This window comes from Vreelandella populi, from assembly GCF_003989825.1.
Lineage (GTDB): Bacteria > Pseudomonadota > Gammaproteobacteria > Pseudomonadales > Halomonadaceae > Vreelandella > Vreelandella populi.
In genome coordinates this window covers 457544-514833 of the sequence record NZ_RZHE01000006.1, presented here as the reverse complement: position 1 = coordinate 514833, position 57290 = coordinate 457544, and the positions used below count along the sequence as shown (strand labels likewise).

Genomic DNA, 57290 nt, shown 5'->3' with positions numbered 1-57290 from the left:
GCTGGCACGCTCTGGGAGAAGACTGGGGCGAGGAGGTGATCTCTAACATCTTCGTACGCTCGCCTAACGCCCTGCAGGGGATTTTGGCGGAAGCCGCACGCTACTTGGCAGACGGCAGCGCGCCGGTGGGCCGCTATACCTGGCAATCCGCCTACTGGTCCGCTCAGAGCGCGGTCGCCGGTGCCGAGGCGTTATTAGCGGGCGAGCGGTTTGCCTATGCGTTATCGCGCCCGCCTGGCCACCACGCGGGCATCGACTCGGCGGGTGGCTTTTGCTTCCTCAACAATGCAGCCATTGCGGCTCAGCATCTTACCTCGCGTTTTCCGCGTATTGTCGTGCTCGACCCTGATATGCACCATGGACAGGGGATTCAGGAGATTTTCTACCAGCGCGACGACGTGATGTATATCTCGATCCACGGCGATACCACCAACTTTTACCCGGCAGTCACCGGCTTTGAAAACGAACGCGGCGAGGGTGTCGGGCTGGGCTATAACCTCAACTTGCCGATGCCCCATGGATCAAAGGAATCAGTATTTTTCGAGCGTTTGGATGAGGCCTGCCAAGCCATTCGCCTATTCGAGCCTGACGCAATCGTATTGGCGCTGGGGTTTGATATTTACGAGCTTGATCCACAGGCCAAAGTAGCCGTCTCCACCCCAGGGTTTGCAGAGCTTGGCCACCGAATGGCGGGTTTGAATCTACCCACGCTGGTAGTACAGGAGGGCGGCTACTACCTGGAGGGACTAGAGGCTAATGCGATGAGTTTCTTTAAGGGATTGCTGGGAGAAGTAGAAAGTACCCATGTTTAAGCCAGTATTTCCAAGCCTTTTTCCGCCACCAGATTCAGCAGCTTTAGCGAAGGGCCATTGGGTTTCTTCTGGCCTTGCTCCCATTTCTGGACCGTGGATACGCTAGTATTCAGGTACGCCGCGAACACGCCTTGGCTGGCGTGATTCTTGGTGCGGATTCGCTTGATCTGTATCGCTGTGTATTCTTTTACTGGCGGTAGACAAAGCGCATCGAACTCACGCAGTGTGGTTTCTTTCATCACACCCGCCGCATGCAGGTCTTGAGCTGTTTCATGCACCATATCTAAAATTGATTTATCCATCGTTGTTTTCCATCTCAATCAACGCGCCATGCTTAATAGCTTCGGCTAATGCTCTATCACTGTAACTCAGCAGCTCTTTTGCCAAATGCTTCAATGCTTTTAGTTCATCAGCGCTGATATTGGCGCGAGCATTTTTGGCAAAACCATAAACAAAGAATGCCTTATTAGCGATTTTGTAAGCCAACAGGGTTCTGACCCCGCCGCTCTTACCTCGACCGCCGATCGCCACGCGCTTTTTCACCACATGACCACCCAAGTCGGCATCAATCAGACCGCGCTCTATTTCCTCAACTGCGGCTAGCAAAGCAGCATCATCTACCCCTTCCTTTGCTGCCCATTTACTGAACACTTTGTTTTTAAATATTCGCATTTTGCGCCTTTGCGCTTATTAATAATATATAGCACTAAGTGCTATATTTGGGCATCTTTTTTTAAAGTCACTTAAGCTACACGCGGCCTGTATCCATAGTTTCTTATCTTGGTAGGTTGGCCAAAATAAACTTAGTATCATGGATGAGTGAAGGGTATTCAGTAAGTTACTTGGTGTCTATTGTTGTTGTGGACTAAACGGATGCCGCTTTGGTCTGTGTCTGGCAAGATAGTCACTTTTGGCGATCAGCATAACGATCCGCTTAGCAAACGAAAGGACACGGCATGGCCCACCTGCTACGCATCGTGATGATTCACGGCCACCTTGAAGGCGTGGTTGAACTCAGTGTGGACGGCCACACCAATATTTGCGGCACCAACGCTTCGGGAAAAACCACGCTTCAGCGCTTAGTGCCGGTGTTTTACGGCGAGCTGCCCAATAAGGTAGTGCCCAAAACCCGCATGAAGTTCGATGCGTTCTACCTGCCGCATCGCAACAGCTACCTGGTGTACGAATACCGCCGCGAAGCGGGCAATATCTGCCAGGCGGTGCTGACTCGTAAGCAAGAGGGTGGGGTGGAGTATCGCTTTGTCGGCGCCCCTTATCAGCCTGAAGATTATCTGGTCGAAAGCGAACAAGGCGTGGCCGCACTCGACTACACCCAGTGGGCGAGTGGCCTGCGCCGAAGCGGCACGCCGGTATCGCCCAAGCTCGGTGCTACCTCTGAATTTCGCTCGGTGATCCAGAACGACTTTACCCAGCTGCACGGCAATAGCCGTGACGGACTCAAGCTGCGCCAGATCGCCGCTCAGTTCAGCCTGGTCAAACCCGAGCGGCGCATTCGCCATATCGAAAAGCTGGTGTCAGCGGTGCATGCGAAAGAGGGCAAGATGGATACCCTTAAAACCATGCTGGCAGCGATTTTTGAAGAGGATGGCGTTGAGCTGCCGGTGACGCGAATTCGCAACACCAAGGCGCGTGAGTGGATTGCCCAGATGCGCCAATCCATGCGCCTGGAACCCCTACAGGCGTCGCTTGCCCGGCTTGCCGGGATTGACCGTGAGCTTGCCCATTTGGATGCCACCCTCTGGCAGCTTAAGCCTCAGCTTGAAGATGATCGCCAGCAGGCTGAGCGGCGCATGGCTGATGTAGACGCCGAGCTTGCCCGCCATCAGCGCGATTTCCAGCAGCGGGAAAGCGACTACGCCCAAGCGCGGGATGAGCTTAACGACCGCCATAGCGAAGTGGTTAGCGATTTACAGCAGACCCAGCGCCACCTTAATGATCTGCAAACCCAGTACGAGCGCTATTTTGAGGCGGATATGCCCGCCCTGGAGCGCGATATCAATGCGCTGCCCCAGTGGCGTGAACAGCGCGATCAGCTGCGTGCCCACCTGAACGTGATGCAGGATGCGGTAAAAGAGAGCCAGGCGCGGCTTGATGGGCGCCTGCGCGAACTTTCAGAGGCGCTGGCCCGCCAGACGGGTGAAGCCCAGGAGCTGATCGACGCCCTGGTGGAAGAAAAAGCCCTGCGCCGCGAACAGCAATGGGAAGCCGAGCAGCAGCTCAATGAGCGCTACCAGCAGGAGCGCCAGCGCCTGGACGGTGAGTATCAAGCCCAGCTTGAGCTGGGCGTTGAGCAGCTGGCCGAGCTAAAAGCCCAGCTCTCGCTTTCAACACAAACCGCCGAAGAAGCCAACGAGGCGGAGCTTGCCCAAGCGCGCCTGGACCAAGCCCAGCAGGAGCGCAGCGCATCGGCCGCCACGCTAGACGGCCTGCGCCGCGAGTTTGAAAGCTGCCGCCGCGCCCGGGACGACGCCGAGCAGCAGCTGGTTCAGCTTCGCCAGCAGCTTGAGCGCGCCGAGCAGCGCAGCTACGCGCTTTATCAGCAGCGTGACCCCGAACAGGGCAGCCTGCGCCATTTTCTGCGCTACCACCGCCCCGGCTGGGAGCAGCAATTAGGCAAAGTAATTGCTCCAGAGCTGTTGGAGCGACGCGATTTAGCACCTCGATTAGCCGACGGCGGCAGCGACGATCTGTTTGGGCTGGCGCTGGATCTCTCGGCCATTGCCTTGCCTGATTACGCTCAAGACGAAGCTACGTTGCTTGCCGCCATTGAAGAAGCGGATAGCGCCAAACGGCGCGTGCAGGCAGAGTGCCAAGCGGCCGAGAAAGCGCTTAAACAGCATAACGAGCGCGTTCAGCAGGCCGATGAAGCTCAAGACCAGGGCCGTATGGCTAATAAGCGTGCCGAGCTGGAAGTTGAGTTTGCCCTTGAAGCGCGCCGCCAGCAGCAAGAGCGCCACACCAAGCATCAACAGGAGCGCCGCGCCGCGCATCAAGACGCGTTAGCCCGCCAGGAGCAGGCACAAGCTGAGCTGCGTGAAGAGAAACAGCAAGCTCTAACAGCGCTGGGTGAAACCCATCAAAGCCAACTGCTGGAATTAAAAGCCGACGGCCAAAGCCAGTTGGATAGCCTGGATGCCCAGCTGCGCCAGTACAAGCAGCAGCTGAGCGATGCCAACACCGAACACCAGCGCCAGCGGGCGGAGCTGGAAGAAGCCTTCAGCCAGGAACTGGCCGAGCAGGGTGTTGACCCCGCCAAGCTAAAAGATACCAAGGCGCGCCTGGCGAGCCAGGAGGAACGCATCCGCGCCACCGCCAATCGTCAGGATGAGCTCACCGAATACACCCGCTTTATGCGCGTGGAGTGGGGGCAGAACAAGCCGCAGCTGGTCACCCAGGAAGCCGAGTTGGAGCAAGCCGAGCAACAGCTTCAGCGTGATAAAGAGCGTTTGAAAAACGATTTTCAGGCGGCGCGCAAAACCCACCAAAGCACGGTGAGTGGACTTAAAACGAAGCGGGAAAGCGAGTACGCCAGCCTGGAAGCCTTAAAGCCACTGCTGACTCAGTTGGAAGGTCTGGCTCTTGAGCCTGACGGCCAGACCCCGGCTGCGCCGCTGGGTGATGTGGATGAGCGCATTGAGCGCGCCCGCCAGGCGTTGGGCAATCGCCACCAGTTGATCGAACAGCTGCGCCGTGGCTGCCTTGAAGTCGAAAGCCAACTGATCAAAGACGCTAGCAGCGGCTTTGCCGAAGCGCTGGAGAGCGAGCGCAGCAAGCTGCAAAGCGACAACCCGCGCCTACAGCTGCCGCTATTGCGCGACATGCTCAAACTGCTTGAAGATCAACAGCAGCAGTTGATTCAGGAAGGCCGCAACCTGAGCGACGACCTGGATAAGTTCTTTACCGTATTCCGCGATTTGAACCGACGCATCAGCGCCCAGAGCCGCCGGCTTTCTGAAGAAGTCGCCGACGACCTGCGCCTGGAAGGCATCACCAAGGCCGAAGTGCGTATTCAGTCCACCATCGATGAACTGGGTTTCTGGGAGCCCCTGAAGCTGTTCGCTCAGCGCTATAAAGAGTGGCGTGAATCCGGCCAGACGCTGCCCAGTGACGACTACTTGAACACCCTGGCGGACGTGGTCGATTTACTGCGCAGCGACCAGCAGTACAGCTTTGAAAGCCTGCTGCGCCTGGAGCTGCACCTGAACGAAGGCGGCACGGACTTGGTGATCAAAAACGACCGCCAGCTGCTGGAGTCGTCAAGCCACGGCATGGCGTACCTGATTCTATGCAAATTCCTGCTCGCGTTTACCCGCCTGCTGCGCGGCGATGCGGACATCGCCATCCACTGGCCCATCGATGAGATCGGCACGCTGGCCTACCACAACGTCGAAAAACTCTTCGATGCCTGCGACAGCAACCGTATTCATATCGTCGGCGCGTTCCCCAATCCCGAATCCGACGTGTTGCTGCTGTTCGCCAATCGCTACCTGATTGATCGCGCTGATGCCAACCCCAACAAGCGGGTATTAAAACGTATTGAACCGCGCCTGAGCCGCTTGGCCGAGCGGCTCCAGGAACGTCAGCAGGAGGTGACGGTATGATCGAACATGGCCCACTGCTTGAGCGTTTACTCGCCGGGGAATTTGTCTGCCCGGTCAGCGATGAAAGCGGCTATCGCCACTTGAGCAACGCAGAAACCCGCGAGGAGATCGATACCTACCTGCGGCCACTTAACCGCCGCCTGGCAAGCAACGAAGAGGGCAGCGTGTATTTTCTGGCCTGGCGTCAGCTCAATGACAGCGCCCGGGATCAACTCTCGCGCCAGCTCGGCGATACGCTCAATAGCCTGCTGCCGCTGCTGGAGTGGCTACAGCTGGTTCAAGAAGCGCTGGGCCGCGATACCCTGGCGGCCCCCGGCGATGTACTCAAACCCGCCGAGTTCAGCGCCAAGTGTGAAGACAACCAAAGCCTGCGCGAGCGCCTGGAACGCCTGGCCACCGACAGCTTTTTTGGCTCGCAAAGTGACCAGTTGGATGCCCAGGTAAAGCAGGTCTTCAAACGCCTGAAAGAGCACGGCTACCTGCTTCAGCCGCATTCAGAGCGGCAGGTATTTGTGGTCACCGGCAAAATCGATTACCTGGTGGATCTGGTGCGCTTTATTCGCGATGAAGAAAACCTGCCGATTGATGCCGAAGGTGAAGAGGGCAAGCAGGAGGCGCTGCTTTGAGTGAGTTAGAAAGCCGCCTGCTGAAAACCGGCGGCGAACGGCTGGCGCTGTTGGGTAAGCATTCTGAGGCGCTGATGCAGGCCTACACCCGCGATGAAGTGCCGCTGGAATCACTCAGCGACAGCGCGCTGCGCAAGATGCTGGCGGCGCGTATTCTATGGCGCCCGGATGAGCAGAGCGGCGTGAAGCTTTCGCCCAAGGTGCGCGAACTGATCGCGGAAATGCTCGCCGATGAAACCCGCCGCCATGTGAATGCCGATGTCGCGGAGACCCTGGAGCTGATTCGTGCCCTGGTACACAGCTACCGCGAGGCGCGCAGCCGTGGTGAGCACTGGCGGCTGGAGCAGCAGCTAATGCGCCTGCGCCAGGAAGTCGACGACCTGAACGGGCGCTTTGCCGATGCCATCGACAGCTTATGGCAGCGGCTGAATAGCGATTTTGGTTTCGTCAGCCAGCTCAACGATAAAATTCGTGAAAACGACCGCGCCCAGAAACAGATCGCAAGGCTGCTGGATGGCCTTGCTTTGATTAACTTTGACGAGTTGATAGAGCTGGTAGGCAGTGACGGCAGCCTGCGTAAGCTGTTGATCAGCCAATTACAGCAGCAGTTAAGTCACCACTATACCGGCCTGCGTGAAGTGCAGCGGCGTTTGATTGAGCTGATGGCGCGCTTTCGCAAGCAGCAGGCGCGCAGCCGCCTGATCAGCGGCATGGCCGCGTTTATGCGCGAACACCCAGGCTTTGTACCCGGCAATTACGCCCGACGCAGCGAGGTACCCGCGCTGATCAACCAGGCCGCCCCGCTAAGCGCAGCGGCCGCCCCGGCGCTGGATCGCAACCTGGAGTGCCAGGTACTCGCCGACTTGCTGCACCAACTTCCCCAGCCGCGCCACACCACGCAAACGGTGGAAGCCGCCGCACCCGCCCAGGCTCAGGAAAACAGCCTGGCCGCCGCCCGCCAACAGGCACTCAAGCAGGATGTTGAACACTTTTATTTAAGCGTGATTGATCAGCCCCAAGCGGAGCCAGTCAGCGCCCTTGAATACCTGCATGAAAGCCCGCTGGAGTGGCCGGATGAAATCTGGCTGTTTCAGGTGATTGCCGAGTACCAAGGCCTGCCGCGCAACGACCAGCGCGCGTTTCGCCTTAAACAGCAGGAGAGCCAGGCGAGTGCCTTCAATCACCTGCGCCTTATCCACGACGTTGAACTACAGCTGGCCGTATGAACCTACCCAGCCGCGCGCGTAATGGGTTGAATGGTGTAGCCCGCGAACTTCTCCGCCAGCCTGCGGTGGAAAAACCGCGCCGCCAGTGGGTAGACGACCTGGTGGCCTGGTGCCACCAGCACGATATTGACCTGGCTACGCGAATAAACAGCAAAACGCTGCGTTTTGATTCCGCGCTGCTCGCGCAGATTAACAATGTATTAGACAGCGCCCGCATAGCGCCGCTAGGCCGCTCACTCAGCGGCCTGACCAGCAGCGCCCAAGCCAAAGAGGGTGTAGAAGAGAATAAAGCCAACCGCGAACGCCCCCGCGCCCGGCGAGTACTCGTAAGCTTTTCCCCACAGCCAATAGCCGGGCTTGCCATCGAGCCACGCGCTATTCACGATGTGGATGTACACACACTAAAGCTGAGCGCATTCAGCGCCATGATTCAGGTCGAAAACCTGGATAGCTTCTATGAGTTTTCACCAGAACTACCAGCGCTAAGCAGTTACGTTAACCCGCTAGTCGTCTACCGAGGCGATAGCTACTACGGCGGCGGCTTTGCGTTACTGGCCGAGGCGTGGCGGAAAACGCATCGGCCGCATATTTACGCTGGTGATTTCGATGTAAAAGGCGTCACGCTAGCGCTCGACAGTAACGCTACTCACTTGCTTCTGCCCTCTATCGAATGGCTCATCCAAAACGCCACGCCATTGCATGTGCCTGCTGAGCAGTTTTCTTATCAGCGTAGGCTTCGTAAGCATCTCGCCGCGCTATCGCCAGCCCATCCATTGCGTGACTACTTAACGCTGTTGTTGGAAAAGCAGCGGGGGTTAAAGCAGCAATGGTTAGGTGAGGAGGTAATTTGTGTAGTGTTGGCATGATTTCAGAAGTGGCAGTAGCAAAACATGTGGAAAACAAATTTCTATAGATCGCCTAGATTTTCTTTGCCTAGCAGTGAATCAATGAGATAGAGTCGGATAAGTTGATTTCATAGGCTCAGTGATTAAACGCTGATTGAAATTCTTTAGTAAGCTATATAGTAAATATTTAATGCTGTATGACATTGAGAACCATAAGGATATAAAGTGTCCCCTGAGCTATCGATAAAGTTAGAATACCTCGAAAATAGGAGTAACCCTGCTGAAGTCTTTGAGGCAATGGCTTTATATATTAATGCATATAAAGGCTTTGGACAGCTGCTTACAAATTCGGTTGGCCTAAAATTAGATTTCGAGTTTCAACTCAATGATATTGAGAAAAGCTCTATATTAAGCAAGCTTTCTGCGTTGCCAAATAGCATCGACTCTATGCTGGAAAAAGCATTTTACTCGTCTGGAAATAGACTTTTTGAAACTTTGGCGGAAACAAATGAAACAAAAAGTGAGGAGCAGGTTGAGTCTATTGCTGCAAATATTGAATCAACGTTAGCAGATAATCTTGAGGATAAAATTGCTGACCCATATATTGATAGGCAGAATTTAGCACATGTTCTTAAAGGGTTTTCTTCTGCAAACGAAAAGATGAAGCCGAGAGAGAGTGTGATTATAATGTCCGGTCAGGAACTTGGCCAAAAGTGTAATTTAAATACTAATTGGAGATTTACTGGTGATCCTAAGAATATGTTCAGAGGATCAACAGAATGCCAAGAACACAGAGACAAATTGTCCGTAAAAGTTTCAGTGAATGAAGGCAATTCAGTGTGGTCTTTTCGCAGCCATTCATTGAACAGAAGATTTTGCGCGCGCATAACCCATAAGGAGTGGCTTGAGAGCTATCAAAATGGGTTAATACAAGCAATCGGTCCAAAAGACGTTATCGAAGCGGATATTTCTTATGATATTTATATGCCTCCGAAAGGAAAGGGGCAGCCACAAATAAGAAATGCCCGGGTAAAAGAAGTCGTAAATGTGCACCGGAATAATGGTCATCAATATGAGTTGTGAACCAACTAAGTTTGAGAGAAGAGCCATATATGCTGATTTAAAAACTGAATATATTTATATAGCTATTCCCTTCATGCTTCTCATTAGCGTGAGGCTCTATATAGGTGCATGGCAAGATGTGGTTTTATCTCCAGATTGGTCTCTAGCATCATGCTTAATGTTTGGGCAAATAACATCAAAAGTGTCTAAAGCGGTTGCAAGTAGCTCAGTTAAGACCAGTCAGCAGCATTTCGGTTTATATACAGCAAAACGATTTTTCTTTGTCATCATTGCGGTTGCATTTTATTTTGGTATGCTTGCAAAGCCGACTATAGGGTTGGGCTATGCTCAAATAATATTGTTTTTCATAGCAAGTTACTTTCATTTCTCAGATGGCTTTACAACAAGTTTGTTGCAAAAGAAGGTGTGATAAATATTTTAAATTTAGGCTGAGGAAAAATTTTTTAAGTGCTGCAACTATATTGGATATAAAATAATTAATTAGAAAAGGCTCAGAGATACTATAATATGAGAGCAAAAATAAAATAATCGTGGTATTGAGTTTGTATAGCCATCCATATAGTAACTTTTAGAAGCAATATGAATTAGGAGTCGGATTTTATTTTTTTATTTCCTTATATAGCATTTCTTTACGGTGCGGCGTATAGCATCCAACAAATTCTAGAGGGGATTGGGTTAGCATCTTCAAACTTCTTGGAACGAAATGATGATGGATATATAGTTGGAAGTTACTGGTCCCCTGCAGAGGCAGTAATCCCAATTCTTGGCCTCCTTCTGATATATTCGATTATCCTTATTGGTGCGCTTTTAGCTGCGGGATTTGTGATAGCTCGGTGGCGAGGCGTTGCTGTTGTCTTTGTGCTATTAGCTCTTCCTGGATTCTTGAACCTTGCTGGGCAGTGGCCTCAAATAAGCTACCTTCCGGATTCTTATTACATTGGCGGAGGTGGGCTAGGGAGCCCATTAGGTCTTGTGCCCCTCCTGGCTATTAGTTTGCTAACAGGGTGGTGCATAACTGTCATCGTCTACGATACCCTTAATCTAAATGACAAATTTCGCAGCTATTATGATCATCTCTGGTACACGACGGCGCTCCTTGCAGGGATATTTTTTGTAGCCGACTCTATTGGTAATCAACACGCGAAGAATCTTGCCGAAGAAAATCAAGTAAGCCAAGCAGCGAGCTTGTATTTATTGGATCAGGTGCGGAGCTACGATCAGTTTTGTAAAGCCGAAGGCCTGACAGAAACGTCTTCGTGCGTGTGGGCTTCTGATGTGCAGCAGACGTTGAATGAATATGCGGCTTATGGATCGGCTACGTTCTACCGTTTAGGTCCCGCTGACAGCTCAGAAATCTACGCTGATATTAGAAGACCGGTAACAGCAAGAGAAATTATCGAAATTCGTGAGGAGATTAAGCTTTATAACCTCATGGTTTGTCCAGTTGAAGACCTTGGCAAGGGTATCCGGCGATACGCTAGGCCTTCTAGATTTTGTCAACAAGTGCCACCTGCATTTTGCACCTCTTTCCCAGACCCTCCGGAAGGGTTAGTAGATAAAGATATGATCATACATTCGGTTGCTCTTGCTAGTGAATGCATAATTCCAACGTTGGTTGTTTCAAGGGCTCGTCAGGAAAATTCGAATGCTGCTATCGCAAGCAACCAGCAGAATCGATATCAACGGTGGTGGTTGTATATAGCTCTAGCTGCCGTAGTTGGTGGGAAAATAGCTAATTCGACGACAAAAGTTGCCAATCTAGATCAACGTAGTGCCCATGATAGGCGGCGGTTAGTTCAGCCAACCATTCGCGGACTTTTCAGCGGAACTAGGAGGTTAGCTGGGACTTATAAGGCGATTGGCCGATGGTTCGGGCGATAGCTAACTCGTATATAGCCCTGAAGGTCTCGCAGCAGATCGAGATTAAAATCGATAGGCTTGTGCGCAGGTGATAATCATCTAATCAGTCGCTTCCGTACGCGGCCGATGGAACCCCTTTTCATTGCGACTTTGCCCTCATTCTAAGACCGTCGCTGAGTTAAACGCTATTTAGTAAACGCACGAAGGGAAAATCGAGAAAATGGACATTATAGAAATAGAGCAGAATGGCCTGAAGTACTCTGCCGAGTACGTGCAGGATGAGAATGTAGTTACGATGTTAGGGAACAGCGGAAAAGAATTTACACATCTAGGAGGCAGGTCCGAAGAAGCTATCGCTCGCACACTTCTTCGAACTTTAATACGTAAAGGGCATATTGAACCCATCGCCACGGAATAGTTAGAGGCAGGGACGTCCTTAGCGAGCAGGTTAATGAAATGCCGATTTAGATAGCTAGCAATCCATCGGCTTAGCCTTAAAGCGAGTACATAAGGGGGATCACGAACAAAATATGAAACTACTGTTTCTCGGCGGCGTACACACCAAATAAGAAACGTCTCCGGGATCGCTTTGCTTGAGAGCAAAGGGAAAGGTTGGTACCTGATCGGTTGTGGTGAGAACACCCAGCATCAGGTCTTGCGCACAAAACTGTCGTTTAATTCATTGAAAGCCATCTGGATTACCCACGTGCACGGTGACCACTGCTATGGGCTGCCGGGCATCCTGGCGAGTGCGGGAATGGGTGGCCGGAAAGCGCCGCTTACTATTGTGGAATCCTAGGCATCAAGGCATGGCTGGCGGCTACCTGCGAGGTAGCACACTTTGCTTGCCCTTCGCTTTGGAGTTTATTGCCTCGGACGAGCTACCCTGTGTTGAGTTTGGGAGCATGCCGATAGCTACGCTAGGATCAATAATGAGTGCACCCTAAACAAGGAAAACACATGAAAACAACAGGCTTAATAGTCGATATGCACTGGAAATGAACGCGTACCGACTTCCGCATCCTCAACCATAAAGTGCGAGATGTGCTGAACTGGTTGCGTGTATGTGTTTTATGGTAAAAGCCAGTGTATAGCGCTGTTTGAGTCCTGATGACCGAAGCTGACGAGGAGATCCATCATGCAGAAGGTAAGAATCGACTTAGTATCCGATGTCGCCTGCCCGTGGTGCGCGATTGGCTACCGTCGCTTGGAACAAGCGCTGGAAACCTTGAAGGGCGAGATCGACGTCGAACTCTTCTGGCAGCCCTTTGAACTCAACCGAGATATGCCACCCGAGGGCGAGCCGATCTTGGAGCACTTGTGCCGCAAGTACGGTAAGGATGCTGCCAGTATGGAGCAGTCCCAGCGCGAGATTATGACGGTGGCCGAAGGACTTGGATTAAATTTCCGTGGCGCCCAGGAGCGTCGGGCGAACAATACCTTCGCTGCCCACCGCGTGCTTGCGTGGGCCGCAACGCAGAACCTGGAGACGCCCCTGCAATTGGCACTGTTTGATGCCTACTTCGGTGAGGCGAAAAATCCTTCAGATCCAGAGGTGTTACGAGAGAAGGCCATTGAGGTGGGGCTTGACGGCGACACTGCCGAAGCCATTGCTCGGTCTGATCAGTACGCGGACGAGGTTCGAGCGGCACAACAGCGATTTATGGAGGCAGGGGTGAGCGCTGTACCGGGATTTATCCTCGACGGACGCTACCTGATTTCTGGCGCCCAGCCCGCCGAGGTGCTGGTCGATGCGCTTCGTCAGGTAGCGGAAGAAAACGCGAACGGCTAACGTCTCGCCTTAGTGGTCACCGAGCCGACTCGTTTTTGCTGAGATCCAAAAATAGCCCTTCTACGCCGGTCCATGTTCCGACCCATTGATCGGTAATCTTAAACAGAGATTAACCGTAAAATGAAGTAACCACTGAAACCAGAGACGCCGAGTCTACTGACTTCAATTCAACTGTGAAAAATGCCCATGACGTCATCACTTCATCGCCTTTACTCTTTTCGTCGCTGCCCCTATGCCATGCGTGCCCGGCTCGGCTTATTGTTTGCTAAGTTACCGGTGGAGCTGCGCGAAATCACATTGAAGAACAAACCGGCCCAGATGCTAGCGATTAGCCCGAAAGGCACTGTGCCTGTTTTACAGCTTTTTGATGGTACTGTGATCGAAGAGAGCCGAGAAATAATGGTGTGGGCGCTTGAGCAACAAGATCCGCAAGGGCTGTTAGATGCGAAGGTTAGGACTCAGGCCAATGCCCTGATCGAGCAAAACGATAATGAATTTAAACATTGGTTGGATCGCTATAAATACGCCGACCGACATCTCGAAATGACCCAGGCAGAGTACCGGCAGCGGGGTGAAGCTTTTTTACAGGTTTTAGAGGAGAAGCTGACTCAAAAGCCTTATCTTCTGGGAGATAACGCGACCATTGCTGATATTGGCATCATGCCTTTTATCCGCCAATTCGCCCATGTAGATCGCGATGTTTTTTATAGCCTACCTTACCCGCACCTGCAGCGGTGGCTACAGCACTGGTTGGAGCACGCGTTTTTTCTGCAGGCCATGACCAAGTTTCATCCATGGCAAGAGGGGGATGGCGTGGTGGTTTTTCCATCTTGAAAAGCGCTACCTGTTAATTCCTTGTCGGCTATCTCACTTTCGGCAAAAACGACTGGAGCGCATCACTCGCTTGGTCGATGGATAGCACGTCCCACTGGCCGCGATTGCCTTACCTGTTTTGGGCGTAAGCCGCATTAAGTTGTTTGATAATGCTCTTTGCGGGATGCCCGGTTTGCAGCCCTGTTGCCAAAATGCTGGAAGCCTTCGGCTTGAAAGTCTATGTGGCCGAAGAACTTGGATTGAATTTCCGGGGGGCGTTGAGCTGCGGGCGAACAATACCTTCGCTGCCCACCGGGTGCTGGCCTGGGCCGCAACGCAAAACCAAGAGACGGCCCTGCAATTGGCACTGTTTGATGCCTACTTCGGTGAGGCGAAAAACCCTTCAGACCCAGAGGTTCTACGCGAGAAGGCCATTGAGGTTGGGCTTGATGGTGACACTGCCGAAGCCATCGTTCGGTCTGATCAGTACGCGAATGACGCTCGGGCGGCAGAGCAGCGATTCATGGAGGCCGGGGTGAATGCGGTGCCGGGGATCATCCTCGACGGCCGCTACCTGATTTCCGGCGCTCAGCCCCCCGAGGTGCTGGTCGATGCGCTTTGTCAGTTGGCTGAAGAGAACGCTAACCGCTAATGGCCTGGAGGCGCCAGCCTGAAGCGAGGGTTGGTCGATCAACATGGCGCCACGCGCGTGGCGCCATGTGCCTGGCGGGTCTTACCCGCTCAGCCCCACCTTCTCCATAAACGCCCGCGCATGCACATCCACCGCTTTGATAGCATGGACTATCTGCTTAGGCGTCAGTTCATAGGCCAGATTATGGCTTGATTCACCTTCTTTAAGCGCCGCCTCGGCTACGCGGTAAAGATCTTCCTCGCTTGCCTGGTCAAGCTTGAGCGCTTTCAGGGTCACCGGTAGGCCCAGTGCCAAGTAGAGGTCCAGATACTCTTCCAGCTCTGCCTGCGGCGTTTGGTCGAGAATCAGCTGCGCGACCGTGCCGTACGCCACTTTTTCGCCGTGGGTCAGGTTGTGAATCTCGCCGTGTAGGGCGGTAAAACCGTTATGGATGGCGTGCGCTGCCGCCAGGCCGCCGCTTTCAAAGCCCAAGCCGCTGAGTAAGGTATTGGCTTCGACCACGGCTTCAAACGAGGGTGTGACGATCTGCGCCTCGTTGGCCTGATAGGCCAGCATGGCGTGCTCGAAGAGGATGTCTTCACATTTCTCGCCAATGGCCGCGCCTAGCAACGTGGCTTTACCGCCCGCCATGTTGTTGGCGTTAGCGCGAATGGCGGCGCGAGCCTCAACCCAAGTGGCCAGCGCATCGGCAATGCCCGAGGCCAGAAAACGCGGCGGCGCCTTGCAGATGATGCCGGTATCAACCAGCACCAGGTCGGGGTTCTTGCTGTAGAAGCGGTAGGACTCGAACTCGCCATCGTCACTGTAGATGACCGACAGGGCGCTGGTAGGCGCATCGGTAGAGGCGGTCGTTGGCAATACGGCACAAGCCGCTTCAAGCTTTTCAGCCACGCCTTTGGCGGTGTCAATGGCTTTACCTCCGCCGAAGCCGATAACGACGTCTGTCTGCTGCTTGCGGCCAAGCTCAACGAGGCGGTCGATTTCTCGGTTAGAAGCCTCGCCCTCGAACACGGCACGCTCGAAACTGACGCCTTCGCCTTCCAGGCTAGCGCTGAGCTGCTCGCCCGCAATTTTCCAGACCACATCATCGGCGATAAGCAGCGCCGTTTTCCCGAGTGTTGAGACATAGTGGCCTGCGCGGGCGGTAACGCCTTCCCCCTGCACGTAGCGGCCGGGGCTGATAAAGACTTTCTCGTTGGTTACTGGCATAACGGTTATGTCCTAATAGCGTGGGTGGCCACACCAGTGTAGTCACTCACGCAGCGTTCGCGCTTGCGGTGGGTCGACGTATTTGCCGTTATGTTGATCATCGTCAGGATGTGGCGAAATAGAGAGGCTTCAGAGCGGTGCTAGAAGAGCAAGCGCTGGCTCTTAGAGAAACCAGCGCTTGCTCACTTATTGTAAAAACGCCCGCAACGTATCGCTGGCTTGCTCAATGGATAGCACGCCATCCAAGTGGCCGCGATTACTTTCCAGGGTTTCAAGCGTCACGTCGGTGCCGTCAGTCTCAATCAATTCTGCGGTGCGGCGTACCCCTTCGGGGGCAAAGACGAGATCGTTTTCGCTATACAGCATCAGGGTCGGTGTTTCGATAGGGTAAGTCTCACTTCAAAACGTTGCTTTCATTCCGGGCTTAAATTTTTTTGATGCGCGATGCGCAACGCACTATTGTCTTCATGATTCAATCATTTCGTCACAAAGGACTGGAACGGTTCTACGCTAGTGGCAGCACTGCTGGCATACAGGCAGATCACGCTAAGAAGTTGCGTATGCAAGCTTGCTGCTCCGGATACAGCTATTTCAGTGGAAGACATGGATATCCCCGGCTTTCGGTTGCATCCGTTGAAGGGGAAAGACAAAGAGCGATGGTCGATTTGGATCAATGGAAATTGGCGCATGACGTTCGAATTCCGGGACGGCAACGCTTACATTCTTGATTATGAGGATTATCACTAATGACGATGTATAACCCACCGCATCCCGGCGAATTTATTCGGGAGGTTTACCTAGCACCTTTTGGCATTAGCTCCCGCCAGCTTGCTTCCCGTTTGGGTGTTTCACCCTCTACGCTTTCAAGATTGCTGAAAGGGGGGAGCGGCATTAGCCCCGAAATGTCTTTGCGTTTGTCGAAGGTTCTGGGACGTACCCCGGAGAGCTGGCTGGCAATGCAGGATACCTATGATTTATGGATGGCTCGCAGCACAATTAATTTGGACGATCTTCAACCTTTGGATTTCGAAGCCGCCTAAATAGCGCTGGCTTTAGTCTAAAAGCCAGCGCTCCCCCTTACTGCAAAAACGCCCGCAACGTATCACTCGCCTGGTCAATGGATAGCACTCCATCCAAGTGGCCGCGATTACCTTCCAAGGTTTCCAGCGTCACTTCAGTGCCATCCGCTTCAATCAGCTCGGCGGTGCGGCGCACGCCTTGAGGCGCGAAGACGAGGTCGTTTTCGCTATACAGCATCAAGGTCGGTGCTTCGATGGCGGCTAGGCCTTCCTCTAACGAGTCACCGTGGCCTGCCATAAAGGTTTGGTTGGCGCGTACTAAGTAGAGCAGGTGGTTGGCATCGGAAAGCTCCGCACGGGCGACGGCAATGTCATCCAGCGTTTGCTCGATGGCGTAGCGGGCGCTGATATCCTGGGCGGGGTCGCGTTCTTCATCGGCCCAATCACGGTTAAAGGTTTCGTTAGCCCACTGCCAGTGGTTGGCATTGAGCGTAACGAGTTTAAGCGCTTCTTTTAATCCATCGGTGGGCGGTTCGCCGTCATAGTAGTTACCCTCGTTCCAATTGGCGTCCACGCGAATTGGCGCGGCCCAGGAACTTAGCGTGGCCAGTAGCCACGGGTCGGCTACGCCACCGCCGATCACGGGGATCAAGCGCTCAACCCGGTCAGGATAGGCGCTGGCCCACTCAATTGCTTGCAGGGCCCCCATGGACGCGCCCATCACCGCATGCAGCGATTCAATCCCCTGGCTTTCAAGCAGTTCACGCTGTACTTCGACAAAGTCCCGAATGGTGACTACCGGAAAATCCATGCCCCACGGCTCGTCGGTGTCTGGGTTGATAGAGGCCGGCCCAGTGGTCGTGACATTAGGATCATTGGCATTGAGATTCACCAGCGTATCCGAGGAGATGATGTAGTACTCATCGGTATCCAATGCTTTTCCGGGGCCGATGATGGCATCCCAGTAGCCAGAGGGTTTACCGTCAGCATTGTAGCGGCCCGCTGCGTGGCTGGTGCCGGAGAAAAAGTGGGTGATCAGAATGGCGTTATCGCGGGCTTCGTTGAGTTCGCCGTAGGCTTCCCAACCTACTGTCACGTTGGGAATCGTCTCGCCGTTTTGAGTCGTGAAGCTGTCGATCTCAAAGGTTTGCTTCTCGACGACGCCGTCCCACGCCCAAAGTGGGGAGGATATCAGCAGGCCAAGGCCCGCTATCATGAAAGAGGACTGTTGTATGAAAGAGGATAGTTGTGTGCGACGCATGGGGCTTCCTTTGCTGAGTGGTTGTGATTGTTATTGGCTGCTGGTTGCGACCCTACTCAGCATAGTCAGCGCTCGCGTATTTTGAACGCATTTCATTTGCTAGCCTGCTGTCGCATCATGCGCTTGGTAGCGGGCATGCGTTCGGCCAGTTTTTGCTTAAAGCCGCAGCCATTGGATTACCCATTTATTCAGCGAATCCGTAGGCTGGGTTTCAAAGCATGTGCCTAAAAGAGAACAAGATATGAACCTACTATTCCTTGGCACCTCCGCTGGTGTACCCACCAAAAGCAGAAACGTCACCGGGATCGCTTTGCGCGAGAGCAAAGGGAAAGGTTGGTACCTGATCGATTGCGGGGAGGGCACTCAGCATCAGGTTTTGCGCACGAAACTGTCGTTTAATTCATTGAAAGCCATATTGATTACCCACGTGCACGGCGACCACTGCTATGGGCTGCCGGGCATACTGGCGAGTGCGGGAATGAACGGCCGGAAAGACCCGCTTACCATTGTGGCGCCCGCAGGCATCAAGGCGTGGTTGGAGGCGACCTGCGAGGCTACGCAGCTAGGCTTGCCCTTTGCCCTGGAGTTTATTGCCTCGGACGACCTGCCAAGCGTTGAGTTTGCGAACATGGCAATTTCCACGTTCAAGCTTTCCCATCGTGTGGCGTGTTACGCCTATGCGCTCACAGAAAAAAATGTCGACGCCGCTTTAGATATCGAAAAGCTAACCCAAAAGGGAATCCCGAGAGGGCCGTTGTGGGGTCAGTTGAAGCAAGGGTTTGATGTTGAGTTTGCGGGTGAACTGTTAAAAAGCGCTGACTACTTAATCTTCAAGAACAAGCCCAGGAAAGTAGTGATCGCGGGAGACAATGACCGGCCTGAGTTATTGATTGACGCATGCGCGGGTGCCCAGGTGCTGGTGCATGAAGCCACCTATACCCAAGAGATGGCCCAGAAGGCGATTGAAGTGGGGCATAGCTACGCCAAGCTTGTTGGGGATTTTGCTGAGTCGGTAGCGCTGCCTAACTTGGTGCTGACGCACTTTAGCCCGCGTTACCAGTTCAACCCTCAGGCGTCGCCTTCCATTGAGGATATCCGCAAAGAGGCCCAGAGCGCCTATTCGGGTTCCCTTTACCTGGCGCGGGATTTTTTAGAATTTACCTTGGATAAATCGGGCCACTTTTCTGAAGTGGTGAGCGAATAGTCTTTTCGTGTTTCGGCTATTCTTGCAAATGGGCAGCTACCCGAAAGCGGGTAGCCGCTTTTCGCGATTGCCGGACAGGTTAATCGCGGCAGTAGCCTTCACCGGGTTGCACTACCAGGCAGTCTTCTTTTTCTGCTAGCCATTTCAAGCCGGTGGTTTCACCGTCACCGGCGCGAAGTAGCTGTGAGCCGTCATCGCGGCTGAAGCGTATGCCTTCGTCTGTGGCTTGCCCTTCGAATGTTCCGCTTTGGTCGGCGTCCAGGCCGTACTGCATTTCAAGCAGATAGTGGCCGGGGTCTGCGGATTCGTCCTTGCTGATCTCCAAGACTAACCCTTCCACGCCGATCCAGCTACCCACCCATTGGTCGGTAACCTTATGAGATGTGCTTTGCTCGGTTGAAGTAGACGAAGCAGGTGCATTTGAGGCGGTGGTGTCGCTGTCGTTACACCCGCTTATCAATATCATGGCGCTTAGGGCTAACGCTTTTTTGATCATGGGTAGTGGCATCTTCTATGGATGAATGACCGCTTGGCAGCAGAAGCTGAATGCAGCAACCTAGACAAACTCGCCCTTAGGTTGGTTAACTAATCCCGAGCTAGTAACGCACAGATATTGCTCGCACTCCTCATCTGAAAGCGGCTTCGCGTATAAAAAACCCTGCCCGGCATTACAGCCTAGGGCCTGTAGGTGTTTTTCCTGCTCTTGGGTCTCAATTCCCTCAGCGAGCACATCCAGCCCCAGACTGAGCCCCATTTGGATGATCGCTTTGGCAATCGCTCCGCTCTCCTGATCACCCGGCAATCCATGCGTGAATGATTGATCAATTTTTAAACGATGGAGTGGGAACTGCTTAAGGTAATTCAAGCTCGAATAGCCTGTCCCGAAGTCATCTATGGCAAGCGTGACTCCCAATTCACGAAGCGTGTTGAGTTTGTGCAGGACCTGTTCAATACCCTGCATAACCACGCCTTCCGTGACCTCCAATTCCAATAAGTGAGGCGGTAGACCTGTACGTAAAAGCACATCGCTTACTTGTTCACAAAAGTCAGCCTGGCGGAATTGGTGTGCGGAAATATTGACCGCCATGGACCCTTTCGTTATGCCCTGGGCCACCCAGTAAGCGTGTTGACGGCAGGCCGTTTCCAGCACCCATTTGCCGACAGGGACAATGAGGCCGCACTCCTCAGCAATAGGAATAAACTGATCAGGTAAAATAAGCCCCCGGGTGGGATGCCGCCATCGAATTAACGCCTCCAGACCAATAACATCGCCAGTACTGAGCGCAAGTTGTGGCTGATACATTAGAAACAGTTCATTGCGTTCGACAGCACGATGCAGGTCGCTTTCAAGCGTCAAGCGATCCAGCGCTCGCATATTCATTTCAGGTGCGTAGAACTGATAACCGTTGCGGCCAAATTTCTTAGCAACATACATGGCCGCATCGGCATTACGCATTAAGGTTTTCGCATCCTCTCCATGACGGGGAAAACACGCTACACCAATGCTAATACCCAGGATAATTTCGGTATCTTCCAGAATGAATGGCGAGGCAATGACATTGAGCAGTTTATCGGCAGTGAGAGCGACATCCTGCTCTTCCTTGATTCCCGAGAGGGCCACGATAAACTCATCGCCCCCTTGTCGACTTACCGTATCCTCTGCGCGCACACAGCTCGATAGCCGCCGTGCAACTTCCTGAAGAAGTCGGTCACCCAGTGCATGCCCAAATACGTCATTCACATGCTTGAACCGGTCGAGATCCAGGAAGAGCAGGGCGACTTGCTGATCATGCCGCTGAGCGAACGCCAGCGCGACGTTTAGCCGATCGGTTAACAGCAACCGATTGGGCAGACCGGTGAGCGGATCATGAAGGGCCATGTACCTAAGCTGTTCGTTAGACCGCTGGCGCTCGACCGCAGCACTCAGAATATTGGCAAGCCCTTGCAGAAAAGCAACATCATCGGTCGAGAAAATGCGGGGCGTACTGGCGTAAGCGCCGAGTATGCCGATAGGCTTTTCAACGCAGCCCACCAAAACATCGATACCGCTGACAACACCATGGGAAGTGATCAGTTCGGATGGAGTAAAGCGAAAATCCTCAATAAAATTATGAATAATGACAGGTTCGTAGGAAGCTAGGACGGGATACGTTTGTGTTTGCTTTTCTGGGTCCACCACTTGGCGGCCGATCCAATCGGGTTGCCAGCCTATACCCGATTGTAGAAACAAAGGCCTTTGCGGCTCGTCAAGCAGCATAACGGCGCTAAACTCAACCTTAAACCCCTGGGAGATCGTCGATGCGGCTTCCTTATACACCTCGTCAAGACTCGTGGCAGATAATGCAAACCGCCCGAGGGCAGCGGCAAGCTGCTGCTGCTGTGCTCTAGCGTGCAACGAAAGTTCGGCATGCTTTCGTTCAGAAATATCCTGCATCGTGCCAAAAAAGCTTACTACTTCGCCGCTATCATCTTTCCTGGGCACGGCGACGATCTGAACATCAGTCTCTTTGCCGTTGTTTCCTTTTGTTCGAAGGTCAAATGTTTGCGTTTGACCTGACGCGACTCCCAAATGAATCATTTTTTTCAAAAGAGCAGCGCTTTTTGTGTCGAAGAGCATCGCACTTTCATGCAGAGTGGGGGGCGGATCACGTCGGCTGTCTCTGCCTAAAAGGTTATAGACTACCTCTGAACAGATAGACTCACCGGTGATGAGACTGTATTCCCAATCCCCAATCTTTCCAATGCGCTGGGCCTCGTCGAGACGCTCCTGGGTCCGCTTCAGATCGTCAATGTTCGTGCAGGTGCCGAACCATTTAACGATGTTACCCTCTGCATCGCGCATGGGTACGGCTCTGCCGAGCATCCAGTGATAAACTCCATCCCAGCGACGTAGCCGGTATTCAATCTCATAGGTTTTGCCGCTACTCGTCGCTTGATGCCACCGCTCAGCAGCTCGAGCCCGATCATCGGGATGGAAGGGTGGGTTCCAGCCAAAGCCTAGGCTCTCTTCTAGTGTCAGCCCAGTATAATCCAGCCAGGATTGATTAAAGTCGATGTGCCAGCCATCCGGGCGGGTAACCCAGACAATTTGCGGCATGGTTTCTACGAGCGTCCGGAATTCCGCCTCGCTTGTACGCAACGCATCCTGAATCCGGTTTAGCTCTGCTTGTCGATCGTTAAGCACCCTGATGAATAACCATTTTTATTGCCTGCAAGGATTAACTCTAAAAATTCATTTTGAACTAAAGTTTAACGAAAAGCATCTCGTCTTATTATTAAGGCGGCTTTAAGTAGAACTTTAACTATCGTCCGCATTACGAGTGATTTCGCTTTTAACTAATTAACACTAAAGCCGGGTTCAAGCGCTGGCTTGGCATCAACACCAGCGCTCAACCCCTTATTTCAAAACTCCCTCAATGTATCACTGGCTTGGTCGATGGAAACAATGCCATCCAGGTGGCCTCGATTGCCTTACAGGGTTTCAAGCATTGCGGACTCGTCCTTGCTGAGCTCCAGAACTAACCCTTCGACACCAATCCACTTGCCGACCTACTGATCGGTCACTTGATGTGGGGGCTGACTTTGCTCGGCTACCGTATCTGAATCGGTTGCACTTGATGCAGCGGTATTGGTGTCTTGATTACAGCCACTGATCAGCATCATGGTGCTTGCTAACGACAGGGCTAACGCTGTTTTCATCATGGCCAGTGTCACCAAAAGTTAAAGGGCAATCTGAAATCCGTCTTGATCAAGCGCTTGGCTGAGGACTGCACAGAAGTTGAAGTTGCAGGACCTCACGTAGCGGGTTTTACCCGCTAAGAGACTAACCCGTTCTTTTTCTGGCCCGGTGCGAGGCCGCTTTCATTCGGTTTCCGCAAGACGCCATGCTGCACCAGCGGCGCCGGTGAGATTTTGTTTGATCGTGAAACAGTAGAATACAGTCCGAGGCTTCGCACTCTTTAACGAGTTGTACATCTTCCTCGGTAAGTAGCTGGACCAACGCCCACGCGGCAGGTTGCAACAGGCTCTCGCTTTCCATGTTGCGCCGGTAGGCTTTTTTTTGAAACGCCGATTCCGCTGGCTGCCATTCAATTTTTTCCAGTGGGTAACCCCGTTCCAGCACGTGATTTACCACTGCGGGGTCCGCAGCCTGCCCCTGTTGGGCTGAGATAAGCAGCTCGCGCATGTTGTCACGCAACTCACGCGCAAGGTGGATTAGCCCAGGCGGTGGGCTTTCACGATATTCCGACAACACACCCGCCTGTTGAAGCCACGCGATGACGCTGCTGTCGTCCGTCAGACACTCCTGACGTTCATCTCCTACGCCAAACTGCGTATTGATAAAATCGATGGCGAGATTGCCTGCGATTAACGGAGGGGTAATGTGTGATGGCATATTTTGGTAACCTTTAAAATTTAATTTGACAGGTTACTATTGTTTTTCCTAACCTTCAAAATTCATTATTAAAGGTTACCAAGGAGTCATCCATGACAACGCAAAACGAGGCGGCCTCTGCCGATATTCAGGAAGCACTGAGAGCCAATGCCGGGCAGGGCGCTGGCTCGACAACTCATCAGGTTCATTATCGTTTCGAGAAGGTGAGCGATGTCGATGTCTTTTATCGCGAAGCGGGGGATCCGGCGGCGCCGACGGTGTTACTGCTCCATGGGTTTGCTGCCTCGTCGTATATGTGGCGCGATGTGATTGCGGCGCTTGCCGATGAATATCACGTCGTGGCACCGGATTTGCCAGCGTTCGGCTTTACTCGATCACCGCCGCGCGGCCAGTATGAATACACCTTTGCCAACCTGACGAAGACGATTGATCAATTTACTGATCAGTTGAAGCTTGACCGCTATGCCATTGCCGTTCACGACTATGGTGCGCCTGTAGGCTGGCGTTTGGCGGTGGCCAATCCGGCAAAAATCACTGCCATCATTTCGCAAAACGGCAATGCTTATGAGGAAGGGCTTTCAACAGGGTGGGAGCCGATCAAGACGTATTGGGAAAATCCTTCAAAGGCGAACCGTGATGCCCTTGACGATTTTCCAACGCCGGAGTCCATCAAATGGCAGTACCTGGAAGGGGTCAGCGATACCAGTGCTGTGGCACCGGACGCCTATACGTTGGAAGGCGCGCAGATCTCTCAACCGGGGATGGCCGATATTCAGCTCGACCTGTTGCTGGACTATGCAACCAACGTTGAGAAGTATCCCGAATTTCAGGCCTATTTTCGTGAGCATCAACCGCCGTTGCTCGCCGTATGGGGAAAGCATGATCCGTTCTTTCTTCCGCCGGGAGCTGAGGCCTGGAAGCGGGATATTCCTGAGGCGGACATTCGCTTTTACGACACGGGGCACTTTGCACTGGAAACCCATGGCGCTGTGATTATCCCGGTGATACGCGAATTCTTGAATGAGTGTATTAAGGCGTAATTAGCGCTTTTAACAAAGCCAAGCTCAACGGCTTGGCTTATTCGCGGCTTAAACACTTGGTTGTACCAGCTACCACATCCTGAACGGATTCCTCCCATTGGCCTGCTGCATCATCATGCGCTTGGCGAAGGGGAAGCGTTCGGCCAGGTGCAGGCTTAAATCGCCCAGCTGGCGCAGCGGTTTGGCGCCGGTAAACAGGTGGTGGAAGCTGTCGGTCGCTGCGATCATCGCTTGATTGGCTGCCCGGCGCTGGCACTCAAAACGAAGCAGGTTAAGGTAATCGCCCGGGTCGCGGCCCTTGATGATCATGTCGGCCAAGGTGTCGGCGTCGTGCAGGCCGATGTTCAGGCCCTGTCCGGCCAGGGGATGCACCACGTGGGCGGCGTCGCCAATTAAAGCTAGGCGCTTACCGATATAGCGGCGGGCGTGCTGGCGTTTAATTGGGAAGCTTGCGTGAGAAACAACCCGGATAAGGTTGCCCAGGCGCTTCGGGAAGGCCGCTTCAATGGTGGTTTTCAGGGTATGGTCTTCCATCGCCTCGCGGGCTTTGGTGGCCTCGTCGCTGTCGTACCACACTAATGATGCTCTATGGCCGGGCAGTGGCAGCATGGCGATCGGGCCTCGTGGGGTAAACACCTGCCAACTGACGTCCTGCTGGGGAAGCTCCGTTTCCACATTAATGATCATGGCCCGCTGATGGTAGTCGTGGCTGGTTACCTCAATACCGGCCAGCTGGCGCAGGGTAGAGCGGGCGCCGTCGGCGCCCACCACCAGCCGGGCACTCAACATCTTGCCATCCTCCAGCTCGACCAGCCGTATTTCGCCCGCCGTCAGTGTGCTGACCGGCGCGCTTTGGGTGTAACACGTGACGCTGGGAAGCTCCTTCAAGCGCTCCCAGAGGGCGTATTGCAGCGTACGGTTTTCGATGAACAGGCCAAAGTCGTCCATGTCGCTGTCAGCTGCGGAAAACACGCTGTGGCCGGTGCCGTCCTGGTTGGAGACGTCGATATGTCGAAACGGGCAGCAGCGCTCCTTGGGCAGTTCGGTGCCGCTTAGCTTGATAAATGCCAGCGAACGCGCATTCAATGAGGAGATGCGCAGGTCATAGTCGCCGCTGGGCGCTTTAGGCGCGTCGCCGCGCTCGATCAGCCCGATCGAGTAGCCCGCATTGCCCAGCCGGGCGGCCAGCGCAGCACCTACCATGCCACCGCCAACAATGATGATATCGTGATCCTTTTGCATGAGGTGCTCCTTCAATGCTTGTTGGGCACCGCTGTCGTGCATGGTATTAGCCGTTGCATGTGCCCTGAATGTCCTACAGTATCGTCGAGATAGGGGAAACTTGCCTAGGGTGAACAATTGACGCAGGCCGTGGAAATGCAAAAAAGTGTGGCTCAGGCGGGCGCTGAACTGGCCCGCTTTATCGAGCAGCACCCCAAGCTGTGGGTAATTACCGGCGCGGGCGTGAGTACCGACAGTGGCATTCCCGATTATCGCGATGCCAACGGCCAGTGGAAGCGGTCGCCGCCGGTACAGCACGGTGAGTTTATGGCATCCCAGCAGGTGCGAAAGCGCTATTGGGCGCGCGCCCTGATCGGTTTCAAGGCCTTGCGTGAGGCCCAGCCAAGCGGCGCTCATAAAGCGCTGGCGGCGCTTGAAGCCATGGGGGTTATCGAGTTATTGGTGACCCAAAATGTGGATCGTCTTCACCAGCGGGCAGGTTCGCGCCGAGTGGTCGACCTGCACGGCCGTGCCGATCTTGTGAAGTGTATGAGCTGTGATTATCAAATGATGCGTCATGCCATGCACAGCGAGATGGCGCGTATGAACCCGGCCTTTGCCATGATGGAGGCCACCCACGCCCCCGATGGTGATGCCGACCTGGAAGCCGATTTCAGCGCATTTCGGGTATTTGATTGCCCGCGCTGTGGCGGCATCTTCAAACCCGATGTGGTGTATTACGGCGATGTGGTGCCGCCACAGCGCCGGGTGGCGGCTGAGGCGGGGCTTAAAAATGCCCAGGCGGTACTGGCCGTTGGCACCTCGTTAATGGTGTTCTCGGGCTACCGTTTCTGTCGTGAGGCCCACGCCATGGGCTTGCCTATCGGCTCACTATCGCTGGGGGTAACGCGGGCGGATGCCTTGCTTACCCACCAGTGGCGCGCCCCCTTAACGCCCGTGCTAACCCATGCCGTCGAGCAGTTGGCGCCTCGTCATCGCGCCTTGGATACCCACGGGTTGCCTTCCAGCCAAAACCGCCAAGGCGCGTCACGGTCTTCGGGTTCGGCGTAGTCGATACCCACTCGCGGGCCGCTGGCAATCGGTGTGTTATGGCTACCTGCTGATACCCAGAGCTGCTCGGTGCGGGTCATGTCATAGCCGTAGAGTGTCTTGTCTACCCCAAGAGCGCGGGTGAGCTTGCCCGGCCCGTTGCAAAGCTGCTTGCCCGCTATACTGCGCCGCTCGCGCATGGCCTGTTCATTGAGCACGGGCTCAACGGCGCGAATCAGTACCGCACAGGGCGAGCCCTCGGGTTCTGTGACGATATTGAGTAGCCAGTGCATCCCGTAAACTAGGTACACGTAAGCATGCCCCGGTGCGCCGAACATGGCTGCTGTTCTGGGCGTTAGCCCGCGATGCGCATGGCAGGCTGTATCGTGGGCGCCGCAATAAGCCTCAGTTTCAACAATACGTGCTCCCATCAAGGTGCCGTTTACCTCGCGAACCAGCCAGCACCCTAGTAGGTCGTTGGCCACGGCCACGGTATCGCGCTGATAAAAGTCGCGGGAAAGGGGAGGCAAGGATAGTTCTTGCAAGGATAGTTCGTGTAGGGATAGTTCAGGCAGTGATGACATTATCTCGCCGACTACTTGAGTGAGCTGCTAGGGTATTAGTAGATGCCACTGAATGAAAGAGGGAGATCGCCATGTTGACCTTCGAGCATGACTACAAGACATTGCCGGAGCCGCTGTGGGCCGCCTGCCAGCCAACGCCGGTTGAAACACCTACGCTGATTGCCTTCAATCAAACGCTGGCCCACACCTTGGGCGCAGACGATATACCCGATGATGACACGCTAGCCCAGTGGTTTGCAGGCAATACGCTGCCACCGGGGGCTGAGCCTGTGGCCCTTGGCTATGCGGGACACCAGTTTGGCAACTTTGTACCCCAGCTGGGCGATGGCCGAGCGCTTTTGCTGGGTGAGGTGATCGACCGGCAGGGCAAGCGCCGGGATATTCAGCTCAAGGGCAGTGGGAGAACCCCGTTTTCACGCGGGGGCGATGGCCGCTCGCCGCTGGGGCCGGTACTGCGTGAATATCTGGTCAGTGAGTTTATGGCCGCCATTGGCGTACCCACCACGCGCGCGCTGGCGGCGGTTGCCAGCGGTGAGCAGGTCCGGCGCCAATTGCTTGAACCGGGTGCCGTTTTTACCCGAGTGGCCAGCAGCCATGTGCGCGTGGGTACCTTTCAGTTTGCCGCCGCGAGGCGAGATGAGCAGATACTGAAATCCTTGGCGGATTATGTCATCAAGCGCCACTACCCCGAGGCCGCCAGTGCGGCTGATCCTTATCTGGCTCTGCTTGAGGCAGTGGCGGCTCGCCAGGCGGCCCTGATTGCGCGCTGGATGAGCGTAGGCTTTATCCACGGCGTAATGAATACCGATAACACCAGCGTGGCGGGCGAGACCATCGATTACGGCCCCTGCGCATTTATGGAGCAGTTTGACCCGCGCAAGGTGTTCAGCTCTATCGACCAGGGCGGGCGCTACGCGTTTGAAAACCAGCCGGGTATCGCTCAGTGGAACCTGGCCCGTTTTGCGGAAACGCTGCTGCCATTGATGAAGGTTCAGGGCGATGAAGCCGTCGAGCAGGCGACAGAGGTAATTCAGCGCTTCAGTGATGTATTTGCCGCCGAGCAGCGCACGCTTCAGGCCGATAAGCTGGGCCTTACCGCCAATAGTGAGCAGGCAAGCGACCTGATGGCGGGGCTGGAAACCCAGATGGCGCGAGGCGGCATGGACATGACCGCCACCTTCGATGCGTTGACGCAGTACGCAGCGTCATTCGATGCCCAGTATCACGATGCTTTGCTTTCGTTGACGAGCCAACCCGATGGGTTAACCACTTGGCTGGACACCTGGCAGGCCGAGATGGTGGCCGGTAAGGATAGCGCGCGCCTTGATGCCATGCGCCGGGCTAACCCCATCATCATTCCTCGCAACCACCGCGTTCAGGAGGCTATCGAGGCCGCCTATAAAGGTAACTACGCGCCTTTCCATACCCTGCTGGAGGTCGTCACCAATCCTTACGACGGTTCAACGGAGGCGCGTCGCTTGGCGGCGCCAGCGACCAGCAGCGAACAGGTGCTGAGAACCTTTTGTGGAACCTGATGACGCATTGCCTGTGATAAACTGTGATTTTTTACAGGTGGAGAAGGGTAGCCAGTGCGCAAAATCATCCACTGCGACTGTGACTGCTTTTATGCGGCGGTAGAAATGCGCGATAACCCGGCGCTCACGGATATTCCCATCGCCATTGGCGGGAGTGTCGAGCAGCGCGGGGTGGTCGCCACCTGCAACTATCCTGCCCGCGAATATGGCATTCATTCGGCGATGCCCATGGCGCAGGCGCTCAAGCGATGCCCGCACCTGACGTTGATTCGTGGTGATATGGCCAAGTACAAGGTCGTAGCGCGGCAGGTATTTGCGATCTATCGCGAGGTGACGGACCTGATCGAGCCGCTGTCGCTGGATGAGGCGTTTCTGGATGTCTCGAATGTCTCCCTCTACCAGGGCAGCGCCACGCGCATGGCTCAGGCGATTCGCGAGCGTGTCAGCCGAGAGGTAGGCATTACCGTATCGGCAGGCGTTGCCCCCAATAAATTTCTCGCCAAGATCGCCAGTGACTGGAACAAGCCCGACGGCCTATGCGTGATTACGCCAGGTGAAGTCGAGCACTTTGTGCAGGCGCTGTCGGTCAAGAAGATTCATGGGGTTGGCCCACGCACCGCCGAAAAAATGGCGCGGCTGGATATTCATACCTGTGCGGATCTGCGCGCCCGCCCGCTGACCGAGCTGGTGGAGCACTTTGGCCGCTTTGGCAAGCGCCTGCACGAGCTGAGCTTTGGCCATGACGAGCGGCCGGTTAAAACCCACCGGGAACGTAAATCGGTAAGTACCGAGCAAACCTATGCCAAGGACCTGCCCACGCTTGAGACGTGCCGGAAGGAACTGCCTGCTCTTCTTGAGGATCTGGAGCGCCGTTACGCCCGCCTTGACCCACCGCCTGGGGTGAGAGGGTTAATGGTCAAAGTGAAATTCAATGATTTTACCCAAACCACCGTGGAACACGCGGACCCGGCGCCCAACCTTGAGCAGTTCGAAACGCTGTTGAACGTGGGCTGGGCGCGTGGTAAGCGGCCGGTACGGCTGCTGGGCGTGGGCTACCGTCTGGCAGAAACGGCGCCTGCCGAGCAGCTGTCGTTGTTTTAGGCGTTTTCGTTAGCCTGTTAATACCTATGTCGATTGACGCATTCACAAGGCCGCGTTAAAACAGACGTATGATAGAGGCAGTGTCGCTATATCGGCACCCGCAACGACTGTTAAAGCCAGGTAAAAAGCAAAGGTTTCAGAACTACACTATGACACCAATAACGACAACAACCGCTTCACGCCCCCGGCTGGTATTTGCCCATGCCAACGGTTTCCCCGGCCTGAGCTACAAGAGCCTGCTGGCGCCGCTGGCCAATACCTTTGAAGTTACTCCCCTGGACCGGCTGGGCCATCACCCGGACTACCCGGTGAACCACAACTGGGCCAACCTGGTCGATGAGCTATTAAGTTATCTGCCGGAATCTGATACGCCGCTGCTTGGTGTCGGCCACTCGCTGGGCGGTACCCTGATGGCCATGGCCGCCGACAAAAAACCTGATCGCTTCTGCGGGGTGATCATGCTCGATCCGCCGCTGATGCTGGGGCCAGATGCCTGGGCCATGAAGGCCGCCAAGCGGTTTGGCTTTATTGATCGTATAACGCCCGCGGGCAAGACCCAGGGGCGGCGCAGCGTATGGCCAAGCCGCGAGGTCATGGCCAAGTATTTAAGCCGGCGCGGGCTTTTCCGCCGCTTTACCCCTGACGCGCTTAACGACTACATTGAAGCAGGCACCCGGCTTTTGGAGGATGGCAGCGCCGAGCTGACGTTTGATCCGCGTATTGAGGTGGAGATCTTCCGCCATCTGCCGGACCACCTATCCCGCCTGCCCAGCCGGGTAGGCGTGCCGCTTGAGCTGGTGGCGGGGCAGGATTCGCACTTACTGACCGCTTCGCGCATCAAGCGGCTAAGGCGTAAGGGCCTGAAGGTAGAGGAGGTGCCCGGCACGCATATGTTCCCCATGGAGCATCCGGATGAAACTCGTGCTGCCATTCTGGCCGCCTGGCAGCGCTTGTCGAGCGCGCCCGGCAGACCATCACACACAGCGTAAGGAGGCGTTATGTATCTTTCCGTACAGCTTAGCTACTACCCGTTGACCGATGACTTCAAACCGGTAGTCAAAGAAGTGGTCAAGCGCCTTGAAGCAACGGGGCTGGAAGTGTACCCCAACCGAATGAGCACCCAGGTATTTGGTGAGTTCGATGCAGTAATGACTGCCTTGAGCGAGGTCATGAAGTGGTCGTTTGAGACTTACGGCAAGGCGGTTTTTACGGCGAATTTTCTTGAGGGAGATCGCCGGCCGCGCTAGCCGAGCCCGGGGTATGATCGTTTTATCTAAAGCGCCGCTCTAATAGAGGCGCTTTTTTTGTGCCATGTGGTTATGACCATATTTGATGTTTGAGCTGCTCTTTTCCAAGATGAAAATCGCCGTTTCGTTCCTGTAGATGTAAAGTTTAATTATCGTGAAAGGTAAATAATACTTTAGTTTCTGGCCGTGTGGGTGTCGCGTTCAGAGGCTTTTGAGTCGTTTGTAAAAATAAATGGCTTGCCGATAAAGGTACATTGAAAACGACATTTAATAAAAATCGGCAGAGAATCTGACTTCATGACAACGCTAAAACTCCATAACCATCGGTTCAACGCCGGTAAAAGTCTTATCGCCGCGCTGGGGCTTGCGATCGTTAGCGGCCAGGCGTATGCCCAGTCGTTCAGCCTGGATTTTTCAAACGAATACAACGCAAGCTCGATTCACGCCCAAGGGGACGCCTACTTTATCGACAAGGTAAAAGAGCTGACCGACGGCGACATCAGCATTACCCTGCATACCGGTGGCGCGCTGGGATTTAACTCCGGCGATCACTTCTACGCTGTGGCGGACGGCGCTGTCGATATCGCGGATACGCTTTCAGGCACCATGAGTGGGGTAGACTCAATCTTTTTGCTCTCCTCCTTGCCGTTTCTGGTCAACGATATCGAGGATGCCCGCCAGCTTTATGATATCGCCAAACCCTATTACGAAGCAGTATTCGAAGATAACGATCAGGTGCTGCTCTACGCCTCGCCCTGGCCGCCCAGCGGTATCTGGTCGAAAGATGCGATCGACAGCGCCGATGATCTGACGAGTCTCAAAATTCGTACCTTTGACCGCAGCGGCACCGAAACTTTTAGAAACGCTGGCGCCTCGCCGGTGAGCCTCTCTTGGGGCGATGTGGTGCCGCAATTGGCCACCGGAGGCATTAGCGCCGTGCTGACCTCTGCCGAAGCCGGCGCCAACGCCAGTTTCTGGGAGCATCAAAACCACTTCTCTGCCGTTCAGTACGCTATCCCGCTCAACATGGTGCACATGAACAAGGCCGTGTTCGACTCGTTCAGCGAAGAGCAGCAGCAGGCGGTTCTGGAAGCCGCTCGCCTGACCGACCAGCATAACTGGGCGGCCGTTGAAACGCGCACCGAAGAGAACTACCAGGTGCTGGCAGAGAACAACGTTGAAGTGAGTGACCCGGTAGCGCAAGACCTGACCGATGCACTCTCCGAGGCATCGGCCAGCGTGATCGAAAACTGGCTGGGGAGTACCGGCGACACCGGCGAGACGATCATGGATGAGTTTCGAGGCCAGCAATGAGGTTTTTCGAGCCCATAGAAAAAGCATCGACATTGCTCAATCGGGTGGGCGCCTTGATTGCCGTGGCGCTCATCATTTACATGTTTGGCCATATCATCCTCGAAATCGTTATGCGGCTGTTTGGCCGCTCGACCTTCATTTTGGATGAGTATATCGGCTACGCCGTGGCCACCATGGCGTTTATGGGGCTTCCCTACGTGCTCGAAAAGGGCGGCTTAATTCGGGTGTCGCTGCTCATGGAGCGCATTTCCGTATCCAGGCGGTGGCCGCTGGAGCTGTTTAGCAGCCTGGTCACTGCCGGCTGCTTTTTATGGCTCTCAACGTTCTGGCTGCAAAACGTTCAACGCAGCTATCAGCGCGGTGTGGTGAGTGAGACGCTGGCCGAAACGCCTATCTGGCTTCCCGAAGGTGCCATTCTCATCGGCATGTGGCTGATTTCCTTCACGCTGCTGGTGAGATCAATAAAAATCATTTTACTGCGCTCGCGGTATTCACCTAACACGGCCTAGGCCTGGCTAACAGGAACGGACTATGGATATTTTCTGGACGGCCGTTGGCGTGGCGCTGCTGCTGGTGTTTTTCCTGTCCATGGGGACGTGGATATTTGCCTCGATGCTGGCAATTTCCATCGGCTCGCTTTGGATTTTCGGGGACTTCAGCGCTGACCGTATCGGTTTGATCTTCTCGCGTATTTTGTATCGTGCCAGCAATAGTTGGGAGCTTTCGGCGATCCCACTGTTCATCTTGATGGGCGAGCTGATCTTTCGCTCCAATCTTTCAGAACGCTTGTTCAAGGGGCTGGTGCCCATTACCAGCCGTCTGCCGGGCGGCATTCTGCATACCAACGTGCTGGGCTGTACGCTGTTTGCTGCGGTAAGCGGCTCGAGTGCTGCCACCACCGCCACTATTGGCAAGATAACCACGCAAGAGCTCAAGCAGCGCGGCTACGACCGGCACCTGTCGATTGGGTCGCTTGCCGGTGCCGGTAGCCTGGGCTTGCTGATTCCGCCGTCGATCGTCATGATCGTGTACGGGGTACAGGCGGAGGTATCGATCAGCCGGTTGTTCATGGCGGGCGTGGTGCCAGGGCTTGTGATTGCGCTGCTGTACAGCGTTTATATCGGCATACGCGCCACGCTCTCACCGGCGCTTGCACCCAAACAAATAGCGCACGGGCAATCCATCGGCCAGTCGATTCTGCTGCTGTTGCCGATCCTCATGCTGATCTCGATCGTGATCGGTTCGATTTACACCGGTATCGCCACGCCTTCCGAGGCGGCGGCGGTGGGTGTTGCGGCCACGCTGGTGCTGCTGGGCGTTGAGCGGCAGATCAATCTGGCCATGTTGACCGAGGCGTTTCGGGGAACGCTGATCACCTCGATCATGGTGTGTAGCCTTTTGATCACGGCAAGCCTGCTGTCGACGGCGATGGGGTATCTACACCTGCCGCGGGAGCTTGCCAGCTGGATCGCCGAGCAGAACTTTAGCCCGACCATGCTGTTGTTGGCGCTGGCGGTGTTCTACATCGTGCTTGGGCTCTTTCTGGACGGTATCTCGATCACCGTCATGAGCCTGCCCATTACGCTGCCGATCGTGCTGCTGGCAGGGTTCGATCCGATCTGGTTCGGTATTTTCCTGATCATCATGATCGAGCTTGGCCAGATTACCCCGCCAGTGGGCTTCAACCTCTTCGTGCTGCAAAGCCTGACCGGGGAGAGCATTGGCCGCGTAGCTTGGGCGGCGCTGCCTTTCTTTTTGCTGATGTGCATGGCGGCTATCATCATCAGCGTCTGGCCCGACCTGGTGCTTTGGCTGCCGCGCTTCATGAACGGCTGAGCCGTTAGCTCCGGGTAGATACAAGAACGCCGCCCCACTGGGCGGCGTTCTTGCGTTCAGGCCGTGTTAAATCAGCGACTCTAAACAGGATTCGATGATATCGAGTCCTTCGTTTAACACATCATCTTCGATGGTGATGGGCATCAGAAAGCGGATGGTATTGCCGTACATGCCGCAGGAGAGCAGGATCAGGCCCTCTTCTCGGGCTTTCCTGCACAAAGCCCCGGCAAGCTCTGCGTCAGGCGTGCGGGTATTTTTGTCGGACACCATTTCAAAAGCGGCCATGGCGCCCATATGGCGCACGTTATCCACAAAGGCGTAGCGGGCCTGCCACTGTTTAAAGCGCTTGGACAGATTTTCGCCCAGTGCCCGGCTTCTTTCCAGAATGTTCTCTTCTTCGAAAACGTCCATCACGGCCAGTGCTGCTGCACAGGCGGTAGGGCTTCCGGTGTAAGTACCGCCCAGCGAGTTGGGACCTGAAGCGTCCATGAGGCGATCGGTACCTACCACGGCTGAAATCGGCATGCCGTCGGCCATGCTCTTGGCCATGGTCATGATGTCGGGTTCAACGCCGCTGTGCTCAATGGCGAACATCTTGCCGGTGCGCCCGAAGCCGGACTGCACTTCGTCGATGATCATCAGAATGCCGAGCTCATCGCAGATGGCACGGATCCTCTCCAAAAAGGTGGTGGGTGCCGGATAGAAGCCGCCTTCGCCCAGTACGGGTTCGAGAATGATGGCTGCGGTGTTTGAGGGGCCGGCATCGGTTTTCAGCGCCATCATTAGACCGCGAATTGCCTCATCTTCGCTTATTCCGTGGTAATCCACAGGGTAAGGGGCGCGAAACACGGTGCCGGGCATAGGGCCGAAGTCGGTCTGGTAGGGTGCTACCTTGCCGTTCATCGCCATGGTGAAGAAGGTGCGGCCGTGGTAGCCGCCATCAAAGCAGATAATGTTAGGGCGGCCAGTCGCCGCACGGGCTATCTTGACCGCATTTTCCAGCGCTTCAGCGCCGGAGTTGGCCAGCATGACCTTGGCATGCCCGCGTACCGGCACCAGGTGGCTGAGCCTTTCGGCCACTCGGACATAGCCTTCATAGGGCATGACCGTTTGGCAGGTGTGCATCGCTTTGTCGAGCTGCGCCTTGACGGCCGCGACCACCTTGGGATGTCGGTGGCCGATATTGAGAACGCCGATGCCACCGGCAAAGTCGATAAACCGGTTGCCGTCGGCGTCCCATATTTCGGCGTTTTCGGCATGGTCGGCAAATGCGGTTGCCGGGCTCGCGGCACCGTTGGCCACGTACTTGCGCTTTAGTTCGTTCAGCTCAGCATTGCTCATGATTCAACTCCTCAAACGAGTCGTTTTAACATAGCGGACGCTGGCGTAACTCACTAGGCAATCATGGCGCCATTTCCGCCAGCTTCCTTGACCCGGTACATGGCATCGTCAGCCTGATCCAAAAGGCAACGATTGGTTGTTTCAACGTAGCATGCAATCCCAGCGGAAACAGTAACCACTAGCTGCTGGCTGGTAAAACGCGTGGTGGCTATTGCGTCACACACTCGCTCCATGGCCCGTTTTGCCGCACTGGTGTCGACCTCGGGCATGATCACCAAAAACTCTTCACCCCCCAAGCGTACCTGAATATCCGTGGTGCGCAGGGTTTTGCCTACCACTGCCGTGACCTCTTTAAGTACGCTGTCGCCCGTGCCATGACCATAAGTATCATTGATGGCCTTGAAGCTATCCAGGTCAAAGATAGCGATACTCATGGTGTTGCCATACCGTTTACAGCGCTGAAGCTCTTCTTCCAAACGCTTAAGGCCCGCCCGGCGATTGAATAAGCCGGTTAACTCGTCATGATGAGCAAGGTAATCAAGACGCTGATTGGCCTGTTTCAAGCGCTCTTCCAACTGTTTGCGTTCGGTGATATCGACAATAAACGTTACCTTGCGTGGCCGCCCATCATCGCCCTCAATGCGTGCAGCTTCAGCAATGACGGTGCGCTTTTCACCCTGCTTGTCGTGTACCTCCCACTCTTGGCGCAGCTCCTGGTCGCAGTTGCCCTGAATAAACTCCTCATGAAGGGATGTCAGCTTATCGCGGTTGGCGGGGGATACCATCAGAGTGAAATGCTTTTCCAGCAGCTCCTCTTCACAGTAGCCGTAAAAGTTGCAGTAAGCGGCATTGACCATTTCAAAATGGCCGTCAGGGTCGGTTATGCAGATACCTAAGGGGGCGGTCGAAATAATATTCTCGGTATTACGCTTTGAACGTGAGAATAGTTGATAGATTTGCTCAAGGCCTTTATCAATCATGGAGGCCTCCTTGGCTTGCCGTTAAACGCGCTTCATCGCGCAGGGCGGCTAGCTGGGGCGCCAGATTTTCTCCCAACGAATTAACCTTGGGTTTGGCGTAGTAAAACCCCTGTTGGCGCATAATCCCCGCTTGGGCCAGCCACAGTGCCTCGGCATGAGTTTCCACGCCTTCAGCAATCAATTGCGTATCCAACTGCTGGGCCAGTGAGATAAGCGCTTTTAAAAGGGCCTGACGGCGCAAGTCATGGTCGCAGTTCATGACCAGTTCGCGGTCAATCTTGAGTTTATCCGGGGTGAGGTCGGTTAACAGATCAAGGTTGGCGTAGCCGTTGCCAAAATCATCCAGCGCGGTCTTGAATCCCATCGACCGATAGACGTCGATGATACTGCGCAGATGCTGGCGGTCTGTAACACGTTCGGTTTCGGTGATTTCAAAAATAAGCCGTTCAATCGGCCAGCCCACCTGGCGTGAAATAGCCAACGTGGCCTGAATACAGGCTTCAGGTTCGTAAACTGCGTTGGGTAGGAAATTAATCGAAAGGTCTGCTTGCATGCCAAGCTGGCTTGCCATTTCGATGGCTTTCACACGGCAAGCCTGATCAAACCGGTAGAGAAGATCAGGCGTTACCTGAGACAGAACGCTCCAGGCGGATTCACCTTCCGGCCCGCGAACCAAGGCTTCATAAGCCTCTACACTGGCAGTGGAAAGGTTGACGATAGGTTGAAATGCCATGGTAAAAGCAAACGGCAGGTCGCCTTCACAGCGATTGCAGTGCCCATTCACGCGTGCGCAATGACTCATAAAGCCTCCATGCTTGCTATGCCCGCCCAATTCCTTGTTGAAAATACTTATTGTTTACAAAGTGATACATTAATGTAAAACCTTGGTATTGTAGCGGATGAACGCGGCTTGGGATGAAATTTTTAACTTTTATCGATTATGTAAAACATTAGGTAACACCAAAAAGCGCCCATAAGGGCGCTTAAAAATAGTAAACCAATGGGTTCCTTAAAACTTCTGATTAAATAATGCCTGCCTTACGCAGTGCCTGCTGTTGGGCCGGCGTAATACCTATATCGTTTAATACGTGTTCGGTATGCTCACCCAGACTTGGCGGCGCCGTGCTGGCGCTTAATGACTGCCCATTAATGCGAATGGGGTTGGCGACAAGATCTACCTGGCCTGCCTGAGTGTGTGGCAGGGTCTGCTTTAAGCCGCGCGCTTGGACATGCGGGTCATCGAACACCCGGTCGAGGGTATTGATGGGGCCGCAAGGCACCCCTACCGCTTCGAAAGCCGCAAGCCACTCATCGATATTACGCTGAGCCAGTGCTGCCTCAAGCACAGGCACCAGACTTTCCCGGTGATTGACGCGCGCCCTGTTGGTGGCAAACCGTTCATCAACGGCCAAATGCCCTAATGAAAGCACCTCGCAAAAGCGCCTGAACTGTTCATCATTACCCACTGCGACAATGATGTGACCATCCGCGGTAGCAAACGCCTGGTAGGGCACAATATTGGGGTGGGCATTGCCCAGGCGTTGGGGCACGTTGCCTGAGGTTAAGTAGTTAAGCGCCTGATTAGCTAGCACGCCCACCTGAACATCCATCAATGCCATATCGATATGGCAGCCCGTACCGGTATCACGGCGCTGATAAAGCGCCGCCAAAACGGCGTTGGCGGCATACAGGCCGGTGAAAATATCGGTAAAGGCCACGCCACTTTTGACCGGGCCGCCGCCCGGCTCACCGTCGGGTTTGCCGGTTAAGCTCATGATTCCACCCATCGCTTGAATCATGAAGTCGTAACCTGCCCGGTGGGCGTAGGGGCTCTCCTGCCCAAAGCCGGTGATTGAGCAGTAGACAAGCTTTGGGTTGAGCTCTTTCAGACTTGCGTAATCCAGGCCGTACTTCTTCAGCCCACCGACTTTAAAGTTCTCAAGCAGCACATCCGATTGGGCGACCAGTTGCCTGATAAGCGCCTGGCCTTCCGGCTTGGCCATATCAATAGTGACCGAACGCTTGCCCCGGTTGGCGCACAGGTAATAGGCCGACTCCGCCGTGCCTTCAAGCCAGGGAGGCCCCCAGTGACGCGTATCGTCACCGGCGACAGGGCGCTCAACCTTGATCACATCGGCGCCCATGTCGGCGAGCATCTGGCCACACCACGGGCCTGCTAGCACCCGTGAAATATCGAGTACCTTGATGCCCGCCAGCGGTTTGGAAGGAGTGCTCATGGTGATTCCTTTGGCCTGTCGGGTAAAAACGCCCTAGAAGAACGACTGAATGCCGGTCTGTGCACGGCCCAGAATCAGCGCATGGACATCGTGAGTACCTTCGTAGGTATTCACCGACTCCAGGTTCACCATATGCCGAATCACGCCGTACTCATCGGACACGCCGTTACCGCCGTGCATATCCCGCGACATGCGCGCAATATCCAGTGCCTTGCCGCAGTTGTTGCGCTTGATCAGCGAGACCATTTCCGGCGTCCAGTTGCCGCTATCCATCAATCGGCCTACCTGCAGCGCGGCCTGAAGGCCTAGAGTGATTTCCGTCTGCATATCGGCGAGCTTCTTCTGAACCAGCTGGTTGGCGGCCAGGGGGCGACCAAACTGCTTGCGGTCCAGCGTGTATTGGCGGGCGGCGTGCCAGCAGAATTCGGCCGTGCCCATTACGCCCCAGGCGATGCCGTAGCGCGCTTTGTTCAAGCAGCCAAACGGGCCTTTCAGACCGCTGACGTTAGGCAGCAGGTTCTCTTCGGGCACAAACGCACCATCCAGCACGATTTCACCGGTAATCGAGGCGCGAAGCGACACCTTGCCTTCAATTTTCGGGGTGGAGAAACCTTCAGTGCCGCGCTCTACGATAAAGCCTTTGATCTGGTTGTCGTGGGCAGCAGATTTGGCCCATACCACGGCGATATCAGCAATCGGGCTGTTGGTAATCCACATTTTAGCGCCGGTTAGCAGGTAGCCGCCGTCGACTTTTTCAGCGCGGGTAATCATAGAGCCGGGGTCGGAGCCGTGGTCTGGCTCGGTCAGGCCAAAGCAGCCGACCATTTCGCCGCTGGCAAGTTTGGGCAGGTACTTTTGCTTTTGCTCTTCAGAGCCGTACGTCTCGATGGGGTACATCACCAGCGACGACTGCACGCTCATGGCCGAGCGGTAGCCGGAATCTACGCGCTCTACTTCGCGGGCGATCAGGCCGTAAGCCACGTGATTGACGCCCGCGCCGCCGTACTCTTCAGCCACGGTAGCGCCCAAAAGGCCCAGTTCGCCCATTTCAGACATGATCTCGCGATCAAAGCGCTCCTCACGGAAAGCACTCAGTACGCGGGGCTGGAGATTTTCCTGGCAGTAGTCGTGGGCCGCGTCGCGAATCTGGCGCTCTTCGTCGGTGAGCTGTTGCTCCAGCAGTAACGGGTCATCCCAGTTGAAATGTGTCATTACGAAGCTCCTGGCTAGTTCTTAAGAAGAATTCTTGAGGAAAGCATTTCGCGTAGACACACCCAGGCGCCCACGACGATCCATTGATCTACTACGTAGTTAAAAACCGTGCAAGTAAAGCCAATGTATCGCCGTTATTTAAAAATATCTACATTTTTTTAAAATGCAGAATTTAGCTGATTCCTCGGTCTTGAAGCACTCGGGTAATGATGGGAACGGGCGTCATCAGGTGATCGCGCATCAAGATCGCAGCCTTTTCGGCATCACGCGCTAGAATTACCTCCACTAGCGCGGCGTGTTCCTGGCGTTTTTGCTCAAGCGCGGCTGGCGACATGACGGTTTCCTGGAGCCACAGGTGACGATAGCGCTCAACTTGATCAAACAGCGTATTGCGCATCTGCAGCAGGTGAGGGGAGTTGCAGCCGCTCGCGATGGCGGTATGAAAGGCTTTATGGCGCAGATCCCAGCCATCCAGCAGCTCATCGGGCGAGCTGATATCGGTTACCTTGGCAAGCCGGTGGGCCGTGGCCAGCACCGACGCTTCCCAGTCGTCGTCGCCCCGCTCGATGGCCAGGCGCAAAATCAGGCCTTCCAGCTGGGCGCGGGCATCATAAATATCGTTGAGTTCGGCAAGCGACATGGGGGCCACGCGGTAACCGCGCTGGCTAATCGCCACCACCAGCCGATCGGCGACCAGTTGGGAAAGGGCTTCGCGCAGCGGCCCCGTGCTAACCCCGTAGCACTCTTTCAGGCGACTCATCAAAAGCTTTTCTTTAGGCGCGTAGCGGCCACGGATAATATCGTGCTTGAGCGTGCGATAAGCGCTAATCGCTAGGTTCTGACGCGGCGCATCTTGCTCCATGGCAATCTCCATAGCATTTTTCATAACCACGCGGCTCTCTGGTGCGATGATGGCAAACAGGCGAAGATGGAAGAATAACGGCTATTATCAATAAATTTTAACAATTTGGCACAGGAAGCGTTATTAATGTGGGATTTCATCATTATTGGCGGGGGAATTCTGGGCATGTCGACCGCCATGCAATTGCAGCAGACGTACCCCGACAAGCGCCTGCTTGTGCTGGAAAAAGAGAGCGGCCCCGCGCAGCACCAAACCGGCCATAACAGCGGCGTCATTCATGCCGGGGTGTATTACACGCCGGGGAGCTTAAAGGCCAAGTTCTGCCTTGAGGGAAATCGCGCTACCCGCGAGTTCTGTGATCGGCATGGGGTGGATTACACCATCTGTGGCAAGCTTTTGGTGGCTACCAACGCTCTGGAAACCGAGCGTATGCAGGCGCTTTGGGAGCGTACGGCGGCCAATGGGCTTGAGCGCGAGTGGTTAAGCGCTGAGGCGCTTAAAGAGCGCGAGCCGAATATCCGCGGGGAAGCCGGGATTCTTGTGCCTTCAAGCGGCATCGTCAACTATGCCCAGGTTACCCGTGCCATGGCGGCGGAGTTTGAGCGACTGGGCGGTAAAATCCAGTATGGGGTTGAGGTGAGGGGGTTGGAAGAGCGGCGTACCGAGGTGGTGGTGACTACCTCTAACGATACCTTCTCAAGCCGCTATCTGGTGACCTGTGCCGGGTTGATGGCCGACCGGGTGATTCGTATGCTGGGCCAGGATCCTGGCTTTACCATCTGCCCGTTCCGAGGCGAATACTACCTGTTGCCCGAGAAGCATAATCACATCGTCAACCATCTGATTTATCCCATTCCTGATCCGGCCATGCCCTTTCTGGGCGTACACCTGACCCGCATGATCGACGGCAGCGTGACGGTGGGCCCCAATGCGGTGCTGGCGCTCAAGCGTGAAGGTTACCGCAAGCAGGATATATCGCTGCGCGATATGGGGCAGATGTTCACCCACCCGGGGATTTTAAAAGTGCTGGGCAAACACCTTAAACCGGGGCTTGGCGAAATGAAAAACTCGTTTTACAAGCGTGGCTATCTGGAACTTATACGCAAATACTGCCCGCAATTAAGTCTTGAAGATCTCAAACCTTACCCGGCGGGCGTTCGTGCGCAGGCAGTCTCTAAAGCGGGCAAGCTTGTGGATGACTTTGTGTTCGTGAATACACGCCGAACGGTGAACGTAGGCAATGCGCCTTCACCGGCGGCCACCTCGGCGCTGCCCATCGGTGCGCATATTACTCAACAGGTCGTGGCACTATTGTCCCATTAACATCGACGCACAAGCCGTGCTAACTTCATTCTACCGCTTCTGATGGAACAGGAGCGGCGGGCTCCACACCTCCCTATCGTCAAACCATACCTATAAGTCCAAGCAGGACGGAGGCAATACGCATGAAAACATTAAAATATGCAGCCGCAGCATCCATGCTAGTCGTCGCTTTACCGGCCAGTGCTCAACAACTTTCAATTGCAACGGGCGGTACCGGTGGCGTTTATTACCCCATCGGTGGCGGCCTTGCGGAAATGATTAATAACCATATCGAAGGTGCTCAGGCGACCGCCGAAGTGACGGGTGCGTCGGTTGAGAACATGGGACTGATCATGCGCGGGGATGCTGACCTAGCCCTGGCGTTGGCCGATACGGTGTATCAGGCGTATACCGGCACGGGGGACTTTGAAGGCCGCCAGATTGAAAATACCCGTGCTCTGGCGTCGGTATACCCCAACGCGGTTCAGCTGGTAACGCTTGCTGAGTCGGATATTGAATCCATTGCGGATCTCGCCGGTAAACGTGTATCGGTAGGCGCACCGGGAAGCGGGACAGAGCTTAATGCCCGCGCGGTACTGGAAGCCAACGGCATCAGCTACAGCGATTTTACCCCTCAGCGACTCAACTTTAACGAAACCGCCGATGCTATCCGCGACGGTGATATCGATGCCGGTTTCTGGAGCGTTGGCCCGCCCACCAGCTCCATTCTTAACCTGGCGGCCACGCGCGATATTCGCCTGATCGGTTTGTCGGATGAAGAAATTGCTAATGCCCAGGAAGAAGAAGCGGTTTTCGCCCCCTACGAACTGGCCGCCGGTATGTATGACGGCATGGAAGAAGCGGTTCAGACCATCGGTATCCCCAACGTATTGGTGGTTAACGCCGATATGGATGAAGAGCTGGCGTACCAACTGACCCAACTGCTGTTTGAAAACACCGATGAGCTGATCGCAGTACACCCGGCAGCCAATGACACCACGGTTGATTTCACCATGAACTCAACGCCAGTGCCGCTGCATCCGGGCGCTATTCGCTATTTTGAAGAAACCGGTGTCGAGATTCCGGATCGTCTTCGCCCATAACGGTCGAGTATGCAGCTGCTAAGCGGCTGTTTTGCAAATAGCTAATGAAGGGCATTTCGCCATGCAGCGGCAACAACGACGACTGATGGCGCTTTTGTTCATATGCATGCCGTTCGCCGAAGTCGGGGCTTCCCCTGCTTCGGCGTCTGCGTCTTGGCGGCTTTCGGTCACTACCGAGCAGGGCGAGACGCTGTTAGACGAGCAGGCGCCCGCCGGGGCACGCTGGTGTATTGAATGGAAGCACTCGGTCAAGCATTTCACGGTGCTGGACTGCTATCGCAATGAGGCAGGTGTCATGCAACTGGAACGCAGTCACCAGCCTGATTTTGCAGCAGGGCTTGGGCATATGTTTGGCCGGGGAGAGCAGACGTCTGACGGCCAGGGAGGCTATTGGATCAATGCGATCAACGAGCCTGTCGCCAACAATCGCTATCTTCTGCGTGTCGGCTCACCGGCAGTCAATCATCAGGTGGTATGGCCTGATGGCGAGCATCCAGCTATCAGTTTAAGCGAGCAGGCGGCCGGGCGGCGGGTGACGATCCAGCTCATAGACGATTCGCAATCGACAGACAATTCACCGCGCTGAATACGGAAAGCTTAATAAACCTGATGTAAATAAATACGCAGACAATAAAAAAACGCAGCACTACCACTAGGCCGCTAGAGCTTAAGCAACCAAAACACCGATCAGTAAAAACAAGCTAGACAACATTTTCCGAGGACTTCATGAACGAATCCAATCCACCGCCGGTATTAATGCCAGGCGGTAATGCGATTCAACCGCGCGTGGTGCTGTGGCTTATCACCATTGTGGCGGTAGGACTTTCCCTGTTCCAACTTTACTCCGCCGGCATTCAGCCGTTGGGGCTGTTTTACCAGCGTGGCATTCACCTGGCATTGATCATGCTGCTGGCATTCCTGATGTTTCCCGCCTTTGGGCCAAACCGCAAGCGCGGGGTGCTGGGCTGGGGAATTGATCTGGTGTTCTTTGCAGGGGCCTTGATCACCGGCGGCTATCTGGTGCTCTTTTTAGATGAAATCTTCAGCCGGGCCGGGTTCTGGAGCGACACCGACATTCTGGTGGCCTGCATCGCCACGGTCACGGTGCTGGAAGCTAGCCGCCGTGCCGTGGGTCTTGGCATGACAATTATCGGCGTGCTGGCTATCGTGTATGCGTTTGCCGGGCCGCGTGGCGAACTGCCCTGGCTGGGAGAATGGCTGCCCGGCATCTTGAATCACCGTGGCTATACGCTTGACCGGGTCGCCGGGCAGCTCTACCTGGGCCAGGAAGGTATCTTCGGCCTGCCGCTGGGTGTGGCGGCCACCTACATCTTTATCTTTGTGCTGTTTGGCGCCTTTCTAGAAAGCACTGGGGCGGGCAAGTTCTTTATCGATATGGCCTACGCCGCGACCGGACGCCAGCGTGGCGGCCCGGCAAAAGCCGCTGTGCTTGCCTCGGCGGGTATGGGTTCTATCTCGGGCAGCGCGATTGCCAACGTGGTAACGACGGGCGCCTTTACCATTCCCCTGATGAAAAAACTTGGCTATCAGCCCAAGCAGGCGGGCGGCATCGAAGCAGCGGCCTCTACCGGTGGGCAAATCATGCCGCCACTGATGGGTGCTGGCGCCTTCCTGATCGCTGAATACACCAATACGCCGTACCTGAATATCGTCAAGATCAGTATCCTGCCAGCGATTATGTACTTCGCGACGGTTTACCTGTTTGTACATATTATTGCTCTTAAACAGGGTATGCAGGGCATGCCGAGAAGCGAGCTGCCGCAAATGCGCCAGGTCATGAAAGATGGCTGGCATTTCCTGCTGCCGCTGGCTGTGTTGGTGTGGCTTCTGGTGATGAACCTGTCGCCCATGCGGGTAGGTTATTACGCGGTCATCACCATGGTAGCCGTGGCCGTCATACGCTATGCGCTATGGTACTTCTTTGTAGCGCCTAAGCAGGGCCAGCCGGTGACGCTTAGCCGGACAAAGGACGTTATCTGGGCCGGGTTAACCAAACTGGTGGAAGGGCTTGAACTGGGCGCCCGTAATGCCGTTGCGGTTTCCATGGCCTGCGCAGTGGCGGGTATTATCGTCGGCGTTGTGGGTTTGACGGGCCTGGGGCTTAAATTCTCCTCCATGATGCTGGCGTTCTCAGGCGGTAACCTGGTGCTGGCGCTGGTCATGGTGCTGCTGGCTAGCCTGATCCTGGGGATGGGACTTCCGGTCACCGCAAGCTACATTGTGCTAATTGTTCTGGTAGGTCCGGCACTGACGTCTGAATTTGGCGTGCCACTCTTGATCGCTCACCTGGTGGTGTTCTGGTATTCCCAGGACTCTAACGTGACGCCGCCCATTGCCCTGGCGGGGTTTGCCGGGGCGGCCATCGCGGGCAGTAAACCCATGGAGACCGGCTTCCAGGCCTGGAAGTTCGCCAAAGGGCTTTATCTGATTCCGCTGTTTATGGTCTTCAACCCTGAGATTATCGTGGGTGGGCCAGTGCTGGTGGTTGCCTGGAACGCGGTGATTGCCATTCTGGCACTGTGTGCCTTTGCTGCGGCTTTGGAAGGGTACCTGTTTACCCGCATGGCGTGGCTGCCGCGCCTGGCGATCACTGCCGCTATCTTCGGCGTTTTCTATCCAAGCCTTCTGACCGAGGTGCTTGGCGTATTGGTCATGGTGGTGGTGATCGGCCTGAACTGGCAAGCCAGCAAGCGTGAGGCGCCTGCCGCCGTAGCGTAAGGCGGCAACCGTCTGCCTTGCATCATGCAATAAAAAAGCCCGGAAACCATTAGGTTTCCGGGCTTTTACGTTTCTTAAGCTAGCTGTTACTTAGCGCTAAGCATCGTTTAGAAGATCGATTCCGCGGTGCCTGAGCCTTGCGAGCCGCTGGCTTCTTCCAGTTCACGGCTAATGCCGCGCGGCTGGTAATCGGGCAGGTGATCGCGATGGAAGAACTCGGTGATACCACCGCTTTGTCCATCCTGCAAACGACGACCCGTATTGGGGTCTACCTGAGCGGTGACAACGGTATCAGGACGCTCCGGCATGGCGTTGGGCGTGCCTTCCAGCGCGTTGGCCATAAACGCGGTCCAGATGGGCAGGGCTGCATTGGCGCCGTATTCCGCAATGGTTTCGTTACTGTCTTTACCCACCCATACCGTAGTGACCAAGTCGCTGTTAAAACCGGCAAACCAGGCATCACGCTGACTGTTGGTGGTGCCGGTTTTACCTACGATATCTTCGCGGTTAAGGCTTAATGCGCCACGCCCGGTGCCTGAGGTAATGACGTCACGCATCATGTCGCGGAGGATATAGACCGCAGCGGCGTCGGCAACACGCTCGGCTACCGGGTATTCACGGCCATTGATTTCTACGGTTTCCTGGCCCTCTGCACAGCTGGGGCAGGCAACTTGAGGTGTCGCTTCATCGATGAGTTCGTGGTCATCGTTACGGGTGACACGCTCAATAAACCACGGAGCCACCTGGAAGCCACCGTTGGCAATAACCGAATAGGCGTTGGTCATTTCCATTGGTGTCAAGCTGGCACTACCCAGTGCCAAGGAGAGGCCATGCGGCAGGCGGCCGGAGGCAAAGCCAAAACCTTCCAGATAATTAATCGTGTGGTCCAGCCCCATGGTCTGTAGAACGCGGATGGTGACCAGGTTACGCGAGCGGGCGAGTGCCGGGCGCAGGCGCATGGGACCCTGGAAATCACGGCTGGAGTTGACGGGGCGCCATAGTGAGTTGCTGCCGTCATTAAGTACGACCGGCGCGTCGTTGACCACGCTTGCCGCATTCATTTCACCATCCTGGAGTGCTGCCAGATAGATAAACGGCTTGAAGATAGAGCCTGCCTGACGCTGTGCCTGAATGGCGCGGTTAAACTTACTGGCATTGAAATCAAACCCGCCCTGCAGGGCAAGAATAGCGCCGGTGCGCGGATCCTGGGCCACTAGCGAGCCTTCCGCATCCGGGCGCTGGGAAAGGCGCACGGTACCGTCCTCGGCTTCGATGACCCGAATCAAATCGCCACGCACGGCAATCTGGTCGGCAGAGCTTGGTTCAGCACCACGGCTGCGCGGGCTTTGGTACTGGCGGGCCCAGCTCAAACCATCCCACCCAATGGTTTTCAGCTCTCCGCCGCGGGTCAGTACCTGCATTTCACGACCGCCGCTTTCCACCACAATGGCCGGCTGCAGAAGGCCATAGTTGGGCGTACGCTCCAGCACTTGCAGCCAGTTACTGACATCGCCCTCAATACCGGCAATTTCTGTCTGGCTACGTTCGGCGGCTTGGCGCGCGGTCTGGCGAATCTCTGGCGATTCAGACAGCTCTTCTTCCAGCCCTTGGGTTGCCGTACGCTCCTGTGCTTCAACTAGGCTTGGTGCAATATCGTGCTGCTCGGCACCGCGCCAGCCGTGGCGTAAATCATACTCACGCAGGCCATTAGCCAGCGCATCGCGGGCGAACGGCTGCAGTTTGCTGTCCAGCGTTGTATAGATTCGGTAGCCGCCGGTATAGGCGGTGTCGCCAAAGCGCTCAACCGCGTATTGACGGGCCATTTCGGCCACATAAGAAGCATCCACTTCCGTCTGGGTATAGTGCCGGCGTGCGGTAACCGGCTCCTGTACTGCTGTCTGATACAGGCTGTCATCGATATAGCCAAGCTCACGCATCCGGAAAAGAATCCAGTTGCGGCGAATGAGCGAGCGCTCCGAGTTGGCCAGCGGGTTGAACGCCGAGGGCGCTTTGGGCAACCCTGCGATCATGGCGGTCTCCGCCAAGGTCAGTTCAGAAAGCGGCTTGTCGTAATAGGTATCGGCCGCCGCTGCAATGCCGTAGGCTCGATTTCCTAAGAAAATTTTGTTAACGTAAAGTTCGAAGATCTCTTCCTTGCTCAGCACTTTCTCCATCTGCAGAGCAAGCAGGATCTCACGGATTTTACGCGTGAAGGTCTGGTCCAGCGTCAACATGTAGTTACGCGCGACCTGCATGGTAATGGTCGAGCCGCCTGACTGAATGGCGCCGCCGCTCTGAGCAAGCTCGACTGCCGCCCGGGCGAGCCCTCGGGGGTCGACACCAGCGTGGTCAAAGTAATTGGTGTCCTCGGCGGCGATCAGGGCGTTCACCATGTCCTGAGGAATTTCGTCGAAATCCACCACCACCCGGCGCTCTTCACCAAATTCACCAATCAGCTTGCCGTCGTTGGTGAAAATGCGTAGCGGTGAATGCAGCTCGAAGTTTTGCAACTGACGAACATCGGGTAAGCCAGGAGAAAAATAGATAGCGGCACCCACCACGGCAAGCGCGGCGGCACCGACTAACGAAACGACAAGAAAAAACAGCGACAGGATAAGGGTTCGCAAAAACGTCATGAACAGGGGGCACCCATGATAAGAAGAATAGGATCGGCGCTTAAACGGCCGTATCGCGCAATTGGCTGCCATTATAGGAAGGCGAGGCACCGGCCACCAGTGTTGATATACCGTAAATTTAACGGCGCACTACCTGAGAAAATTGCTGCATCACTACAGGTCAGGCATCTCAGGCGGCATGGCTAAACCTACAATGCGCTTACTAAAAGCCAGTAAAAGCTTGATTGGCGTCGATATTACCTCGTCTGCCGTCAAGCTTCTTGAGCTTAAAAAAAGCCGTAATACCTACCAGGTAGAAAGCTATGCGATTCGTCCACTAAGTGATAACGCAGTGGGTGAAGGGCGTATTCATAATATCAAGGACGTCGCGCATACCTTGGGTCAGGCGCTTGATGATGCCAGGCCATCTACCCGCAAAGCCGCTATTGCCATCCCTTCAAGTGCGGCTATCACTAAAATGCTCACCCTTCCCGCTGCGTTGAACGAGGAGGAAGTTGAAGAGCGCTTGATGGTGGAGTCAGACCACCATCTGCCCTTTGCGTTCAATGACGTAGCGTTTGATTTCCTCTCTCTGGGGCCCGTGCATTCGTCGCCGCATTTACAGCAAATTCTGCTTGTTGCCTGTCGTCAGCAGGATATCTGGCACTGGACCGAGGCGCTGGAACAAGCAGGTCTTGAGCCGGTAGCCGTCGATATGGAAACCTTTGCAATAGAGCGTGCGTTTGCCGCAATGAGCGCTTATCTACCCCTGAACCACGGTTCACCCACCTGTGTGGGATTGGTAGATATAGGTGCTGTTGTCAGCTCATTTCACGTTATTCAAGAAACGCGCATTGTTTATACCCACGATAGCCCGGTAGGCGGCGAGCAGTTAACCCAGGCCGTTCAGGCGCATTATGCGCTTGATAAGGCAGCCGCCGAGCAGGCTAAAAGGCGTGGGCTACCCGGTGATTTTCAACACGCGTTGCTCACGCCTTTTCTGGAAGCGTTGGCACGGCAGGTGGCCCGTGCGTTACAGCTCTACTATACCCAGGGGCGGTCAATTGAAGTAACTCATCTGGTGCTGGTGGGCGGTTCAAGTAGCGTGCCTGGCTTGGCTGACCATATCGCGACTGCCTGCGGTATACCGGTGACGTTGGGTAACCCGCTCCAGACTATGCAGCTCAATAAGCGTCTTGATGGGCAAACATTGTCTGAGGATTTACCGGCACTGCTTAATGCCTGTGGGCTAGCCATGCGGGTGGGTTTATGAGCCGTAATATCAACCTGTTGGCTTGGCGAGAGGCACGACGCGTAAAGCGTACGCGGATGTTTTATATAACCATGCTGCTTTCAGGTGCGTTAGGGGCCGGGCTTGGCGGTGCGGTGGCTTACGGCTACCAGAAAACGCTTGTGGCACAGCAGCAGCGCAATGCCCATATCGTGGCCCACATAGCGCACTTTGATGATGAAATTGCCCAGGCTGAGCGCTATCAGAAGGAGGTGACGCATCTTGACCAGCAGCTAGCGCGTTTCAAACGCTTGCTTATGGCACGAACGGACACCTTGTGCCTGTTTAATGACCTTGCGGCAAGCCTTGCAGACGGCGTGACCTACCGGCACCTTGAGCGCCGTCATAACCAGATAAATATAACGGCAGTAGCCCAGAATGAACATCAGGTATCTGAGCAGCTGCGCCGCTTGGCTGAACAGCCGGGGTTAGATGCGCCGGTACTTTCTGAAGTAACCAGCGGACCCGAAGGTCAGCGCAACTTCACGTTAGAGATAGCGCAGGCGCGGTCGTCTTCCTTGTTGGCCGATAAGGAGGGACCGCCATGAAGGGCTATGTCCGGCAGTGGCGAGAGGAGTGGCAGCGTCTGCGCACCCTTGACTGGCAAGCGCTGGATCTTCAAGAAGCAGGCGCCTGGCCCTGGGCGGTGAAAGTGCTTAGCGGTGTGCTGGTATTTCTAGTCGCGCTAACGCTCACTGGCTGGTGGTGGGCTGGCGACTATCGTACGGCGCTGGCTGCCGCCCAGCGCCAGGAAGTCCGCTTATTAAACGACTATCGAGGGAGCGTTCACGCGGCCGGGCTGCTTGCCCATACACGTACACAGCTGGCGGAGCTGGAGGCGCAGATGGTTCAGGTGCGCGCAACGTTAATGCCCCACGCCGATACTACCGTCTTGTTGGATAGCATTATCAACGCCGCCGACGATAACCAGCTTGTTATTGAAGCCATCCAGCTGCAGCCCGCCATTGCGCGCGCTGCCTATATCGAGTACCCGCTGGATATTCAGGTACAGGGCGGTTATCACCAGCTAGCGCAGTTTATTCGTGACATAAGTACGTTGCCGCGGCTGATCACTCAGCATGCTTTTACACTTGCCCCAGTTGATCCGCAAAGCGACATGCTAGCATTGAAGCTGGTAGCAAAAGCCTATGGTGAAGCAGGTCAGACGCATGACGATGAGCGTCAAGAGGGCCCCCCATGAAGTGGCTAATCAGCTTGCTTGGTATGCTTTGGCTTGCAGGATGTGCCGACTCGGAGTTAGAGCGCTTGGACGTTACGTTGGCCGAGCTGCGCCACTTATCTCAAACCCGTGCAACTGACGCCTCTGCACATGATGTGATCGAACCATTCTCCATCACTTCTTCGGTGACGTATCGCTACGCGGAAAGCCGCAGCCCCTTTCAGTTACTGGATGCCACTGCCGAGCGCGACCCTTCAATAGCGCTAGATGCACTTGCACCACAAACGCCGCGCCCGTTGGAGCCTCTTGAGCATTTTACGCTTGCCGAGCTGCGCCTGGTGGGCACGCTTGTCATGGGCGAGCAACGCGTTGCCCTGATCGAGACACCGGAGGGGCAGGTAACCAGCGCACCCCAGGGGGCGTATGTGGGCAGCGATAAAGGACGTATTACGCAGATTACCCGGCAGGAAGTGCGTATTGCCGAACGCATCTCTACACCACAAGGGTGGCAGGCACGTACAGCCTCTCTTGTGTTGGACGCACGATAACACGTTACTGATTTCAACCTTACAGGAGCACGCCATGGCTTTATTAGTGAATCGAATGATCCTGGTAGGGTTAGCACTAATGCCTTGGACAGCCATGGCGTCCGTACTGACCGCTATCGATGTGCACCCGGTGAACAGTGACGAGATGCAGTTAGCGCTTAAGTTCAACGGCGGGGTAGCCGAGCTACAGGGGTATCACCTTGATGATCCGCCGCGTTTGACGCTGGATCTGGCCGATACCCAAAATGGCCTGGGGCAGCGCCACATTGAAGTGGGTCAGGGCGGCGTTGGACAAATTAGCGTACTGGAAGGTGGCGGCCGCACCCGGCTGGTGATAGGTCTGACCAAACCCCTGGATTACACCTCTCAGGCTATGGATGATCAGTTGCACATATCTCTTCAAACGCCTTGGAATACCGGGCTTTCGAACACCGAGTATTTGGAAAGTGCGACCGACGTGCAGCCCGAGAAGCACGATTCACAGCGTCGTTTTACCGGTGAGCGGCTAAGCCTGAACGTTCAGGATATGGACATCCGCGCCGTGCTGGCCACGCTTGCCGAGTTCACAGGGCTTAACCTGATCGCCAGTGATAGCGTAGCCGGGCGCATTACCCTGAACCTTAACGACGTGCCCTGGGATCAGGCGCTAGCGCTGATTTTACACAGCCAGGGGCTTTCAAGCCGTGAGAGCGACAACGTGATTCTAGTGGCACCTGCTGGGGAGCTTGCCGAGCTTGAACGACAAAAAGCCGAGGCCCAGAGCCACCATGAAACACTGTCACCGCTGGTCAGCGAGCTTATTGAGGTGAAGTACGCGCGGGCCGAGAATCTTGCCCAACTGCTGCGCGGCAATGACGGTTTTGGGCTCTTGACCGAGCGTGGCCGGATTAGCGTTGACCCCAGAACCAACGCCCTGTGGGTACAGGATACCGCCGAGCAGGTAGAGAGCATCATGCGTACGCTGGCGAGACTGGACGTGCCGGTGCGCCAGGTGCAGATAGAAGCGCGCATCGTGATCGCCCGCGATACCGCCTCTCGAGAGCTAGGGGTTAACTGGGGCGCTTCCAGCACGCGAGGCTTTCAGGAGGCGGAAAGCGGTAATTTTGCACGGCGTAACATCAATCCGGGTGGCTTGAACCGGGCACGCGGCGGCTTGGCCGTTGATCTGGGTTCACCTTCAGGCCCGGGAACGGGGTTCAGCTTTGGCTATTTGTCCGGTGATGTGCTGCTGGACTTGGAGCTTCGGGCGTTGGAGAGCGAAGGCAAAAGCCAGACCATTTCCCAGCCTCGTGTGATCACTGCCAACCAGCGCACAGCCATCATTCGCCAAGGGGAGGAGCGGGCGTTTCAGAGTGTGGATGTGCAGGGCAATCCGGATACTCAGTTCAAGGAAGCTGAACTTTCGCTGGAAGTGACGCCGCAAATTACCCCCGATAACCGTATTATCATGGATCTGGTGATTAAAAATGACAGCTTTCGGGAATCCGGGTTTGGCGGTGAGCCGCCGATCGATACTAATCAGATTGAGACCCAGGTGCTGGTGGATAACGGCCAAACAGTGGTGCTAGGTGGAATTTTGACTACCGAACAGCTGAGTCAAATGGCCAAAACACCGCTTTTAGGTGATATTCCTTTGCTCGGACGCCTGTTTCGGTATACCGAAGAGAGCAATGAGAAGGTAGAGTTGTTAGTCTTTATTACTCCACGACTACTTGACGATGGCTTGGCGGTTCGCTGATGCAGGATTTACCCAACCTTTTTCTGATTGGCCCCATGGGGGCTGGCAAAAGCACGATAGGCCGCCTGTTGGCGGGCGAGCTTGCGCGCTCGTTCTATGATAGCGACCATGCCATTCAAGCCCGCTGCGGTGCGGATATTCCCTGGATATTCGATGTAGAGGGCGAGCCCGGCTTTCGCCAGCGCGAAATTCAGATGATAGACGAGCTTACCCGGCTTTCAAATGTGGTGCTTGCCACCGGTGGGGGGGCCGTTCTACGTGAAGAGAACCGCAAAGCGTTGCGAGAGCGCGGCACGGTCATTTATCTGCTGACCACGGTGGATCAGCAGCTCAAGCGTACCGCGAAAGATCGCAACCGCCCGCTTCTGCAGTGTGTTAACCGCGAGCAAGTGCTGATTGACATGTTTGCTGCGCGAGACCCGCTGTACCGAGCCACCTCGGATATTACCGTACGCACTGACCGGCGCAGTCCGCGCGCGGTGGTGAATGAAATTCTGCGTCGTGTGCACCGCTTGATAGACCCGCTGGAAAGCACCGAAACGCTTAACTCAAAGGTATCGCCATGACTCGACCCGCCACCGCCCAGCGCACGCTTGATGTTGCATTGGGTGAGCGCAGCTATCCGATCCATATTGGCGCCGGACTATTGGGCGACCCTGAGGCGGTGACGCCTTATCTTGCGGGCAAGCAGGTAATGGTAGTAACCAATGAAACCATTGCCCCGCTTTATCTAGAGGCACTGTGCGCTAATCTTCCGGATGATATAGAGCTACGCACGCTGATTCTGCCCGATGGAGAACAGTACAAAACCATCGAGCAGGTCAATCGTATCTGGGATGCCCTACTTGAGGCAGGCTTTAATCGCCGCTGCACGCTGGTCGCGTTAGGTGGGGGCGTAATCGGCGATATGGTGGGCTATGCGGCGGCGTCCTATCAGCGCGGAGTGGCCTTTATCCAGGTGCCCACCACGCTGCTTTCCCAGGTAGATTCTTCTGTCGGTGGCAAGACGGGCGTCAACCATCCGCTTGGCAAGAACATGATTGGCGCTTTCTGGCAGCCCAAGGCGGTGCTGATTGATATCGCAACGCTTGCCACGCTCCCAGACCGAGAGCTTTCGGCGGGGCTTGCCGAAGTGATCAAGTACGGGCTGATTCGTGACAAGGTATTTCTTGGCTGGCTGGAGGACAATATGGCGGCGTTACGCCAGATTGACCCCGAGACGGTCAGCGAAGCCATTGCGCGCAGCTGTCAGATTAAAGCCGATATTGTCGCGGATGATGAAACCGAGCAGGGCGTGCGCGCGCTTTTGAACTTGGGGCATACCTTTGGTCACGCCATTGAGGCGCATCAAGGGTACGGCAACTGGTTGCATGGCGAGGCGGTAGGCGCCGGTATGGCCATGGCCGCCGCGCTTTCCGAGCGGCTTGGCTTTATCAGCGCAGCTGAGCTAGCCCGTACCCAGGCCGTTATCGATAGCGCCGGGTTGCCGCTAGCCGCACCTGCGAACATGTCGAGTAATGATTTTATAACCCGTATGCGCCTGGATAAGAAAAACGTGGATGCCAGACTGCGGCTGGTGCTGCTTAATGCCTTAGGTGATGCCTGCATCGACGATACAACTCCGGAGAGTACATTGCGCGACTTGATAGACGGCTATCCACGGGCGTAACCCGCTTGTAAGAACGCGCTGCTTTCATTGAACCCGCCTTTTGGCGGGTTTTTGCGTTTTAGAACAGTGTTAGAAAATAGGCCATCATGTAATTAGCATGGCGTATGCGCTATCGGCATGGGGTTTTGTAGGGTTGTTAGACTAAAGTCTAATGCTTTTCTGTTTATCGTTTAAAAACCGTTTTAGCGCTTTGCAAGTCCTTGAAGTGTATGTGTTTTTAACAACAGGGTGAGTTGCAAATAGCGGATTTGAAAAGGGTTTCTTGCAATGGCGTGCGCCGGGTTATTGCGCTATGGGTAGGCGAATCGCTATGCTGAGCAACCATTTTCTTGCAGCAGCGAACCGGGTAAACGCCCTTTTTAGGCGGGTAAAAAAAGATCTAAAAAAAATAAAAACCTGCCATTAAACCATAAGAACGCTGCTAATAAAATACCTTGATTAGAGGCACGCCCATGAATAGAGGTCTCCACCAGCCTGGCGAGTTTCGCGATAACTGCGGCTTTGGCCTTATCGCTCATATGGAAGGGCAGGCCAGTCACGACCTGCTGAAAACGGCCATTGAATCGCTCACCTGCATGACGCACCGTGGCGGAATTGCCGCCGATGGCAAAACCGGTGATGGCTGTGGGCTGTTGCTTAAAATGCCTAGCCAGTTCATGCGCGAGGCGGGGCAAGAGGCCTTAGGCGTGGCACTGGGTGAGCAGTTTGCCGTGGGCGTTGTTTTTCTGCCCAACGATGCCGCTCGTGCCGCCAATGCGCGTGAAACGTTTGAACGCGAGCTAGGTGCGCGTGGCCTAAACGTGGTCGGCTGGCGCGTTGTGCCCACCGATTCAAGCGTTTGTGGCCCGATGGCACTTGATTGCCTGCCGCGCATTGAGCAGATTTTTGTCGAACCCGGTAGTAGCGAGCAGTTCACCGTTGATCTGTTCATGGCGCGCCGCTATACAGAGCAGGCATTGCGCAGCGATGAAGACTTTTACGTGGCGTCGCTCTCCTCTGAGGTAGTGTCGTATAAAGGTCTGGTGATGCCGGAAGACCTTCCGGCATTTTATAAAGACTTGAACGACCCGCGTCTGGAAACTGCGATCTGTGTGTTCCACCAGCGCTTTTCGACCAATACCGCACCGCGCTGGCCGTTGGCACAGCCGTTCCGTCTGCTGGCGCATAACGGCGAAATCAACACCATCGAAGCCAACCGTGGCTGGGCCAACTCGCGCAAGGCGAACTTTGTTAACGACCGCCTGCCGGATATCGCCAAGCTGGATGAAATCGTCAATACCACAGGCTCCGACTCCTCGAGCATGGACAACATGCTGGAAGTGTTGCTGACCGGCGGAATGGAGCTGCACCGTGCCGTGCGCATGATGGTTCCTCCCGCTTGGCAGAACGTCGAGACCATGGATGCCGAGTTGCGCGCTTTCTACGAATACAACTCCATGCACATGGAGCCCTGGGACGGTCCGGCTGGCGTGGTCATGACCGACGGCCGCCAGGCGGTGTGTATGCTCGACCGCAACGGCCTGCGCCCGGCGCGCTGGGTAATCACCAAGAACGGCTATATCACTCTGGCGTCAGAAATTGGTACTTATGGCTACCAGCCGGAAGATGTTGTGGCTAAAGGCCGCGTAGGCCCAGGGCAGATGTTGGCAGTCGATACACAAACCGGCGAAGTGCTGCACACTCAGGATATCGATGACCGCCTGAAATCGGCCTACCCCTACAAGCGCTGGCTCAAGCAGGAAGCCAACTATCTTGAATCGGCGCTTACCGAGCTTGCGCGCTTTCAATCCATGGATGCCGACGCGCTCAACGTGCAGCAGAAAATGTTCCAGGTGACGTTTGAAGAGCGTAACCAGGTGCTGCGCCCGCTCGCGGAAAGCGGCCAGGAAGCTGTCGGTTCCATGGGTGATGACACGCCGATGGCGGTGCTTTCAAGCCGTCCGCGCCTTTTGACCGACTTCTTCCGTCAGAAGTTTGCTCAGGTGACCAATCCGCCGATCGACCCGCTGCGCGAAGCGATCGTGATGTCGCTGGAAACCTGTTGCGGGGCGGAGCTGAACGTATTCAAGGCAACCCCTGAGCACGCTCATCGCCTGATCCTGACCACGCCCGTGCTCTCGCCGCG

At 55.2% G+C, this 57290-nt stretch carries 53 protein-coding genes and 1 pseudogene (2 of these 54 running past the window's edge); 36 read left to right on the top strand and 18 right to left on the bottom strand.

Annotated elements, in window-relative coordinates; translation table 11 throughout:
- Window positions 1-812 carry the 3' portion of a histone deacetylase family protein gene (locus ELY25_RS07355; protein WP_126950618.1) on the top strand. 226 nt of this gene lie to the left of the window's left edge, so the window shows 812 of its 1038 coding nt (coding positions 227-1038); its start codon lies beyond the left edge, outside the window; its stop codon occupies window positions 810-812.
- Here the strand turns inward: ELY25_RS07355 and ELY25_RS07350 are convergent.
- On the bottom strand, window positions 809-1114 hold the full coding sequence (locus ELY25_RS07350; protein ID WP_022520049.1) for a helix-turn-helix domain-containing protein: 306 nt from the start codon (window positions 1112-1114) through the stop codon (window positions 809-811). The genes ELY25_RS07355 and ELY25_RS07350 overlap by 4 nt on opposite strands.
- Window positions 1107-1484 carry a type II toxin-antitoxin system RelE/ParE family toxin gene (locus ELY25_RS07345; RefSeq protein WP_126950617.1) on the bottom strand — a complete coding sequence of 126 codons (378 nt, stop codon included), beginning with the start codon at window positions 1482-1484 and terminating at the stop codon, window positions 1107-1109. The genes ELY25_RS07350 and ELY25_RS07345 overlap by 8 nt, the downstream gene beginning before the upstream one ends.
- Before the next feature lie 284 nt (window positions 1485-1768).
- Here ELY25_RS07345 and ELY25_RS07340 point away from each other — a divergent pair, with 284 nt between their 5' ends.
- From ELY25_RS07340 to ELY25_RS07290, 11 genes and pseudogenes are all read left to right on the top strand, one after another.
- Complete coding sequence (locus ELY25_RS07340; protein ID WP_126950616.1) at window positions 1769-5434, top strand: ATP-binding protein; 3666 nt, start codon at window positions 1769-1771, stop codon at window positions 5432-5434.
- On the top strand, window positions 5431-6060 hold the full coding sequence (locus ELY25_RS07335; RefSeq protein ID WP_126950615.1) for a hypothetical protein: 630 nt from the start codon (window positions 5431-5433) through the stop codon (window positions 6058-6060). Before ELY25_RS07340 ends, ELY25_RS07335 begins: the two co-directional genes overlap by 4 nt.
- Window positions 6057-7286 carry a hypothetical protein gene (locus ELY25_RS07330; RefSeq protein ID WP_126950614.1) on the top strand — a complete coding sequence of 410 codons (1230 nt, stop codon included), beginning with the start codon at window positions 6057-6059 and terminating at the stop codon, window positions 7284-7286. The genes ELY25_RS07335 and ELY25_RS07330 overlap by 4 nt, the downstream gene beginning before the upstream one ends.
- The gene (locus tag ELY25_RS07325) at window positions 7283-8152 is read left to right on the top strand and encodes a DUF7281 domain-containing protein (RefSeq protein WP_126950613.1); all 870 of its coding nucleotides are present in this window, start codon (window positions 7283-7285) and stop codon (window positions 8150-8152) included. Before ELY25_RS07330 ends, ELY25_RS07325 begins: the two co-directional genes overlap by 4 nt.
- Window positions 8153-8356: 204 nt before the next feature.
- Window positions 8357-9214, top strand: coding sequence for a hypothetical protein (locus ELY25_RS07320; protein WP_126950612.1), 858 nt, complete (start codon window positions 8357-8359; stop codon window positions 9212-9214).
- Window positions 9192-9623: a hypothetical protein gene (locus ELY25_RS07315; protein WP_221885492.1), complete on the top strand. Its 432-nt coding sequence runs from the start codon at window positions 9192-9194 to the stop codon at window positions 9621-9623. Before ELY25_RS07320 ends, ELY25_RS07315 begins: the two co-directional genes overlap by 23 nt.
- 563 nt (window positions 9624-10186) lie before the next feature.
- The gene (locus ELY25_RS07310) at window positions 10187-11095 is read left to right on the top strand and encodes a hypothetical protein (RefSeq protein ID WP_126950611.1); all 909 of its coding nucleotides are present in this window, start codon (window positions 10187-10189) and stop codon (window positions 11093-11095) included.
- A gap of 568 nt (window positions 11096-11663) precedes the next feature.
- The gene (locus ELY25_RS18010; RefSeq protein ID WP_236995671.1) at window positions 11664-11873 is read left to right on the top strand and encodes an MBL fold metallo-hydrolase; all 210 of its coding nucleotides are present in this window, start codon (window positions 11664-11666) and stop codon (window positions 11871-11873) included.
- A 339-nt stretch (window positions 11874-12212) separates the two neighbouring features.
- On the top strand, window positions 12213-12866 hold the full coding sequence (locus tag ELY25_RS07300) for a DsbA family oxidoreductase (RefSeq protein WP_126950610.1): 654 nt from the start codon (window positions 12213-12215) through the stop codon (window positions 12864-12866).
- A gap of 186 nt (window positions 12867-13052) precedes the next feature.
- Window positions 13053-13700, top strand: coding sequence for a glutathione S-transferase (locus ELY25_RS07295; protein ID WP_126950609.1), 648 nt, complete (start codon window positions 13053-13055; stop codon window positions 13698-13700).
- A gap of 224 nt (window positions 13701-13924) precedes the next feature.
- A pseudogene (locus ELY25_RS07290) lies at window positions 13925-14331 on the top strand (DsbA family oxidoreductase); the annotation flags it as partial.
- A gap of 81 nt (window positions 14332-14412) precedes the next feature.
- Here the strand turns inward: ELY25_RS07290 and ELY25_RS07285 are convergent.
- Window positions 14413-15540 carry a glycerol dehydrogenase gene (locus ELY25_RS07285; RefSeq protein WP_126950608.1) on the bottom strand — a complete coding sequence of 376 codons (1128 nt, stop codon included), beginning with the start codon at window positions 15538-15540 and terminating at the stop codon, window positions 14413-14415.
- Window positions 15541-15726: 186 nt separating this feature from the next.
- Window positions 15727-15906, bottom strand: coding sequence for a hypothetical protein (locus tag ELY25_RS07280; protein ID WP_236995669.1), 180 nt, complete (start codon window positions 15904-15906; stop codon window positions 15727-15729).
- A 147-nt stretch (window positions 15907-16053) separates the two neighbouring features.
- On the opposite strand from ELY25_RS07280, the gene ELY25_RS07275 reads away from it, so the two are divergent.
- Window positions 16054-16287 carry a type II toxin-antitoxin system RelE/ParE family toxin gene (locus tag ELY25_RS07275; RefSeq protein WP_236995668.1) on the top strand — a complete coding sequence of 78 codons (234 nt, stop codon included), beginning with the start codon at window positions 16054-16056 and terminating at the stop codon, window positions 16285-16287.
- Window positions 16287-16580: a HigA family addiction module antitoxin gene (locus ELY25_RS07270; RefSeq protein WP_126950607.1), complete on the top strand. Its 294-nt coding sequence runs from the start codon at window positions 16287-16289 to the stop codon at window positions 16578-16580. The genes ELY25_RS07275 and ELY25_RS07270 overlap by 1 nt, the downstream gene beginning before the upstream one ends.
- 37 nt (window positions 16581-16617) lie before the next feature.
- Here ELY25_RS07270 and ELY25_RS07265 read toward each other — a convergent pair whose 3' ends face one another.
- Window positions 16618-17820: an E22 family MetX-like putative esterase gene (locus tag ELY25_RS07265; RefSeq protein ID WP_126950606.1), complete on the bottom strand. Its 1203-nt coding sequence runs from the start codon at window positions 17818-17820 to the stop codon at window positions 16618-16620.
- Window positions 17821-18061: 241 nt separating this feature from the next.
- On the opposite strand from ELY25_RS07265, the gene ELY25_RS07260 reads away from it, so the two are divergent.
- Window positions 18062-19024 carry a ribonuclease Z gene (locus tag ELY25_RS07260; protein ID WP_126950605.1) on the top strand — a complete coding sequence of 321 codons (963 nt, stop codon included), beginning with the start codon at window positions 18062-18064 and terminating at the stop codon, window positions 19022-19024.
- 79 nt (window positions 19025-19103) lie between these two features.
- On the opposite strand, the gene ELY25_RS07255 is transcribed toward ELY25_RS07260, so the two are convergent.
- The 4 genes from ELY25_RS07255 to ELY25_RS07240 form a co-directional block, all read right to left on the bottom strand.
- A complete protein-coding gene (locus tag ELY25_RS07255; protein ID WP_126950604.1) occupies window positions 19104-19520 on the bottom strand; it encodes a hypothetical protein in 417 nt (138 codons plus the stop codon).
- Between the two features lie 60 nt (window positions 19521-19580).
- Window positions 19581-22208: an EAL domain-containing protein gene (locus tag ELY25_RS07250; RefSeq protein ID WP_126950603.1), complete on the bottom strand. Its 2628-nt coding sequence runs from the start codon at window positions 22206-22208 to the stop codon at window positions 19581-19583.
- A 365-nt stretch (window positions 22209-22573) separates the two neighbouring features.
- Window positions 22574-22726 carry a hypothetical protein gene (locus ELY25_RS07245; protein WP_185859242.1) on the bottom strand — a complete coding sequence of 51 codons (153 nt, stop codon included), beginning with the start codon at window positions 22724-22726 and terminating at the stop codon, window positions 22574-22576.
- Window positions 22727-22847: 121 nt separating this feature from the next.
- Window positions 22848-23420: a CGNR zinc finger domain-containing protein gene (locus tag ELY25_RS07240; RefSeq protein WP_126950602.1), complete on the bottom strand. Its 573-nt coding sequence runs from the start codon at window positions 23418-23420 to the stop codon at window positions 22848-22850.
- A 92-nt stretch (window positions 23421-23512) separates the two neighbouring features.
- On the opposite strand from ELY25_RS07240, the gene ELY25_RS07235 reads away from it, so the two are divergent.
- Window positions 23513-24460, top strand: a complete 948-nt coding sequence (locus tag ELY25_RS07235) for an alpha/beta fold hydrolase (RefSeq protein ID WP_221885491.1) — start codon at window positions 23513-23515, stop codon at window positions 24458-24460.
- Window positions 24461-24529: 69 nt separating this feature from the next.
- On the opposite strand, the gene ELY25_RS07230 is transcribed toward ELY25_RS07235, so the two are convergent.
- Window positions 24530-25702 (bottom strand): UbiH/UbiF/VisC/COQ6 family ubiquinone biosynthesis hydroxylase, encoded by a 1173-nt coding sequence (locus ELY25_RS07230; RefSeq protein WP_126950601.1) that lies wholly within the window; start codon window positions 25700-25702, stop codon window positions 24530-24532.
- A gap of 135 nt (window positions 25703-25837) precedes the next feature.
- Between ELY25_RS07230 and ELY25_RS07225 the strand changes: the two genes are divergently transcribed.
- Window positions 25838-26752 carry an NAD-dependent protein deacetylase gene (locus ELY25_RS07225; protein ID WP_126950600.1) on the top strand — a complete coding sequence of 305 codons (915 nt, stop codon included), beginning with the start codon at window positions 25838-25840 and terminating at the stop codon, window positions 26750-26752.
- Here ELY25_RS07225 and ELY25_RS07220 read toward each other — a convergent pair.
- Complete coding sequence (locus ELY25_RS07220; protein WP_126950599.1) at window positions 26674-27315, bottom strand: DNA-3-methyladenine glycosylase; 642 nt, start codon at window positions 27313-27315, stop codon at window positions 26674-26676. The two genes, ELY25_RS07225 and ELY25_RS07220, sit on opposite strands and share 79 nt — an antisense overlap.
- A gap of 71 nt (window positions 27316-27386) precedes the next feature.
- On the opposite strand from ELY25_RS07220, the gene ELY25_RS07215 reads away from it, so the two are divergent.
- The 7 genes from ELY25_RS07215 (at window position 27387) to ELY25_RS07185 (ending at window position 34348) form a co-directional block, all read left to right on the top strand.
- On the top strand, window positions 27387-28850 hold the full coding sequence (locus ELY25_RS07215) for a protein adenylyltransferase SelO (RefSeq protein ID WP_126950598.1): 1464 nt from the start codon (window positions 27387-27389) through the stop codon (window positions 28848-28850).
- A gap of 54 nt (window positions 28851-28904) precedes the next feature.
- Complete coding sequence (gene dinB / locus ELY25_RS07210; protein WP_126950597.1) at window positions 28905-29951, top strand: DNA polymerase IV; 1047 nt, start codon at window positions 28905-28907, stop codon at window positions 29949-29951.
- A gap of 149 nt (window positions 29952-30100) precedes the next feature.
- A complete protein-coding gene (locus ELY25_RS07205; protein ID WP_126950596.1) occupies window positions 30101-30940 on the top strand; it encodes an alpha/beta fold hydrolase in 840 nt (279 codons plus the stop codon).
- 9 nt (window positions 30941-30949) lie between these two features.
- Complete coding sequence (locus ELY25_RS07200) at window positions 30950-31198, top strand: YkoF family thiamine/hydroxymethylpyrimidine-binding protein (RefSeq protein ID WP_126950595.1); 249 nt, start codon at window positions 30950-30952, stop codon at window positions 31196-31198.
- Window positions 31199-31495: 297 nt separating this feature from the next.
- Window positions 31496-32512: a TRAP transporter substrate-binding protein gene (locus ELY25_RS07195; RefSeq protein WP_126950594.1), complete on the top strand. Its 1017-nt coding sequence runs from the start codon at window positions 31496-31498 to the stop codon at window positions 32510-32512.
- Window positions 32509-33021, top strand: coding sequence for a TRAP transporter small permease (locus ELY25_RS07190; RefSeq protein ID WP_126950593.1), 513 nt, complete (start codon window positions 32509-32511; stop codon window positions 33019-33021). The genes ELY25_RS07195 and ELY25_RS07190 overlap by 4 nt, the downstream gene beginning before the upstream one ends.
- 22 nt (window positions 33022-33043) lie before the next feature.
- The gene (locus ELY25_RS07185; protein WP_126950592.1) at window positions 33044-34348 is read left to right on the top strand and encodes a TRAP transporter large permease; all 1305 of its coding nucleotides are present in this window, start codon (window positions 33044-33046) and stop codon (window positions 34346-34348) included.
- 66 nt (window positions 34349-34414) lie between these two features.
- On the opposite strand, the gene gabT is transcribed toward ELY25_RS07185, so the two are convergent.
- From gabT to csiR, 6 genes are all read right to left on the bottom strand, one after another.
- The gene (gabT, locus tag ELY25_RS07180; protein ID WP_126950591.1) at window positions 34415-35689 is read right to left on the bottom strand and encodes a 4-aminobutyrate--2-oxoglutarate transaminase; all 1275 of its coding nucleotides are present in this window, start codon (window positions 35687-35689) and stop codon (window positions 34415-34417) included.
- 53 nt (window positions 35690-35742) lie between these two features.
- On the bottom strand, window positions 35743-36669 hold the full coding sequence (locus ELY25_RS07175; RefSeq protein WP_126950590.1) for a sensor domain-containing diguanylate cyclase: 927 nt from the start codon (window positions 36667-36669) through the stop codon (window positions 35743-35745).
- On the bottom strand, window positions 36662-37471 hold the full coding sequence (locus tag ELY25_RS07170) for an EAL domain-containing protein (RefSeq protein ID WP_126950589.1): 810 nt from the start codon (window positions 37469-37471) through the stop codon (window positions 36662-36664). Before ELY25_RS07170 ends, ELY25_RS07175 begins: the two co-directional genes overlap by 8 nt.
- 220 nt (window positions 37472-37691) lie before the next feature.
- Window positions 37692-38906, bottom strand: a complete 1215-nt coding sequence (locus ELY25_RS07165; protein ID WP_126950588.1) for a CaiB/BaiF CoA transferase family protein — start codon at window positions 38904-38906, stop codon at window positions 37692-37694.
- A gap of 33 nt (window positions 38907-38939) precedes the next feature.
- Entirely contained in the window at window positions 38940-40118 is a 1179-nt protein-coding gene (locus tag ELY25_RS07160) for an acyl-CoA dehydrogenase (RefSeq protein WP_126950587.1), read from the bottom strand.
- Window positions 40119-40290: 172 nt separating this feature from the next.
- A complete protein-coding gene (csiR, locus tag ELY25_RS07155) occupies window positions 40291-40980 on the bottom strand; it encodes a DNA-binding transcriptional regulator CsiR (RefSeq protein ID WP_126950833.1) in 690 nt (229 codons plus the stop codon).
- A gap of 126 nt (window positions 40981-41106) precedes the next feature.
- On the opposite strand from csiR, the gene lhgO reads away from it, so the two are divergent.
- The 4 genes from lhgO to ELY25_RS07135 all read left to right on the top strand — a co-directional run bounded on the left by lhgO (window position 41107) and on the right by ELY25_RS07135 (window position 46124).
- Entirely contained in the window at window positions 41107-42303 is a 1197-nt protein-coding gene (lhgO, locus tag ELY25_RS07150; RefSeq protein WP_126950586.1) for an L-2-hydroxyglutarate oxidase, read from the top strand.
- Between the two features lie 122 nt (window positions 42304-42425).
- Entirely contained in the window at window positions 42426-43385 is a 960-nt protein-coding gene (locus ELY25_RS07145; protein WP_126950585.1) for a TAXI family TRAP transporter solute-binding subunit, read from the top strand.
- 61 nt (window positions 43386-43446) lie between these two features.
- Window positions 43447-43971, top strand: coding sequence for a DUF1850 domain-containing protein (locus ELY25_RS07140; RefSeq protein WP_126950584.1), 525 nt, complete (start codon window positions 43447-43449; stop codon window positions 43969-43971).
- A gap of 140 nt (window positions 43972-44111) precedes the next feature.
- Window positions 44112-46124: a TRAP transporter permease gene (locus ELY25_RS07135; RefSeq protein ID WP_126950583.1), complete on the top strand. Its 2013-nt coding sequence runs from the start codon at window positions 44112-44114 to the stop codon at window positions 46122-46124.
- Between the two features lie 107 nt (window positions 46125-46231).
- Here ELY25_RS07135 and ELY25_RS07130 read toward each other — a convergent pair whose 3' ends face one another.
- A complete protein-coding gene (locus ELY25_RS07130) occupies window positions 46232-48760 on the bottom strand; it encodes a penicillin-binding protein 1A (protein ID WP_126950582.1) in 2529 nt (842 codons plus the stop codon).
- A 178-nt stretch (window positions 48761-48938) separates the two neighbouring features.
- On the opposite strand from ELY25_RS07130, the gene pilM reads away from it, so the two are divergent.
- From pilM to gltB, 8 genes are all read left to right on the top strand, one after another.
- Window positions 48939-50012, top strand: coding sequence for a type IV pilus assembly protein PilM (gene pilM, locus ELY25_RS07125; protein WP_312845179.1), 1074 nt, complete (start codon window positions 48939-48941; stop codon window positions 50010-50012).
- Complete coding sequence (locus ELY25_RS07120; RefSeq protein ID WP_126950581.1) at window positions 50009-50578, top strand: PilN domain-containing protein; 570 nt, start codon at window positions 50009-50011, stop codon at window positions 50576-50578. The genes pilM and ELY25_RS07120 overlap by 4 nt, the downstream gene beginning before the upstream one ends.
- Complete coding sequence (locus ELY25_RS07115) at window positions 50575-51231, top strand: type IV pilus inner membrane component PilO (protein WP_126950580.1); 657 nt, start codon at window positions 50575-50577, stop codon at window positions 51229-51231. Before ELY25_RS07120 ends, ELY25_RS07115 begins: the two co-directional genes overlap by 4 nt.
- Window positions 51228-51758, top strand: coding sequence for a pilus assembly protein PilP (locus ELY25_RS07110; RefSeq protein WP_126950579.1), 531 nt, complete (start codon window positions 51228-51230; stop codon window positions 51756-51758). Before ELY25_RS07115 ends, ELY25_RS07110 begins: the two co-directional genes overlap by 4 nt.
- A gap of 34 nt (window positions 51759-51792) precedes the next feature.
- The gene (locus ELY25_RS07105; protein WP_126950578.1) at window positions 51793-53496 is read left to right on the top strand and encodes a type IV pilus secretin PilQ; all 1704 of its coding nucleotides are present in this window, start codon (window positions 51793-51795) and stop codon (window positions 53494-53496) included.
- Entirely contained in the window at window positions 53496-54062 is a 567-nt protein-coding gene (gene aroK / locus ELY25_RS07100) for a shikimate kinase AroK (RefSeq protein ID WP_126950577.1), read from the top strand. Before ELY25_RS07105 ends, aroK begins: the two co-directional genes overlap by 1 nt.
- A complete protein-coding gene (gene aroB, locus ELY25_RS07095) occupies window positions 54059-55165 on the top strand; it encodes a 3-dehydroquinate synthase (protein ID WP_126950576.1) in 1107 nt (368 codons plus the stop codon). Before aroK ends, aroB begins: the two co-directional genes overlap by 4 nt.
- Window positions 55166-55617: 452 nt before the next feature.
- Window positions 55618-57290, top strand: the start of a protein-coding gene (gltB, locus tag ELY25_RS07090) for a glutamate synthase large subunit (protein WP_126950575.1). It continues 2770 nt past the right edge of the window; only the first 1673 of its 4443 coding nucleotides appear in the window; the start codon lies at window positions 55618-55620; its stop codon lies off the right edge, out of view.

Bases quoted from the DNA above. Each gene is read 5' to 3' on its own strand.
- ELY25_RS07350 (WP_022520049.1), bottom strand. From the start codon at position 1,114: ATGGATAAATCAATTTTAGATATGGTGCATGAAACAGCTCAAGACCTG.
- ELY25_RS07345 (WP_126950617.1), bottom strand. From the start codon at position 1,484: ATGCGAATATTTAAAAACAAAGTGTTCAGTAAATGGGCAGCAAAGGAA.
- ELY25_RS07340 (WP_126950616.1), top strand. From the start codon at position 1,769: ATGGCCCACCTGCTACGCATCGTGATGATTCACGGCCACCTTGAAGGC.
- ELY25_RS07335 (WP_126950615.1), top strand. From the start codon at position 5,431: ATGATCGAACATGGCCCACTGCTTGAGCGTTTACTCGCCGGGGAATTT.
- ELY25_RS07325 (WP_126950613.1), top strand. From the start codon at position 7,283: ATGAACCTACCCAGCCGCGCGCGTAATGGGTTGAATGGTGTAGCCCGC.
- ELY25_RS07315 (WP_221885492.1), top strand. From the start codon at position 9,192: ATGGTCATCAATATGAGTTGTGAACCAACTAAGTTTGAGAGAAGAGCC.
- ELY25_RS07300 (WP_126950610.1), top strand. From the start codon at position 12,213: ATGCAGAAGGTAAGAATCGACTTAGTATCCGATGTCGCCTGCCCGTGG.
- ELY25_RS07295 (WP_126950609.1), top strand. From the start codon at position 13,053: ATGACGTCATCACTTCATCGCCTTTACTCTTTTCGTCGCTGCCCCTAT.
- ELY25_RS07285 (WP_126950608.1), bottom strand. From the start codon at position 15,540: ATGCCAGTAACCAACGAGAAAGTCTTTATCAGCCCCGGCCGCTACGTG.
- ELY25_RS07280 (WP_236995669.1), bottom strand. From the start codon at position 15,906: ATGCTGTATAGCGAAAACGATCTCGTCTTTGCCCCCGAAGGGGTACGC.
- ELY25_RS07270 (WP_126950607.1), top strand. From the start codon at position 16,287: ATGACGATGTATAACCCACCGCATCCCGGCGAATTTATTCGGGAGGTT.
- ELY25_RS07265 (WP_126950606.1), bottom strand. From the start codon at position 17,820: ATGCGTCGCACACAACTATCCTCTTTCATACAACAGTCCTCTTTCATG.
- ELY25_RS07260 (WP_126950605.1), top strand. From the start codon at position 18,062: ATGAACCTACTATTCCTTGGCACCTCCGCTGGTGTACCCACCAAAAGC.
- ELY25_RS07255 (WP_126950604.1), bottom strand. From the start codon at position 19,520: ATGATCAAAAAAGCGTTAGCCCTAAGCGCCATGATATTGATAAGCGGG.
- ELY25_RS07245 (WP_185859242.1), bottom strand. From the start codon at position 22,726: ATGATGAAAACAGCGTTAGCCCTGTCGTTAGCAAGCACCATGATGCTG.
- ELY25_RS07240 (WP_126950602.1), bottom strand. From the start codon at position 23,420: ATGCCATCACACATTACCCCTCCGTTAATCGCAGGCAATCTCGCCATC.
- ELY25_RS07235 (WP_221885491.1), top strand. From the start codon at position 23,513: ATGACAACGCAAAACGAGGCGGCCTCTGCCGATATTCAGGAAGCACTG.
- ELY25_RS07230 (WP_126950601.1), bottom strand. From the start codon at position 25,702: ATGCAAAAGGATCACGATATCATCATTGTTGGCGGTGGCATGGTAGGT.
- ELY25_RS07225 (WP_126950600.1), top strand. From the start codon at position 25,838: ATGCAAAAAAGTGTGGCTCAGGCGGGCGCTGAACTGGCCCGCTTTATC.
- ELY25_RS07220 (WP_126950599.1), bottom strand. From the start codon at position 27,315: ATGTCATCACTGCCTGAACTATCCCTACACGAACTATCCTTGCAAGAA.
- ELY25_RS07215 (WP_126950598.1), top strand. From the start codon at position 27,387: ATGTTGACCTTCGAGCATGACTACAAGACATTGCCGGAGCCGCTGTGG.
- ELY25_RS07205 (WP_126950596.1), top strand. From the start codon at position 30,101: ATGACACCAATAACGACAACAACCGCTTCACGCCCCCGGCTGGTATTT.
- ELY25_RS07200 (WP_126950595.1), top strand. From the start codon at position 30,950: ATGTATCTTTCCGTACAGCTTAGCTACTACCCGTTGACCGATGACTTC.
- ELY25_RS07195 (WP_126950594.1), top strand. From the start codon at position 31,496: ATGACAACGCTAAAACTCCATAACCATCGGTTCAACGCCGGTAAAAGT.
- ELY25_RS07190 (WP_126950593.1), top strand. From the start codon at position 32,509: ATGAGGTTTTTCGAGCCCATAGAAAAAGCATCGACATTGCTCAATCGG.
- ELY25_RS07185 (WP_126950592.1), top strand. From the start codon at position 33,044: ATGGATATTTTCTGGACGGCCGTTGGCGTGGCGCTGCTGCTGGTGTTT.
- gabT (WP_126950591.1), bottom strand. From the start codon at position 35,689: ATGAGCAATGCTGAGCTGAACGAACTAAAGCGCAAGTACGTGGCCAAC.
- ELY25_RS07175 (WP_126950590.1), bottom strand. From the start codon at position 36,669: ATGATTGATAAAGGCCTTGAGCAAATCTATCAACTATTCTCACGTTCA.
- ELY25_RS07170 (WP_126950589.1), bottom strand. From the start codon at position 37,471: ATGAGTCATTGCGCACGCGTGAATGGGCACTGCAATCGCTGTGAAGGC.
- ELY25_RS07165 (WP_126950588.1), bottom strand. From the start codon at position 38,906: ATGAGCACTCCTTCCAAACCGCTGGCGGGCATCAAGGTACTCGATATT.
- ELY25_RS07160 (WP_126950587.1), bottom strand. From the start codon at position 40,118: ATGACACATTTCAACTGGGATGACCCGTTACTGCTGGAGCAACAGCTC.
- csiR (WP_126950833.1), bottom strand. From the start codon at position 40,980: ATGGAGCAAGATGCGCCGCGTCAGAACCTAGCGATTAGCGCTTATCGC.
- lhgO (WP_126950586.1), top strand. From the start codon at position 41,107: ATGTGGGATTTCATCATTATTGGCGGGGGAATTCTGGGCATGTCGACC.
- ELY25_RS07145 (WP_126950585.1), top strand. From the start codon at position 42,426: ATGAAAACATTAAAATATGCAGCCGCAGCATCCATGCTAGTCGTCGCT.
- ELY25_RS07140 (WP_126950584.1), top strand. From the start codon at position 43,447: ATGCAGCGGCAACAACGACGACTGATGGCGCTTTTGTTCATATGCATG.
- ELY25_RS07135 (WP_126950583.1), top strand. From the start codon at position 44,112: ATGAACGAATCCAATCCACCGCCGGTATTAATGCCAGGCGGTAATGCG.
- ELY25_RS07130 (WP_126950582.1), bottom strand. From the start codon at position 48,760: ATGACGTTTTTGCGAACCCTTATCCTGTCGCTGTTTTTTCTTGTCGTT.
- pilM (WP_312845179.1), top strand. From the start codon at position 48,939: ATGGCTAAACCTACAATGCGCTTACTAAAAGCCAGTAAAAGCTTGATT.
- ELY25_RS07120 (WP_126950581.1), top strand. From the start codon at position 50,009: ATGAGCCGTAATATCAACCTGTTGGCTTGGCGAGAGGCACGACGCGTA.
- ELY25_RS07115 (WP_126950580.1), top strand. From the start codon at position 50,575: ATGAAGGGCTATGTCCGGCAGTGGCGAGAGGAGTGGCAGCGTCTGCGC.
- ELY25_RS07110 (WP_126950579.1), top strand. From the start codon at position 51,228: ATGAAGTGGCTAATCAGCTTGCTTGGTATGCTTTGGCTTGCAGGATGT.
- ELY25_RS07105 (WP_126950578.1), top strand. From the start codon at position 51,793: ATGGCTTTATTAGTGAATCGAATGATCCTGGTAGGGTTAGCACTAATG.
- aroK (WP_126950577.1), top strand. From the start codon at position 53,496: ATGCAGGATTTACCCAACCTTTTTCTGATTGGCCCCATGGGGGCTGGC.
- aroB (WP_126950576.1), top strand. From the start codon at position 54,059: ATGACTCGACCCGCCACCGCCCAGCGCACGCTTGATGTTGCATTGGGT.